This is a genomic window from Micromonospora sp. DT233, assembly GCF_049841815.1.
Classification (GTDB): Bacteria; Actinomycetota; Actinomycetes; order Mycobacteriales; family Micromonosporaceae; genus Micromonospora.
The window spans coordinates 91,466-143,105 of record NZ_JBNCLB010000017.1 but is presented as its reverse complement, the minus strand read 5'-3'; the positions used below and the strand labels follow the sequence as shown (position 1 = coordinate 143,105).

Annotated in this window: 45 protein-coding genes, 2 tRNA genes, 1 pseudogene and 1 riboswitch; of the genes and pseudogenes, 19 read left to right on the top strand and 29 right to left on the bottom strand. The window is 71.6% G+C overall.

The features are described 5' to 3' along the window. Window positions 1–472 precede the first annotated feature (472 nt). Window positions 473–2,863 (bottom strand): AAA family ATPase, encoded by a 2,391-nt coding sequence (locus ACLQ2V_RS25750; RefSeq protein ID WP_425721149.1) that lies wholly within the window; start codon window positions 2,861–2,863, stop codon window positions 473–475. Window positions 2,864–2,917: 54 nt separating this feature from the next. Beyond that, entirely contained in the window at window positions 2,918–3,328 is a 411-nt protein-coding gene (locus ACLQ2V_RS25745) for a GntR family transcriptional regulator (RefSeq protein WP_425721148.1), read from the bottom strand. A 564-nt stretch (window positions 3,329–3,892) separates the two neighbouring features. Here ACLQ2V_RS25745 and ACLQ2V_RS25740 point away from each other — a divergent pair. From ACLQ2V_RS25740 to ACLQ2V_RS25710, 7 genes and pseudogenes are all read left to right on the top strand, one after another. Further along, a complete protein-coding gene (locus ACLQ2V_RS25740; RefSeq protein WP_425721147.1) occupies window positions 3,893–4,201 on the top strand; it encodes a hypothetical protein in 309 nt (102 codons plus the stop codon). Window positions 4,202–4,292: 91 nt separating this feature from the next. Further along, the gene (locus ACLQ2V_RS25735) at window positions 4,293–4,538 is read left to right on the top strand and encodes a precorrin-4 C11-methyltransferase (protein ID WP_425721146.1); all 246 of its coding nucleotides are present in this window, start codon (window positions 4,293–4,295) and stop codon (window positions 4,536–4,538) included. A gap of 149 nt (window positions 4,539–4,687) precedes the next feature. After that, entirely contained in the window at window positions 4,688–5,509 is an 822-nt protein-coding gene (locus ACLQ2V_RS25730) for a GntR family transcriptional regulator (protein WP_425721145.1), read from the top strand. Then, window positions 5,497–6,270, top strand: coding sequence for a glycosyltransferase family 2 protein (locus tag ACLQ2V_RS25725; RefSeq protein WP_425721144.1), 774 nt, complete (start codon window positions 5,497–5,499; stop codon window positions 6,268–6,270). Before ACLQ2V_RS25730 ends, ACLQ2V_RS25725 begins: the two co-directional genes overlap by 13 nt. Before the next feature lie 1,116 nt (window positions 6,271–7,386). Beyond that, window positions 7,387–7,789 (top strand): annotated as a pseudogene (locus tag ACLQ2V_RS25720) (transcriptional regulator). A gap of 382 nt (window positions 7,790–8,171) precedes the next feature. After that, the gene (locus tag ACLQ2V_RS25715) at window positions 8,172–8,315 is read left to right on the top strand and encodes a hypothetical protein (RefSeq protein WP_425721143.1); all 144 of its coding nucleotides are present in this window, start codon (window positions 8,172–8,174) and stop codon (window positions 8,313–8,315) included. A 4-nt stretch (window positions 8,316–8,319) separates the two neighbouring features. Beyond that, window positions 8,320–8,511, top strand: a complete 192-nt coding sequence (locus ACLQ2V_RS25710; RefSeq protein WP_425721142.1) for a hypothetical protein — start codon at window positions 8,320–8,322, stop codon at window positions 8,509–8,511. Window positions 8,512–8,609: 98 nt separating this feature from the next. Here the strand turns inward: ACLQ2V_RS25710 and ACLQ2V_RS25705 are convergent. Both ACLQ2V_RS25705 and ACLQ2V_RS25700 read right to left on the bottom strand, forming a co-directional pair. Next, window positions 8,610–8,683: transfer RNA gene (locus tag ACLQ2V_RS25705), tRNA-Gly, on the bottom strand. Between the two features lie 92 nt (window positions 8,684–8,775). Beyond that, entirely contained in the window at window positions 8,776–9,324 is a 549-nt protein-coding gene (locus ACLQ2V_RS25700) for a pyridoxamine 5'-phosphate oxidase family protein (protein WP_425721141.1), read from the bottom strand. Window positions 9,325–9,423: 99 nt separating this feature from the next. Between ACLQ2V_RS25700 and dcd the strand changes: the two genes are divergently transcribed. Continuing rightward, on the top strand, window positions 9,424–10,002 hold the full coding sequence (dcd, locus tag ACLQ2V_RS25695; protein WP_425721140.1) for a dCTP deaminase: 579 nt from the start codon (window positions 9,424–9,426) through the stop codon (window positions 10,000–10,002). Between the two features lie 67 nt (window positions 10,003–10,069). Here the strand turns inward: dcd and ACLQ2V_RS25690 are convergent, their stop codons facing one another. Beyond that, complete coding sequence (locus tag ACLQ2V_RS25690; RefSeq protein ID WP_425721139.1) at window positions 10,070–11,056, bottom strand: NlpC/P60 family protein; 987 nt, start codon at window positions 11,054–11,056, stop codon at window positions 10,070–10,072. 66 nt (window positions 11,057–11,122) lie between these two features. After that, window positions 11,123–11,262: riboswitch (cyclic di-AMP (ydaO/yuaA leader) on the bottom strand. Window positions 11,263–11,475: 213 nt separating this feature from the next. Between ACLQ2V_RS25690 and ACLQ2V_RS25685 the strand changes: the two genes are divergently transcribed. Next, window positions 11,476–13,461, top strand: coding sequence for an N-acetylmuramoyl-L-alanine amidase (locus ACLQ2V_RS25685; protein ID WP_425721138.1), 1,986 nt, complete (start codon window positions 11,476–11,478; stop codon window positions 13,459–13,461). 139 nt (window positions 13,462–13,600) lie between these two features. Here the strand turns inward: ACLQ2V_RS25685 and ACLQ2V_RS25680 are convergent, their stop codons facing one another. The 5 genes from ACLQ2V_RS25680 to ACLQ2V_RS25660 all read right to left on the bottom strand — a co-directional run bounded on the left by ACLQ2V_RS25680 (window position 13,601) and on the right by ACLQ2V_RS25660 (window position 20,042). Next, window positions 13,601–14,617: an NlpC/P60 family protein gene (locus tag ACLQ2V_RS25680; protein WP_425721137.1), complete on the bottom strand. Its 1,017-nt coding sequence runs from the start codon at window positions 14,615–14,617 to the stop codon at window positions 13,601–13,603. Window positions 14,618–14,840: 223 nt separating this feature from the next. After that, the gene (locus tag ACLQ2V_RS25675) at window positions 14,841–15,842 is read right to left on the bottom strand and encodes a hemolysin family protein (protein ID WP_425721136.1); all 1,002 of its coding nucleotides are present in this window, start codon (window positions 15,840–15,842) and stop codon (window positions 14,841–14,843) included. Next, window positions 15,835–17,145: a hemolysin family protein gene (locus ACLQ2V_RS25670; RefSeq protein WP_425721158.1), complete on the bottom strand. Its 1,311-nt coding sequence runs from the start codon at window positions 17,143–17,145 to the stop codon at window positions 15,835–15,837. Before ACLQ2V_RS25670 ends, ACLQ2V_RS25675 begins: the two co-directional genes overlap by 8 nt. 129 nt (window positions 17,146–17,274) lie before the next feature. Further along, the gene (locus ACLQ2V_RS25665) at window positions 17,275–19,470 is read right to left on the bottom strand and encodes a (Fe-S)-binding protein (RefSeq protein WP_425721135.1); all 2,196 of its coding nucleotides are present in this window, start codon (window positions 19,468–19,470) and stop codon (window positions 17,275–17,277) included. A 308-nt stretch (window positions 19,471–19,778) separates the two neighbouring features. Then, window positions 19,779–20,042, bottom strand: a complete 264-nt coding sequence (locus tag ACLQ2V_RS25660; protein WP_425721134.1) for a cell division protein CrgA — start codon at window positions 20,040–20,042, stop codon at window positions 19,779–19,781. Window positions 20,043–20,270: 228 nt separating this feature from the next. Here ACLQ2V_RS25660 and ACLQ2V_RS25655 point away from each other — a divergent pair, with 228 nt between their 5' ends. The 3 genes from ACLQ2V_RS25655 to ACLQ2V_RS25645 are packed head-to-tail and all read left to right on the top strand — an operon-like array spanning window position 20,271 to window position 22,922. After that, window positions 20,271–21,077 carry a DUF881 domain-containing protein gene (locus ACLQ2V_RS25655; protein ID WP_425721133.1) on the top strand — a complete coding sequence of 269 codons (807 nt, stop codon included), beginning with the start codon at window positions 20,271–20,273 and terminating at the stop codon, window positions 21,075–21,077. Further along, window positions 21,074–22,645, top strand: coding sequence for a class E sortase (locus ACLQ2V_RS25650; protein ID WP_425721132.1), 1,572 nt, complete (start codon window positions 21,074–21,076; stop codon window positions 22,643–22,645). Before ACLQ2V_RS25655 ends, ACLQ2V_RS25650 begins: the two co-directional genes overlap by 4 nt. 1 nt (window position 22,646) lies before the next feature. Next, window positions 22,647–22,922, top strand: coding sequence for a hypothetical protein (locus ACLQ2V_RS25645; RefSeq protein ID WP_425721131.1), 276 nt, complete (start codon window positions 22,647–22,649; stop codon window positions 22,920–22,922). Window positions 22,923–22,999: 77 nt separating this feature from the next. On the opposite strand, the gene ACLQ2V_RS25640 is transcribed toward ACLQ2V_RS25645, so the two are convergent. From ACLQ2V_RS25640 to ACLQ2V_RS25605, 8 genes are all read right to left on the bottom strand, one after another. Beyond that, entirely contained in the window at window positions 23,000–23,617 is a 618-nt protein-coding gene (locus ACLQ2V_RS25640; protein WP_425721130.1) for a SanA/YdcF family protein, read from the bottom strand. 163 nt (window positions 23,618–23,780) lie between these two features. After that, window positions 23,781–25,595: a Stk1 family PASTA domain-containing Ser/Thr kinase gene (pknB, locus tag ACLQ2V_RS25635; protein WP_425721129.1), complete on the bottom strand. Its 1,815-nt coding sequence runs from the start codon at window positions 25,593–25,595 to the stop codon at window positions 23,781–23,783. Next, window positions 25,592–27,040 (bottom strand): protein kinase domain-containing protein, encoded by a 1,449-nt coding sequence (locus tag ACLQ2V_RS25630; protein WP_425721128.1) that lies wholly within the window; start codon window positions 27,038–27,040, stop codon window positions 25,592–25,594. Before ACLQ2V_RS25630 ends, pknB begins: the two co-directional genes overlap by 4 nt. A gap of 1 nt (window position 27,041) precedes the next feature. Next, window positions 27,042–28,547, bottom strand: coding sequence for a peptidoglycan D,D-transpeptidase FtsI family protein (locus tag ACLQ2V_RS25625; RefSeq protein ID WP_425721127.1), 1,506 nt, complete (start codon window positions 28,545–28,547; stop codon window positions 27,042–27,044). Beyond that, the gene (locus ACLQ2V_RS25620; RefSeq protein WP_425721126.1) at window positions 28,544–30,037 is read right to left on the bottom strand and encodes an FtsW/RodA/SpoVE family cell cycle protein; all 1,494 of its coding nucleotides are present in this window, start codon (window positions 30,035–30,037) and stop codon (window positions 28,544–28,546) included. The genes ACLQ2V_RS25625 and ACLQ2V_RS25620 overlap by 4 nt, the downstream gene beginning before the upstream one ends. Before the next feature lie 31 nt (window positions 30,038–30,068). Next, entirely contained in the window at window positions 30,069–31,478 is a 1,410-nt protein-coding gene (locus ACLQ2V_RS25615) for a PP2C family protein-serine/threonine phosphatase (protein WP_425721125.1), read from the bottom strand. Beyond that, complete coding sequence (locus tag ACLQ2V_RS25610; protein ID WP_425721124.1) at window positions 31,475–31,963, bottom strand: FHA domain-containing protein FhaB/FipA; 489 nt, start codon at window positions 31,961–31,963, stop codon at window positions 31,475–31,477. Before ACLQ2V_RS25610 ends, ACLQ2V_RS25615 begins: the two co-directional genes overlap by 4 nt. Window positions 31,964–31,969: 6 nt before the next feature. Then, complete coding sequence (locus ACLQ2V_RS25605; RefSeq protein WP_425721123.1) at window positions 31,970–32,773, bottom strand: FhaA domain-containing protein; 804 nt, start codon at window positions 32,771–32,773, stop codon at window positions 31,970–31,972. 206 nt (window positions 32,774–32,979) lie between these two features. Between ACLQ2V_RS25605 and ACLQ2V_RS25600 the strand changes: the two genes are divergently transcribed. The 3 genes from ACLQ2V_RS25600 to ACLQ2V_RS25590 all read left to right on the top strand — a co-directional run bounded on the left by ACLQ2V_RS25600 (window position 32,980) and on the right by ACLQ2V_RS25590 (window position 35,069). Then, window positions 32,980–33,065, top strand: a tRNA-Leu gene (locus ACLQ2V_RS25600). A gap of 127 nt (window positions 33,066–33,192) precedes the next feature. Continuing rightward, the gene (locus ACLQ2V_RS25595) at window positions 33,193–34,266 is read left to right on the top strand and encodes an NAD-dependent epimerase/dehydratase family protein (protein ID WP_425721122.1); all 1,074 of its coding nucleotides are present in this window, start codon (window positions 33,193–33,195) and stop codon (window positions 34,264–34,266) included. Beyond that, the gene (locus ACLQ2V_RS25590) at window positions 34,263–35,069 is read left to right on the top strand and encodes a WecB/TagA/CpsF family glycosyltransferase (RefSeq protein WP_425721121.1); all 807 of its coding nucleotides are present in this window, start codon (window positions 34,263–34,265) and stop codon (window positions 35,067–35,069) included. Before ACLQ2V_RS25595 ends, ACLQ2V_RS25590 begins: the two co-directional genes overlap by 4 nt. 55 nt (window positions 35,070–35,124) lie before the next feature. On the opposite strand, the gene ACLQ2V_RS25585 is transcribed toward ACLQ2V_RS25590, so the two are convergent. From ACLQ2V_RS25585 to ACLQ2V_RS25575, 3 genes are all read right to left on the bottom strand, one after another. Next, the gene (locus tag ACLQ2V_RS25585) at window positions 35,125–35,532 is read right to left on the bottom strand and encodes a hypothetical protein (protein WP_425721120.1); all 408 of its coding nucleotides are present in this window, start codon (window positions 35,530–35,532) and stop codon (window positions 35,125–35,127) included. A gap of 197 nt (window positions 35,533–35,729) precedes the next feature. Continuing rightward, window positions 35,730–35,951 (bottom strand): DUF397 domain-containing protein, encoded by a 222-nt coding sequence (locus tag ACLQ2V_RS25580; protein ID WP_425721157.1) that lies wholly within the window; start codon window positions 35,949–35,951, stop codon window positions 35,730–35,732. Next, window positions 35,921–36,802 (bottom strand): helix-turn-helix domain-containing protein, encoded by an 882-nt coding sequence (locus tag ACLQ2V_RS25575; RefSeq protein ID WP_425721119.1) that lies wholly within the window; start codon window positions 36,800–36,802, stop codon window positions 35,921–35,923. The genes ACLQ2V_RS25580 and ACLQ2V_RS25575 overlap by 31 nt, the downstream gene beginning before the upstream one ends. A 629-nt stretch (window positions 36,803–37,431) precedes the next feature. Here ACLQ2V_RS25575 and ACLQ2V_RS25570 point away from each other — a divergent pair. Next, window positions 37,432–37,716 carry a hypothetical protein gene (locus tag ACLQ2V_RS25570; RefSeq protein ID WP_425721118.1) on the top strand — a complete coding sequence of 95 codons (285 nt, stop codon included), beginning with the start codon at window positions 37,432–37,434 and terminating at the stop codon, window positions 37,714–37,716. A 106-nt stretch (window positions 37,717–37,822) separates the two neighbouring features. Next, window positions 37,823–38,299, top strand: a complete 477-nt coding sequence (locus tag ACLQ2V_RS25565) for a hypothetical protein (RefSeq protein WP_425721117.1) — start codon at window positions 37,823–37,825, stop codon at window positions 38,297–38,299. A 49-nt stretch (window positions 38,300–38,348) separates the two neighbouring features. On the opposite strand, the gene ACLQ2V_RS25560 is transcribed toward ACLQ2V_RS25565, so the two are convergent. Both ACLQ2V_RS25560 and ACLQ2V_RS25555 read right to left on the bottom strand, forming a co-directional pair. After that, on the bottom strand, window positions 38,349–39,050 hold the full coding sequence (locus tag ACLQ2V_RS25560; protein ID WP_425721116.1) for a PASTA domain-containing protein: 702 nt from the start codon (window positions 39,048–39,050) through the stop codon (window positions 38,349–38,351). A gap of 98 nt (window positions 39,051–39,148) precedes the next feature. Then, window positions 39,149–39,856: a PASTA domain-containing protein gene (locus tag ACLQ2V_RS25555; protein ID WP_425721115.1), complete on the bottom strand. Its 708-nt coding sequence runs from the start codon at window positions 39,854–39,856 to the stop codon at window positions 39,149–39,151. A gap of 109 nt (window positions 39,857–39,965) precedes the next feature. On the opposite strand from ACLQ2V_RS25555, the gene ACLQ2V_RS25550 reads away from it, so the two are divergent. Then, a complete protein-coding gene (locus ACLQ2V_RS25550) occupies window positions 39,966–41,387 on the top strand; it encodes a hypothetical protein (protein WP_425721114.1) in 1,422 nt (473 codons plus the stop codon). A gap of 7 nt (window positions 41,388–41,394) precedes the next feature. On the opposite strand, the gene ACLQ2V_RS25545 is transcribed toward ACLQ2V_RS25550, so the two are convergent. Next, window positions 41,395–42,873: a glutamate--cysteine ligase gene (locus ACLQ2V_RS25545; protein WP_425721113.1), complete on the bottom strand. Its 1,479-nt coding sequence runs from the start codon at window positions 42,871–42,873 to the stop codon at window positions 41,395–41,397. Between the two features lie 366 nt (window positions 42,874–43,239). Then, window positions 43,240–43,821 carry a YceI family protein gene (locus tag ACLQ2V_RS25540; protein WP_425721112.1) on the bottom strand — a complete coding sequence of 194 codons (582 nt, stop codon included), beginning with the start codon at window positions 43,819–43,821 and terminating at the stop codon, window positions 43,240–43,242. 103 nt (window positions 43,822–43,924) lie between these two features. Here ACLQ2V_RS25540 and ACLQ2V_RS25535 point away from each other — a divergent pair, with 103 nt between their 5' ends. After that, window positions 43,925–44,410: a MarR family winged helix-turn-helix transcriptional regulator gene (locus tag ACLQ2V_RS25535; RefSeq protein WP_425721111.1), complete on the top strand. Its 486-nt coding sequence runs from the start codon at window positions 43,925–43,927 to the stop codon at window positions 44,408–44,410. A 212-nt stretch (window positions 44,411–44,622) separates the two neighbouring features. Here the strand turns inward: ACLQ2V_RS25535 and ACLQ2V_RS25530 are convergent, their stop codons facing one another. The 4 genes from ACLQ2V_RS25530 to ACLQ2V_RS25515 form a co-directional block, all read right to left on the bottom strand. Further along, window positions 44,623–47,343 (bottom strand): ATP-binding protein, encoded by a 2,721-nt coding sequence (locus ACLQ2V_RS25530; RefSeq protein ID WP_425721110.1) that lies wholly within the window; start codon window positions 47,341–47,343, stop codon window positions 44,623–44,625. Window positions 47,344–47,409: 66 nt separating this feature from the next. Next, window positions 47,410–48,564 (bottom strand): acyl-CoA dehydrogenase family protein, encoded by a 1,155-nt coding sequence (locus ACLQ2V_RS25525; protein ID WP_425721109.1) that lies wholly within the window; start codon window positions 48,562–48,564, stop codon window positions 47,410–47,412. Between the two features lie 93 nt (window positions 48,565–48,657). Further along, window positions 48,658–50,190: an acyl-CoA carboxylase subunit beta gene (locus ACLQ2V_RS25520; protein ID WP_425721108.1), complete on the bottom strand. Its 1,533-nt coding sequence runs from the start codon at window positions 50,188–50,190 to the stop codon at window positions 48,658–48,660. 191 nt (window positions 50,191–50,381) lie between these two features. Then, complete coding sequence (locus tag ACLQ2V_RS25515; RefSeq protein ID WP_425721156.1) at window positions 50,382–51,284, bottom strand: hydroxymethylglutaryl-CoA lyase; 903 nt, start codon at window positions 51,282–51,284, stop codon at window positions 50,382–50,384. Window positions 51,285–51,640 lie beyond the last annotated feature (356 nt).

Sequence of the window (51,640 nt, the reverse complement as noted above, 5' to 3'; positions counted from 1 at the left end):
GTCGTGAGTCTGCTCGTCGATCTCGCCGACCAGATCGGCGCGGTGGTACAGCCGCCACACCCTGTCCGCGTCCACCGGGACAGGGTAGGCGGCGCTGGGGCGGTCAGGTCCGGTGCGACCTGGGCGGCCCAGGGAGGTCGAGGGCAAGCCGGCGTAGCCGGTGCGGCAGCCGATCGCCAAAAGCTCGACGGCGCCCAGCCACCCTGGCGATCGTCACGGCCTGGTCCTGATCGTCGGCTCTGCCCGATGAGGGCGCGGCAGCCCGTCGGCTGTCGGCGGCTTCCCGCCCCGGCGTCGCAGACGGCCGGGGCGGCTTGCCGCCGGACGGGACCACCGCGCCCGCACCGCGCGCAGCGCGGTGCCTTGATCTATAAGAGCGGTATTCGGCAGTGCTGTGCCGGATCACATGTCAGGGGCGTGCTGACCGTCGATCGCGCGGAGATCATCGGTAAGCATAAGGCCTTTATTTACCTTACCGTTGTAAAGAGACCCGGCCGCACTGGCAAGCGGGCTGACGCTTTGCCCGAAGCCAGGAGCCACAGGTGCTGCAGTGGACTGATTCGTACAACTGCAGCACAGACTGGGCGAAACCGCGAGCGTCTACGGAGGTTAGCGCAAGTGAAGCGGAGTCGGAGTGCACCGTGATGTTGCGCAAACTCTTGTAGGTGTTGATCCTCTGGACCAAGTGGGACACACTGGTTCCATCAAGGTAAACACACACGGTCGGCCAAAGATCGCCGAGCGTGTATCTATCGCCGTCTTTACGGGGTACGAGAATGTGCAGTCGTCGCGTGAGCTGATCACATATCGCCTCTAGCACCTGCCCGGCGATAGCGCTCAGGGTGCGAGGCTCTGCCGTACCGACTAGCGCTCTCAGGTCTCGAGTAAGAAGGTCACTGTTGGGCTTACTGAAGCTAAGGCCGCCCTCGAATGACCACGATTCGATCCTATGCTCAATGAATGAGTGGTCATGGGCGTGAAAGAGGTCTCTTAGCTGCTCTCTCCAGAGGCGGTCGTGGACAGTAACTATTAGCTGCCAGTCGGGGAACTCGTCTAGCAGATAGTCCATAAATGCGTGTCGGATTGTAGCGTCGACACTCTGAAGTACGTCGTCAAGAATAAGTATGCGAGCTTGGCCACGCAGGGATGCCTTCTTTGCTACGGAAACAAAGAACAGCAGCGCTATCAAGTCCCGGTAGGCTTCAGAGAAGAGTTGTTGAGGGAAGCAGTTTGTGCCGTTATTTAGCCTAACCACGATGTCCAGCGACAGTGGGCCGGACTCTCCGAATACTACATCAATCCTTGAAAGGGGGTAGTCATGGCCGATTCGAGCAAGCGCCGACGTTAGCTCGGCCCCCACCTCCTCCAGTGCCGACCGAAGTTGTACAGTTTGTGCATTGTATTTTATCGGGTTTAAAATCTGTGCTGGCCGGTTGACGATCTTCTTGCGTTGTCTAAGCTCATTGTGGGTTTTTCCTAGGGCTGCGATCAGAAACCTTGTTCTCTCTGGAATGTCATCCCAACCGTTGGTCAGCTCGAAATCTTCCCAACTTATTCCTCCCAATATTTTCTGCCGTATGTATCGTTTGAAAGAGTCCGCAGCAAGGAGGTCGTCAGGTTTGGCCTTCAAAGCGTCCGCAAGCTCTGAGGCATAGGATTGACGCTTAATTCGTAGCTCAGTCATCTCGGCTTTGGCGCGGTGAATTTCATCGGCAGGACGGAGCGCGAGCGACTCGGCATCTGCGGGAAAATAGTCCAGGAGTGTGGAACCCCTTTCGAGTGCCTCGGTATCCAGGAATTGAAGAATGTCTGATCGCTTAATTGTGATAGGCGCCAGCCGGAATCCGGGACGGACGTCCGTCGGCTCCGCCATCAGGACGTTGCCGGGGGAATCCCTCGCTGTCCTTCGAATTGTGGTGCCGTCAGTTAATTCGACCGCTGCCACAGGGGGATGATTGCTCGCGATGGATCGGAGGGCTGGCCCGAGCGGAGAATCGAAGTTTGTGGACCGCCCCAATCGCCCTTGGAGGGCAAATTCAATAGCATCTGTGATGGTTGACTTCCCCACTCCATTCTCGCCAAAAATGATCGCCGATGCCGCCTGGTTGCGTTCTACAAAGGGCAAGGACGAGTCCTGTGGCGACCCCCTGAAGCCGCTGAAGGTAACCTTACGAACCCTTAGATCCACTTCGGAAAGATCGTAAGCGACGGATGTGAGCGCCGACTGCGAAACCGCAACCGCTTGGCGGTCGGCTGCATTGGCGATCAGGTCGGCCGCAGAAGGCTCTTCCGAGGGAGAGCTTGGAACCTCGGGAAGCCGCACTCCTTCAGGATGGGCCGTCAGCCCCATGCGAAGCCTCTCAGCGAGGCGGTCGAGTTGGTCTCTCCTCAGATCAAGAACATTATTTAGTATCGCTCTCGCTCCACCTCGGTCGAGTTGCAAGATTCGCTTGTCGATCTCCTGACGCGACTGCTTTGGCACTCTCACGCCGACCGAGAAGAGCCGCGCAACCTCGAGGGCGCCAAGCCGATCATTCTTGCTGTAGGACCGGCTCGCCCTTGAGATGACGACTAGGGCGAGTACTATTCGCCGAATGGCCATCCGCATATCCGCAGGGCTCTGCCTTCTCCGCGCCTCTTCTGCATAGCGTTTTGCTTGGAGGAAGAGGATGGAGGCGTGCTCGGTTGGTTCGAGTCTCTTGTTCCTGGTAAGCTCATTTATCGCCTCATGGGAGATGTTATGAACCCTCTTCTTTGCTTCCGCAGAAATTCCGTGCACCTCCTCAAATGATGCGACGACAGTCGCGATGGCGGCTGATGCATCTTCAATCGGCGTACGGATGGTGTCAGAGGGGTGGCTCATCAAAACTCTCCGTGTGAGGAATCACCGGTCCTGCGAAGGCGCGTAAACATGGCATTATGCTTCGGCTGTGCCTAACCGATACGCCCTGACAACCGACTCGACTTGCTGATACCGGCGGATCACTGTCTCACGCTCGATCAACGGCGTTCCGACTGCCACCTCAAAAAGGGCTGCCATGCGGGCATCGGCAGGTACCTCCTGTTGCCTGGCTTCCCGGTTGCCTGAATGGTCATAGCTGGAGCCTGTCGCGTACGTGCCTCGGCCGTGTTCGGTAGCGGCGTACCCGTCCTCCCGCAGTACGTCGATCGCCTTGCGGATGGTGCCGCGGGCTACCCGGAACTCTGCGGCAAGAGCGCTTTCCGCAGGTAGCAGGCTGCCCGGCGGCATGATGCCGTTCTCGATTCGCTCGCGAAGCTCGGCGGCTATGGCGAGATAACGGGGTTGTCCATAGTGCGGGGTGGGCACCTGCTCACCGTACCTGGCACTTGTCTTAGCAAGTGCCAACCAAGCGACCCGTTTTGGCGTATGGACAACTCGTCCACTTGTAGGTACGTTTCCTGGTGTGCGGCCAGGGTGACGGCTCGTAACCGGGGTGGCTACCTGCCGACCCTGGTCGCACCTGGTGCGCGGCGTCCTGTCGGACCGGTTGCGGTAGCCGCGCGTACAAGTTGGCTCGGCGATACCCGACCCGTCTGCGTCGGACGGTGCGCCGTGCCTTCATCCGGGCCGGTGGTCGGCCGCCTCCCCCGCGACTGACCACCGGCCCCCTACTTGTGGAGGTGCGATGTCCGGCTCTCACCGTCGGCGCGGTTGGTTCTTCTTCCGGGGGCCTCGGAGCCGCCCGCCAACTCGGCCGGTGAACAGCAACGCTTCGTCGAGTCCGCGCAGCGTCCCTGCCCCGCCATGGTGGTCCGTCGGTCCCACGCGGGAGCTACCCGTGCTGCGGTACGCGCCGCTGACGACGTTGGCCCAAGCCGAACGGGGCAAGGGCGGGCGGTGGGCACGGTGAGGCGCCCGAGCAAGCCGGCCGTGATCGCCCGCCACCCTGACTGGTGCGCCTCGGATCGCTGCGGCTACCTGGTGCCGCCGCTGATGCCGCACATGGCCCGCCGTCATCGCAGCCCGATGCACCAGGTCGGCGACAAACGAGCCGGCGGACTCATCGCCACCTACCTCATCGGTTCCGATGCGCTGGGTGCCATGGTCGGAATCCACGCGACGTGCCGGGGCGGGAACGGCTGGGCGGAGTTGTCCTTGCCCCAGGCGGCCGAGCTGGTCGACCAGCTTCGCGGACTGTTGGCGCAGGCTGCCGGCGACCAGGGGGCCGACGATGAGTGAGGGCGTACCCATGACGGGCGGCCGGCCGGCGTCGTCGATTGCGCCGGCGGTGTGCCCCGCGTGGTGTCGGGGCTGCGGACCGAACGACCCGATGCATCGAGGGCTGCTGGCCACCATCGGGCGGGAGCGGACCGGCTGGGTCAGCGTGCAACTGCTCGTCGACCGGTTCGCGCGTCGGGACCTGGCCGTCAAGCTCGGCGCGACCCGCTACGGCGCAACCCAATCCGTGCTCCTGCTGCCGGGACAGGTGGACCGGCTCATCGAGGAGCTGACGTACGCGCGAGAGTTGATGCGCCCGACGGCCGGTCCGCGCGAGCAGGCGGGGGAGACGCGGTGAACGCGGGCAACCGTCGGGGCGTCGCCGCCCCTCGTACGCCTGGTGCTCGTCGTGCGCAGTCACCGCGAGCGGCCGTCACGGTTCCTCCGGTTCCTGAGCGGCCGGCCAGGGGGACCGCCTGGCAGACGTTGGAACGTCTAGGCGGTACGGTGACCGGTGTGCATGGCCGGGACTGGCGCCCTCGCTACCTGCAACTCGCCGAAGAGTTGCGGGTCAAGATCATGGGCGGGGAGCTCGCCCCCGGCACCCTGATGCCCAGCGAGACCGAGTTGGCCGAGTCCTCCGGCCTGTCCCGCACCAGCGTGCGCAACGCCATCCGACAGCTCCGCGAATGGGGCCTCGTCCGGGCCGAGCAGGGGCGCGGCACCTACGTGCGCGCTCCCCGCCAACGGGTACGCCGGCGCAACACCGAGCGGTACCAGTGGGAAAAGGATCGGGTCCTGCTCGACGAGGGCGAGCGGTTGAAGACCGGCGCCACCGAGCACGACACCGGCCTGACCGTCGACGACCTCAAGTTCCACGCCGAGTACAGCCGTGTGGACGCCGATGACGAGATGGCGGCGGCCCTGCAGGTCGAGCCGGGCACGCCGCTGCTGCGCCGGGTCTACTGGACCTCCTCCCGGCACGAGAACGCGCCGCTGACCGTGTCGTACTCGTACCTGCCGTATGACCTGGTGGCCGCGAACCCGGACCTGCTCGACGAGAGCAAGGAACCATGGCCGGGCGGTACGCAACACCAGCTCTACACGCTCGGCATCGAGCTGGACCGGATCGACGACGAGATCCGGGCGCGTCCGCCGTCGCCGGATGAGGCCGAGTTGCTGGACATCGATCCGGGTGTCTCGGTGCTCACCGTGCGGAAGACCTCGGTCGACACCACCGGCCGGGTCGTCGAGGTCGCCGACGTGGTGATGCCGGGCGACCGCACCGAGCTTGTCTACTCCCACAAACTCCAACGGTGGAAAACGTGACGCAGCTCGTCTCGGTCATCACCCCGGTCCACGCGCCCAGCATCGCCTACCTCGCTGGCGCGTACGCCTCCCTGTCCAAGCAGGAAATGCCGGCCGGGTGGGACTGGCAATGGCTCGTCCAGGAAGACGGGCAGACCGGCGCCCTGGCCGACGCGCTGCCCGACGACCCCCGGATCAGCCTCGGCACCGGCCGTCCCGGCGGGCCTGGTGTTGCCCGGACCCTCGCTCTTTCCCGCGTTGCCGGGCAACTCATCAAGGTCTTAGACGCTGACGACCAGTTGACCCCCGGCGCGCTCGCTCGGGACATCGCCGCGTTCGACGCGCACCCGCACATCGGCTGGACCACCTCGCGGGTACTCGACCTGCTTCCCGACGGGTCAACCGCCGGATGGGACAAGGACCCCGCCGGCGGGCTCATCGACCGCGGTGCGGTCCTGTCGTTCTGGCAGGCCAACGACTACCGGGCATCCGTGCACCCCGCGACGCTGTGCCTGCGCCGGGATCTCGTCTTCGCCCTCGGCGGCTGGATGGCCCTGCCCGCCTCCGAGGACACCGGCCTTCTCCTCGCCGCCAACGCGGTCAGCGCGGGCTACTTCACCCGCGAGTACGGGTTGCTCTACCGCAAATGGCCCGGCCAGGTCACCAGCCAGGCCGCGCACCGGGAACCGGCCGAGTATCAGGCGCGCATGAGGATCATCGAGGCCAGAGCCAACGCCCTGGCCTCGATGATCCCGAACGGCTTCGGCGGCGCCACGGCGTAGCCTCGTGCGACCGTCGGCGTGAAGGCGCGGGGAGACTGATAGCCTCCCCGCGCCGGGTGGCTAGATGATGACAGGCGTAACCCCCAGTACGATGATGATCACTATCAAGATGTGGATCACCACCGCCTGCGGTGCACGCAGCGAGAACGTCAGCTCGGCCAAGTTTCACCTCCTCGGCTTGTTAGCGCACTGGCAATCACCTGCGCCAATAGATGCCCGACGATGAGACGAGCAGACTCGCATTCCGCCCTCTCAGGGAGCATCCCTTCGGTCGCCGCAAAATCATTGCACGACCCACCCCGCATCTCCAATTCACCCCCCGACGGTTGTCTACTTCTCGAACCGGCGGGAGGTCGCTTCTGGTTGCGCCGGGGCGACGCGCGCCCACCCCCACCCCGGCCCAATGTCGCCCCTGCGCGCGACGGCGGCCCAAGCCGCGATCCATGTCCGTCCAATCCGGACAACGTGCAGGTCACAGCGTTGATTCATTCCTGCAATGAGTACACCCTTCAGCCAAGGAAATTTCTCTTGTCTCAACCATTTCAGCCCTTGTGGGTGCCTTAGCTAAGATAACCAAATCCGGATTGAGTTAATCTAGTCAAGGCCCCCCGGTCGTGGCTCTACACCTAATTCCTTCCCCATCTTGCGCCTAAATGGCGTAATGGCTTACTCGTATGGCATACTCTCAACGGCAGCTTCAGACGTGACACGCCATGCGTGACCTGCGACGAAGCGGCCCTGTGGTTTGTTCGGCGCACTGGGCGAACCAATAGATTGAAGGCCTCTCCGCTCGCATCGGAGGGGCCTTCGCTCATGCAGGGCGGGCAACACTGCTCCACCCCAAACGCGGGTGCCAAGAGGAGCTACGCGACCCACGCCCAGCGGTCACAGGAGCTGCATCACGCTCAGTTGCGGGCGGCATGTTATGGCAGCAGTGCGACTTGCGCTCACTGGCGACTACCTCTTATGGCGTGATCTGGCTGCAGCGTCGCCTAATTGGTAACTCGAACGAACCCTCTCGCGGCCACCTCGTCAGAGTTGTTGACTTGTCTGCCAAGCTCCGTCTACCTTGGAGTCTCAACTTGGCAGACATGCCAATAACCTGGAGGTTGAGCGATGGCTCTGCGTGGCGGTACGAGGTTCGCCGTGCGTTGTGAGGACGTGTTCCCGGCGGGATGCGCCCTGGTCCCAAGAGTCCCTGGGTGAGGTGGAGGACTACGACGAGAAGACGGGCCGGCGTTCCCCGGCGAAGGACAAGCTGACCGGCCAGCGGGTTTGGCAGGTGCGGGTGATGGACCTGGACCCCGAGTTGGGCAAGCGGTCCCGCGAGACGACGGTGAAGATCTCGGCGGACTACCAGCCGGTCCCGCCGACGGGTGCCCCGTTCGAGGGCGTCGAGTTCGAGGGCATGACGGTCACGCCGTACGTATCGAACAACGGTCGGATGGCGTACTCGCTGCGGGCGACCGGGATGCGCGCCCCGGCGGGTGTGGCCGGCAAGCAGAAGGCGGCGGCGTAGCCGCATCAGGTGGGGGCGGGGCTGTCAGGTCTTGGCGGACGGCAGCCCCGCCCTCTGTCTCTTCCCCTTGCTCGTGACGAGAGAGGTAGTGACGTGTCCAAGCGTAGGCGTTCGCCTGCCCCGGCTCAGCCTCGGTGCGGCGTGTGTCAGTCCCGGTTCGACCCGGCCACTGGCGTGCGGCACCCAGTCACCGTGGGCCTGGCCATGGCCGCCGTCGTCCTCTACGCCAAGCACGGCTGGCCGGGTTTCGTCGTGCCGCTGGTCCTGGCGTCGGCGGTGTCGGCGCTGTGGCGGTGGCGCGACGAGGCGTCGTGGTGGCGGTGGTGCGCGGGGCCGCTGCTCGGCCTGTTCCGGCAGGTCTTCGTGTACCGGCGGGCGTGGCGTGAGGCCATGGACCCTCTGTGGGCTGGTCGAGACGTACGACCACCGGCCCGTCCTGCTCAAGCTGCTGCGGGTGCGCTCGGATCAGGCCCTCGACGAACCGCCCGACCACATCCGTACCCGCGTCAACCCGGCCCGGAGGTAACCCGATGTCCCTCAAGCGCTTCTTCCTCGGCACCCACCGACTCAAGCCGCTGCACATCAACCTCAACGACTCCCCGGACCGCCTCGCCGCCGCCCTCCACGGCCTGGCCAACATGGTCCACCGCCGCGACGACCTCGACGGCCAGCGCATCCGCATCACCCTGACCGTCCGCATCCCCGAGGACTACTACCAATGACCCGCCACCGCGCCGAGTCCGGCATACGGCATGGTTGTTGACCATGGGAACGCCGAAGGCCCTGGCTGGGACCGAAGTCCTGACCAGGGCCTTTCGCGTGGAGCGGGTGACGGGAATCGAACCCGCACTGTCAGCTTGGGAAGCTGATGTTCTGCCATTGAACTACACCCGCGGGCGGCACCACTGTACCCGACGTCGACGCCGGGCGCACCCAGGTCCCCCCTTGCGGTGCCGGCCCCGTCGCACCTCAGGGCCGGCGCCGGCTCAGGCCGCCACGAAGTGCGCGCCCCGCACGCGCCGGGCCGGCAGCGGCTCCGGCACCTCCGCCCGCAGCTCGTTGGCCCGGGGGTCGAGCCAGACCTGCACGGCCGGCCGCCCCGGGCCCTCGCCGGGGTAGACGAGGGGAGCCTCGCCGCGCCGGGCCAGCATCGCCACGTCGACGGTGAACTCGAAGAGCCGCCAGTCCACCCGGGGGGCGGCCCGCCCGAGCTCGGCCAGCCGGGCCACCCGGGCCGGGTCGGTCACCGGCCGGGCGTGGCCCGCCACGTACGCCTCGTCGTCGCTCTCCTCCGGCGGGAAGGAGTGCAGGGCGTAGCGGCCGTCGCGTTCGAGGTCGCGCCGCTTCGGCGAGTCGACGACGAAGCAGAAGAGACCGTCGTCGGTGATCACCGGGGAGACCGGGTGCACCCGGGGCCCGCCGTCGGCGCGGACGGTGGCCAGGTAGCCGAAGCCCGGCCCGTACTGCTGCATGAGGAAGCGGATCCCGTCGGCGAGTCGTGGCTCGTCAGCGGCGAATTCGGACCAGGAAGCCATGAGCACATCCTATCGAACACATGTACGACAAGCGAGCGCGACGCGCCGATCGCCGGGCCGACGACCAGGGCCGGCGCGCGGGCTCGCTAAGGTGTGGCGATGCTGCTCTCCGACCGGGACCTCGTCAGCGAACTGAAGGCTGGCACGCTCGCGCTGGAGCCGTTCGAGCCGAGCCTGGTGCAGCCGTCGAGCATCGACGTACGCCTGGACAAGCTCTTCCGGGTCTTCAACAACCACCTGTACACGCACATCGACCCGTCGCTGCAGCAGGACGACCTGACCTCGATGATCGAGGTGCCCGACGGCGAGCCGTTCGTGCTGCACCCCGGCGAGTTCGTGCTCGCCTCCACCCTTGAGGTGATCTCGCTCGGCGATCAGCTCGCGGGCCGGCTCGAGGGCAAGTCGAGTCTGGGGCGGCTCGGGCTGCTCACCCACTCCACCGCCGGGTTCATCGACCCGGGCTTCTCCGGGCACGTCACGCTGGAGCTCTCCAACGTGGCGAACCTGCCGATCACGCTCTGGCCGGGCATGAAGATCGGCCAGCTCTGCATCTTCCGGCTCTCCTCGCCGGCGGAGCACCCGTACGGGTCGGCGGTCTACGGCTCGCGTTACCAGGGGCAGCGCGGCCCGACCCAGAGCCGGTCCTGGCAGAACTGGCGCACCTGGCCCACCCGCTGAGGCCCCCGAAAACAGAGCAACCGCGCGAAGGGGCCCCGGCCCGAAGGCAGAGGCCCCTTCCCACAGCTCAGTTCGGGCGGCCGTAGCTGTGCACCTGGCCGTCGTCGGCGCGCTTCATCTTGATCGGCTCGCCGGCCCGGGAGGCGTGCACCACCCAGCCGTCGCCGACGTACATGCCGACGTGGTGCAGGTCGGCATAGTAGAAGACCAGGTCGCCGGGGCGCAGGTCGGCGCGGCTGACCCGGGCGGTCACCGACCGCTGCTGGGCGGCGTTGTGCGGCAGCGAGACGCCGGCCTTGGCCCAGGCGGCCAGCATCAGCCCCGAGCAGTCGTACGAGTTCGGGCCCTCCGCGCCCCAGACGTACGGCTTGCCGATCTGGGCGCAGGCGAACTTGACCGCGACGCCCGCGGCGCCGCCGGGGTAGGTCGACGGGCAGGGGGCGGGGCGCAGCGGGCCGCCGCCACCGTTGCCGTACACCTTGAGCCGCAGCTTCTGCAGCCGGTCGATCTCGCCGTTGATCTGCTTGCGCTTGGCGGCGAGCTGCGCCTCGGTGCGGGTGAGCTGGGTGACCATCTCGTCGAGCGGTCGCTTCTTGGCGGTCAGCTCGTCGCGGAGCTCGATGACCGCCCGCACGTCGCGCTGCTGGCGCTCGGCGAACTGGTCGAGGATCTCCAGTTGCCCGAGCAGCCGGCTGGGCGAGCCGCCGCCGAGCAGCGCGTTCACCGTCGAGAGGTTCTCACCCTTGTACGCCTCGACGGCGAAGCCGCTGACCTTCTCCATCGCCTCGTCGACCCGGCGTTGCAGCGGCCCGATCTGCTTGCCGAGCGCGTCGGCCTTGCGGCGCTTGGCGGCGAGGTCCTGGCGGGTGGCGTTGTGCCGCTCGATGAGCGGTTCGAGTTTGTTCCAGTCCTGGTCGATCTGCCGTTCGATCTCGGCGATCGAGGGGTCGGCGTGGGCCACGGTCGGGGTGCCGGTCAGTGCGACGGCGGCACCGGCGAGGGCGGCGAGGATGGTGGTGAAGCGGGACCAGCGTGGACGCGGCACGGCCGGCATCCCGTCGGCCGGAGCCGAACGGCGTGCCGGGTGCCGCGGGGCATGGAGTGCCACCGGGCTTCGTTCTCCTTCTTCCCTACCGCCTACCGGGTTAGCTGACGGGTTCGGGCGGAAGGGAGAGCGCCCTACCGCAGCGGTGCTGCGGATTCACCCCGGTGGAACCTGGGTCCCCGGCTCGCCCGGAGGCGACTCGGCGGTGTCGGGCCGTCACCGCCCGGCTGGGCGGTGCAGCTACCGGCCGACGATTGATCAGGATAGAGACGACCGTTATGGATCCGCAACCCGCCGGGCCGTGCGACCAGCCACCTGACCCGACGGTGCAAGTTTCCTTCACATAAAAGCACCAGCCGGAAGGCTATTGACGGCGGGCGTGCGGCGGCGGGAAGGTGACCTCAACCGAAGACCCCTCAGGAGATTCGATGCAACGTCCCGTCATGCCGGCGAGCAGGCGAATCCTGCTCGCCGCCGCCGTGGCCGCCACCACGGCCCTCGTGCCCCTGGGCACCGCCGCCGCCCCGGCCGCGGCCGACCAGGCCCTCACCCGACAGCAGCAGTACGCGGCCGCCGCCGCCGAGTTCGGCGTGCCGGAGAGCGTCCTGCTGGGCGTCTCCTTCCTCCAGTCCCGCTGGGACACCAACGCCGGCACCCCGAGCACCGGCGCGGGATACGGGCCGATGCACCTCACCGACGCCGCGTACGTGACCGCCCTGCCGGGCGGCACCCACCACGACGCCGGCACCGAGGACCCGCGCGGGGACAGCGCCCGCCGCACCCTCGCCCCCGCCCCGCCGCAGGCCGACCCGGCCCCGAGCACGCAGTCGTTGCAGACCCTCGACACCGCGGCCACCCTCACCGGGGCCGACGAGGCGGCGCTGCGCAGCGACACGTCGACGAACATCCGTGGCGGCGCGGCGCTGCTCGCGTCGTACCAGCGGCAGATCGGTGCGCCGGTCGGCGCCGGCACCGACCCCGCGGCCTGGTACGGCGCGGTGGCCCGCTACTCGGGCGCGGAGCGCACCGACGCGGCGGCGGCCTTCGCCGACGAGGTCTTCGGCACCATCGCTCAGGGCGAGAGCCGGGTGACCGACGACGGGCAGCGGGTGACCCTCGCCGGCCGCGCGGTGCGCCCGCAGAAGTCCTGGCTGGACCTGCTCGGCCTGCTGGCGCCGCCGCGCGCCGACGGCGTGGAGTGCCCATCGGCGATCTCCTGCGAGTGGATCCCCGCGCCCTACCAGGACCTGGGCGGTGGCGACTACGGCAACCACGACCTCGCCAACCGGTCGAAGCAGCAGAAGGTCGAATACATCCTGATCCACGACACCGAGGGCAGCTACGCGGGCACGGTCAACATGGTGCAGGACCCGACCTACGTGAGCTGGCACTACACCCTGCGCTCGTCCGACGGCCACATCGCCCAGCACGTCAAGACCAAGGACGTGGCCTGGCACGCCGGCAACTGGTACGTCAACTCCAAGTCGATCGGGCTGGAGCACGAGGGCTTCGCCGCCCAGGGCACCTGGTACACGGAGGCGATGTACCGCACCTCGTCGAAGCTGGTCCGGTACCTGGCGCTGCGCCACGGCGTCCCGCTGGACCGGGCGCACATCATCGGCCACGACAACGTGCCCGGCATCCTCCCCGCGAACGTGGGCGGCATGCACTGGGACCCGGGCCCGTACTGGGACTGGTCGCACTACTTCGACCTGCTGCGCGCCCCGGAGCTGAACACCGGGACCCCGCTGACCGGCATGGTCCGCATCGACCCGGACTTCACCACCAACCGGCCGGCGTTCACCGGCTGCGACACGGCGGGCGTGCCCTGCCCGTCGCGCGGTTCCTCGTCGGTGGTGCTGCGCTCCGCGCCCAGCGCCGACGCGCCGCTGGTCAACGACATCGCGCTGCGCCCCGACGGCTCGCCGGCCACGATGCACATCTCCGACCACGGCGCCCGCGCCTCCACCGGGCAGACGTACGCCCTGGCCGGCCGCTCCGGTGACTGGACGGCGATCTGGTACCTCGGGCAGAAGGCGTGGTTCCACAACCCGGCGTCCGCGCCGACCGCCAAGTGGACGCTCGGCCTGGTCGCCACCCCGAAGGCCGGCAAGACCACGATCCCGGTGTACGGGCGGGCGTACCCGGAGGAGGCGGCGTACCCGGAGGGCGTGCCGTACCAGCCGATCACGCCGCTGCAGTACACCCTCTCCGCCGGCCAGCGGTACTCCGTCGGGGCCGTGCTGCCCGGCGAGTACTACCGGGCCGTCTCGTTCGACGGCTCCGCACCGGCCGACCGGACGGTGATCAAGGGCGACAAGAAGTACGTGCAGATCCAGTTCGGTCACCGGATCATGTACGTCGACCGCGCCGACGTGGACCTGGTGGCGTCGCCGCTGGGCGCCCCCCGCTGACGGCGGTCGTCACCTGAGCACGAGAAGGCCCCCGGTCGAGGTGACCGGGGGCCTTCTCGTGTCCGCTGCGCCGGGTGGCCTTCGCGGGGGCCAGGGCGGTGCGCGGCTGGGCGCGGCCTTCGCGGGGCCGCGCCGTGGGTCAGCCGGGTCGGCGGAAGCCGGCGACCGGCATGTGGTTGATGCTCGCCACCTGCACCGGCTTACCGGCGCGGGGCGCGTGCACCATCATGTCCTTGCCGAGGTAGAGGCCGACGTGGTGCAGGTCGCTGAAGAAGAACACCAGGTCACCCGGTCGGGCCTCGGAGCGCGGGATGGAGCGGCCCTCGTTCCACTGTGCCCCGGTGAAGTGGGTCAGCGAGATCCCGGCCGCCCGGTAGGCGAACTGGGTCAGGCCGGAGCAGTCGAACGAGTTGGGGCCGGTGGCGCCCCAGACGTACGGGTCGCCGACCTGGGCGCAGGCGGTCTTGATGGCGGTCCGGGCCGCCGCGCTGACCACGCCCGTGATCGTCGGGCAGCCGGCCACGGAGACCACGGTCTTCGGCATCGACGCCTGGAGCCGCTTGATCTCCGAGTTGATCTTTGTCTTCTTCGCCGCCAGTTCCTTGCTCTGCTTCTCCTCGGCGACGATCAGCGCGTCCAGCTTGTTCTTCTGGGCGTCGTACTTGGCCCGGACGGCGAGCACGCCCTCAAGCTGCCGGCGCTCCTCGGAGGCGAGCCGGTCCAGCATGGTGAGCTGCTCCGCGAGCGTCCCCGGCCGGGTGCTGACCAGCAGCGCGCCGAGCTCCTGCGACGGGCCCGACATGTAGTAGCGCGACGCCAGGTCACCGACCCGGTTCATCGCCATCTCGGTCTCCAGCGCCAGCGGCTGGATCTTCTTTTCCAGCTCGGCCGACTTCTTCTTGTTCACCTTGAGCTGGGCGCGAACCTTGTTGTACTGCTCGATGGTGGGCTCGAGCTGCTCCCACTGCTTGTCGATAGCGGCTTCGATCTCGTCGACCGAGGGCTCGGCGTACGCGGGCGCGGCCAGCGCTCCCGCGCCCACGGCGACCGCCGCGACCAGGGTGAGCAGGCGACGTACGAACCGGCGGGCGCCACCCGGACGAGCAGGTGACTGTCCCGGGGCACGACGATGAGGGGGCGTGGTTGCCACCGGCACCGACTCCTTCGCAACCGACCGCCGGGCGCCTCGCGAGAGGGAAGATCGAGGCAGACGACCCAGGGCGGTCAGCGCCTCACATTAGGCGAGGTCCGCAGCGGGAATCAAGGCGGGCCGGCGTGCTGTGACGCTCCGGCTCCGGGCCCGCACGCGGGGTGTCGAGATGCGACCGTCGCCGCTCCCGAGCCGCCACCCGGCCGCGCCGCGCCGCACCCGGCCGCGCTCAGCCGACGATGGCCGTCAACACGTCGTCGAGGGTCACCACACCCAGCGGCAGGCGGCCGTCGCTGACCAGGACCATGTGCCGCCCCTCGCGGCGCATCGACAACAGCAAATCCGCCAGCGTACGGTCCGGCGGGACCACGGCCAGCGGGTGGTACACCTCGGCGGGCACCGGGGCACGGCGCTCCGCCCCCGCGTAGCCCAGCACGTCCTTGACGTGCACGAAGCCCAGCACCCGTCGGGTGGTCCGCTGCACCACCGGGAACCGCGACCGGCCGGTGCGGGTCGCCAGCACCTCCAGGGAGGCCGGCGAGACGTCCTCGGCCACAGTGGTCACCGTCGACCAGGGCTGCAGGGCGTCCGCCGCCGTGCGGGAATGCAACGCGAGCGCCCCGGTGATCCGCGCGTGCTGCTCGGCGTCGAGCAGCCCCTCCGTGCGGGCCTGCGCCACCAGCCCGGCCAGCTCCTCGGCGGTGAAGACCGTCTTCACCGCGTCGGTCGCCTCGACCCGCCACAGCCCCAGCACCCGCTTCGCCGCCCACTTCATCGCCAGCAGCAGCGGCTTGGTCGCGGTGCAGAACGCCAGCATCGCCGGGCCCAGCCAGAGCGCCGACGGCTCCGGCCCGGCGAGGGTGATGTTCTTCGGCACCATCTCCCCGACGACGGTGTGCAGGAAGACCACCACCCCGAGGGCGATCAGGAAGGCCACCGGGTGCACGGCCCCGGCCGGCAGCCCCAGGGCGTGGAAGGGCACCTCCAGCAGGTGCGCCAGCGCCGGCTCGGCGATCGCGCCCAGCCCCAGCGAGCAGATCGTGATGCCGAGCTGCGCCCCGGCAATCATCAACGGGATCTGGTTCATCGCCGACAGCGCCCAGCGGGCCCGCTTCGACGTCGCCGCGAGCGGCTCGATCACCGTCCGCCGGGACGCGATGAGCGCGAACTCACTGCCCACGAAGAACGCGTTGCCGAGCAGCAAGAGCACGGTGACCAGCAGCTCAGCCATGCTCGCCGGGCTCCTCCGGGCGGACCACCCGCACCTGCTCGATGCGGTGCCGCTCCACCTCGACCACGGTGAACTCGTACCCGCTCTCCTCGACCGTCTCCCCCGTCAGCGGGATGTGCCCGAGGCGGGCCATCAGGAAACCGGCCAGCGTCTCGTACGGCCCCTCGGGCAGCCGGAAGCCGGTCTGCTCGGCCAGCTCGTCCTCGCGCAGCACCCCGTCGACCAGGACGGTGCGCTCGCCGCCCGGCACGGTCAGCTCGGCCGGGCCGACGTCGTCGACCGCGTCCGGGTCGAACTCGTCGGCGATCTCCCCGACCAGCTCCTCCACCAGGTCCTCCATGGTCACCACGCCGTCGGTGCCGCCGTACTCGTCGACCACGATCGCCAGATCCGCGCCGGCGGCCTTGAGCGCCGCGAGAACGCCGTCGAGGTCGAGGCTCTCCGGGACGTACACCGGCTCGCGGGCGACCGACGCGACGCTGGTGATGGCCCGGCGGGCCGGCGGTACGCCCAGCGCGTCCGGCACCGCCGCGACCCCGGTCACCAGGTCGAGGGTCTCCTCGAAGACGGGAAACCGGGTCCGGCCGGTCTGCCGGGCCAGGGTGAGCAGGTCGGCCACGTTGGCCGTGGCGCGCAGGGCGATCACGTCCACCCGGGGGGTCATCGCCTCGGCGGCCCGCTTGTCGCCGAAGCGGATGGTGCGGCGCAGCAGCATCGCGGTGTCCGGGGGCAGCGCGCCGGCCCGCGCCGAGATCACCGCGAGCAGGCCGAGCTCCTCCGGGGAGCGGGCGCTGGCCAGCTCCTCCTGCGGCTCCACGCCCAGCGCCCGGACCAGGCCGTTCGCCGAGTTGTTCAGCCCCCTGATCAGCCAGCCGAAGGTGCGGGAGAAGCCGCGCATCCCCCGGGTGGTGGCCAGGGCGGTGGGCATCGGCCGGGCCAACGCCAGGTTCTTCGGCACCAGCTCGCCGAAGAGCATGGAGAGCAGCGTCGCCAGGGCGAGGGCGAGGAACGGGGTGAACCGGTCGGCGGCGGCGCCCAGCGGGTGCAGCAGCGGGGTGAAGAGACGGGCCAGCGCCGGCTCGGCGAGGTAGCCGGTGAGCAGGGCGGTGATGGTGATGCCGAGCTGCGCCCCGGAGAGCTGGAAGGACAGTTCGTGCAGGGCGGTGCGGACGGTGGCGGCAGCGCCGTCGCCGGCCTCGGCCCGCCGGTCGATCTCCGGTCGGTCCACGGTCACCAGGGCGAATTCGGCCGCGACGAAGAACGCGTTGCCCGCCGTCAGGAGCACGAAGCCGACCAGGGGCAACACCGTGACTACGAGAACACTGTCGATGATCGCTTCACCTCGGCGCGATTGTTCCACGACGGGCGGACTCGCACACGGCTGCGCCCGGCCGGCGGCGTCACCCGTGCGGCCGGGTGACGCCGCCGGCCGTCAGCTTCCGGCGGGGGCGGTCTCCTTCGCGCCGGCGGCGTCCGCCGGCTTGACCGAGCGGAGCAGCACGCTGGCCACGTCGACGACCTCGACCTGCTCGCCGGCGCCCTTGCCGTTGACCCCGTCGTTGAGCATCGTCGAGCAGAACGGGCAGCCGACCGCGATGGTCTTCGCCCCGGTGGCCATGGCCTCCTCGACCCGGTCCACGTTGATCCGCTTGCCGATCTTCTCCTCCATCCACATCCGGGCGCCGCCCGCGCCGCAGCAGAAGGAGCGCTCGCTGTTGCGCGGCATCTCGGTGATGCCGCCCTCGATGGAGCTGTCGAGCACCTCGCGTGGCGGGGTGAAGACCCGGTTGTGCCGGCCCAGGTAGCAGGGGTCGTGGTAGGTGACGCCGCCGTCGACCGGCTGGACCGGGGTGAGCTTGCCGGTGCCGACCAGGTGGGCCAGGAGCTGGGTGTGGTGCACCACCTCGAACTCGCCGCCGAGCTGCCCGTACTCGTTGCCCAGGGTGTTGAAGCAGTGCGGGCAGGTGGCGACGATCTTGCGCTTGCTCTGCTCCCGGCCCTCGAACGCCTCGTTGAGGGTCTCGACGTTCTGCTGGGCGAGCATCTGGAAGACGAACTCGTTGCCGATCCGGCGGGCCGGGTCGCCGCTGCACGTCTCGCCCTCGCCGAGGATGGCGAACTTCACGCCGGCCTCGTTGAGCAGCGTGGCGACCGCCCGGGTGGTCTTCTTGGCGCGGTCCTCGAACGCGCCCGCGCAGCCGACCCAGAAGAGGTACTCGAAGTCGTCGACCTCGCCGACCCGGGGCACCTCGAAGCCGAGGCCCTTGGTCCAGTCCTCGCGGGTGTTCTGCGGGGCGCCCCAGGGGTTGCCCTTGTTCTCCAGGTTGCGCAGCATCACGCCGGCCTCGGAGGGGAAGCTCGACTCGATCAGCACCTGGTAGCGGCGCATGTCGACGATGTGGTCGACGTGCTCGATGTCGACCGGGCACTGCTCGACGCAGGCCCCGCAGGTGGTGCAGGACCAGAGCACGTCCGGGTCGATGACGCCGCCGGCCTCGGCCCCGCCGATCAGCGGCTTCTCGGCCTCGGCGAGCGCCAGCACGTCCACGTGGGCGAGCTGCGCGGCGGTGGCCTTCTCCTCGCCGGTCAGGTCCTTGCCGCCGCCGGCCAGCAGGTACGGCGCCTTGGCGTACGCGTGGTCGCGCAGGCTCAGCACCAGCAGCTTCGGCGACAGCGGCTTGCCGGTGTTCCAGGCCGGGCACTGCGACTGGCAGCGCCCGCACTCGGTGCAGGTGCTGAAGTCGAGCAGGCCCTTCCAGGTGAACTGCTCGGCCTGGGCGACACCGAACTGGTCTTTCTCCGGGTCGGCCTCCTCGAAGTCGAGGGGCTTGCCCTCGCTCATCATCGGCCGCAGCGCGCCGAGGCCGGAGCCGGCCCGACCCGGGTTGCGCTTGAAGAAGATGTTGGGGAAGGCCAGGAAGCGGTGCCAGGCCACACCCATGGTGACGTTCAGCGAGATCACGATGAGCCAGGTCATCGAAATGACAATCTTGATCAGCGCGGCGACGCTGACGCCGGCCTCCCAGTCGGGCAGCACGTTGCCGATCCCGTGGCTGATCGGGGTGGCCCAGAGCGGGTACTCGAACTGGCCGGTGGCGACCTTGAAGCCCCGGATCAGGAAGCCGAAGATCAGCACCAGCAGGATGACCCACTCGACGAAGTAGCCCTGCCACATCGTCGAGCCGGTGAACCGGGAGCGCCCGCCGGGGCGGGTGGGCCGGTTGCGCAACCGAATGGCCATCAGCACCAGGACGCCGGCCAGGCCCAGCGCGCCGATGAGCTCGGTGGCCAGGCCGAAGACCGTCCAGTGCCCGATCACCGGCAGCCCGCCGCCGGGGCTGACCACCTCGAAGTACGCCTCCAGCACCAGCAGCGAGAGCACGAGGAACGCGACCATCACGAACCAGTGCGCGGCGCCCACCACACTCCACCGGAGCATCCGCGTGTGGCCGGCGATCTCCACCAGCATGGTCTTCGCGCGGGTGCCCTTGTCGGCGAAGCGCTCCGGATCCGGCCGACCCAGTCGGATCACTGCCGTCATCTTCATGACCGCGCGCACCGCGAGCCACACCGCCACGGCGGTAATGGCGGCCGCGAGGATCGTGGTGACGATCTGGACGCTGCCCATCGAGTTGGCCTCCCCGGTCTGCTGCCTGTCGAGGGCTCGGCGACCGGGGGGCCGGGTCAGGGACGCGACCGGCGTAGCGCCGTGGCCGCACCCCGACCGGACCGGTCGATGACCTCGCCCCGCTCGGTCATGCAGTGCAGCCTACGCGCAAGGTTACCCAGCAGTAACGTGAGTCTTCTCGCACCCCGGCCGCGCCGCCCTGCGCACACCATAGGGTGCCCGGCGGCGAAGCGCCGGGCAAGGGCTAGCCGAGAGGCGGAGTGCCGGGGTGCCGGGCGCGCGCCCGGCACCGGCGACGACGGGCGGGGTCAGCGCCAGCGGGAGAGCAGGACCAGGGAGCCGACCATCGCGCCGAAGCCCACCGCCAGGTTCCAGTAACCCCACGCCATGACCGGGTAGGCCTGCTCGGAGAGGTAGTAGATCACCAGCCAGGCGATGCCGGCCACGATCAGTGCCACCGCCGTTACGGGCAGCCAGACCGGGCTAGGCTTACGCGTCGCCGCTGTCGCCGTCGGACGGGCGTCCGTCGGCGGGGTGTACACCTTCTTCTTACGGACCTGAGACTTGGGCACGACGCTCTCCAGAGGGGTGACGACCTCGTCCGGCCTGACAACCGGGCGCGGGGGCGACGGTCCATGGCCAATAATGTTTCGACAGTCAGCGTAGTCCCGAAGACCCGCTCAGGCCATGAATGGGGTCAGTCCGATGCGCGGAGTGACCGAAAAAGGCGGACTCTTCGGGTCGCCGCACCGGCCCGCGTCGTGGCGGGCCGGCCCGAACCACAGCGGAAGGAGGGCCCGGTGGAGTACACGTCCGGCGCGGCCTCCTGGCAGAAGGTCCTCCGACGGGCGGTCGTCGCCCTCGTACCCCGACGGCGACGCCAGCGCCGACGGGGCTGGTCGATCGGGGTGCCGCTGATCGCCGCGGCGGCCGGGCTGCTCTTCACCACCACCGCGACGACCGCCGGCGGCACCGCGCTGCGCGAGGACCGCCGCCCCCAGCTCACCCAGCTCATCGAGGACCGCCGGCAGCAGGTCGCGGCGGGCGAGCAGCGGGCCGCCCGGCTGCGGGCCGAGGTCGAGGACTCCACCGCCGACCTCGCCGGCTCCGACTGGCCGATCCGGGAGCAGCGCAACCGGGCCGCCGCCAGCCGCCAGGCCGCCGGATTCACCGCCCTCACCGGCACCGGGGTCACCGTCGAGCTCAACGACGCCACCCAGTCGCCGGAGCAGGGGCTGCCCAAGGGGGCCAGCAACGACGACCTGGTCGTGCACCAGCAGGACGTCCAGGCGGTGGTGAACGCGCTTTGGGCCGGCGGCGCGGAGGCCATGTCCATCATGAACGTCCGCGTGCTCACCACCAGCGCGGTACGCTGCGTCGGTAACACCCTGCTGCTGCACGGCCGGGTGTACTCCCCACCGTTCAAGATCGTAGCGATCGGCGATCCCGCTGCCCTCCAGCAGTCCCTCGCCGCCTCCGAGGGAGTCCGGGTGTTCAAGGGCGTGGCCAACGACTTCCACCTGGGTTACCGGGAGACCGTCTCCACGGTCACCGTGCCGGCCTTCGAGGACTCGACCGCCCTGCGGGCGGCCACGGTGCCCAGATGAACCGGACGCCCGACGAACGCTGGGACGACGAGCCGACCGACTTCCTCCCCCCGATCGGCCGCTCCGACCCGGCTTCGACGGAGCGTGCCGGGCCGCCCTCCGCCGACCGCTCCGGGCCGGCCCCGGCCGAGCGTCCCGGCCCCGCCGGTCCCTGGCCCGACCCGGTGCTGCCGCCCCGCCCGGCGGCCCCCCGGGCTGGTGACCCGGCCCGCCGGCCGACCCCGCCGAACGTGCCCCCCGACCGGCGACCCACTCCACCGGGCACGCCCCCCGACCGGCCCGGCACCGCCCCAGGCCGGCCCGGCACCGCCACGAGCCGGCCCGTCGCCGCGCAGCCGGCGGGGTCGCCGGGTGCCCCTTCGACGGGCGCTCCCCGGCAACCCGAGCCGCACCCCACCAGCGGCCTCGGGCGCGAACGCGGGCCGGTTGGCGAGCCCGGCCCTCGCCGCGCCACGGCCGGGCGCGGCACCGCCCCCGGACGCGAGCCCGCCTCGCCCCCCGCCCGGTACCCCGAGGCCGCCTCACCTCCCGCCCGGTACCCCGAGGCCGACCACGCACCCGCAGCGGGGCCGCCGGGTCGGGGAGCCCGCCCCGGGTCGGGCCCGCCCGCAGCCGACGCCCGCGCGTACCCGGGCGACGGGCCGGACCGGTCCCTCGACCTGGCCGCCACCGCGCTCATCCCGGTGGTGCCGGGCCGGCGACCGACGGCCGATCCGGCCCTGGACGCGACCGCGCTGATGGGCGCCGTACCCCGCGTGGAGGGCGTCGACCCGGCCGGCGACGACGGGCCGGTCGAGCCGCCCCGGCCGCGTCGCGGCGAGCGGGTGGTCCCGCTGCGGGCCCAGCAGACCGCCGAGGGCTACCGCAGCGTGCACTCCGACCTGACCCGACCGACCGTCTGGACCCGGCTGCGCACCGGGGTACGGGTCGCCGGCGAGTTGCTGATCACCTTCGGTCTGGTGATGCTCCTCTTCGCCGGCTACGAGGTGTGGGGCAAGTCGGCCATCGTCGACGCCCGCCAGAACGACCTCGACCGTCAGCTCGCCCAGGTCTGGGGCCCCAGCGGCGCCCCGACCGTGGGGACCGGCCCCACCGAGAAGCTGAAGGCGCCACCGCACGGCGAACCCCTCGCCGGGCTGCACATCCCCAAGCTGGACAAGAACTGGGTCGTGGTCGAGGGTGTGGCCCCGGACGACATCCGCTACGCCCCCGGCCACTACCCGGACACGGCGATGCCCGGCGAGGTCGGCAACTTCTCCGTCGCCGGGCACCGCAACCGGGCCACCTTCTGGCGGCTGGACGAGCTGACCGCCGGCGACGCCATCGTGGTCGAGGGCAAGACCGAGTGGTACGTCTACAAGGTCGGCCAGAGCCGGATCGTCAACCCGAAGCAGGTCGAGGCCGTCGCCCCGGTGCCGATGGAGCCGACCGCGAAGCCGACGAGGAAGCTGCTCACCCTCACCACCTGCAACCCGAAGTTCGACAACTACCAGCGCCTGATCGTCCACGCCGAGCTGGACCACACCCAGTCCAAGGCGGCCGGCCGCCCGGCGGAGCTGGAGGTCTGAGGTGTACGGCTGGATCTGGCGCAAACTGCCGCTGGGGCTGCCCGGCAAGCTGGCCGGCTCGCTGCTGCTGGCCACCGCAACGGTGGCCCTGCTCTGGTACGTGGTCTTCCCGTGGGCGGAGCCGCTGCTCCCCTTCGACGACGTGCAGGTGACCCAGGACTCCGGGGTGCCCGGCGGCACCCCGGGCCCGGAGGGCAGCCCTCCTCCCGGCGAGGGGCACGACCTGCCGTACAGCACCGACCAGAACAACACCCCGCCCCCCTCGCCCGACAGGTGAGCCGAGGCGCGTCCTGGTGATCGGCTCGGGGTGGAGTGCGAGGTCCGGCGGGTGATGGGCGCCCGTCCACCGCGCGGTCAGCTCCTCAGCGCGTCCCGCACCTCGGAGTTCGCGGGCGAGTGGACCGCCGGCGGCCGACCCCGCAGCGCGTCCCAGGCCGCCTTGCCGCTGGCGAAGTAGTCACGGATGGCCTTGCCGACGAGCAGGGCGGATCCGCAGCCGGGACAGCGGGCGGCCACCCCGTCGACGTCGAGGCCGAGGTGCCGGCAGAGCGTCACCGCCCGGGACAGGTGGTAGGACTGGGTGACGATCAGGGCGCGTTCGACGCCGTACACGTCGCGCGCCCGGGCGCAGGTGTCGTAGGTGTCCAGGCCGAACGGGTCCGCCACGACGCGGCGCGCATCGACACCGAGCGACGTGGTCAGGTGGGCCGTCATCGCCGCCGTCTCGTCACCGGACGTGCCGCCCCCGTCGCCGGAGACGAGGACGACCCGGGCCCGTCCGCCGGCCACGAGCGCAGCGGCGGTCTCCAGGCGGCCGGTGAGCCGGGCACCCGGTTCACGGCCGTCCGCCGCGACTGCGGTGCCCAGGACGATCACGACGTCGGCAACCGGCGCGTCGGCCTCGCCGTAGAGGTGGCCCTGGGCGGCGATCGTCGTCCAGAGCCAGGGAAGGCTGGCCAGCAGCAGCGCCACCAGCCCCAGGGCCGCCGCGCGGATCAGCCGTCGACGCCACCGGTGCGGCCGGCCCGCTGCGCCTGCCCACCGGTGCGGCCGGCCCGGCGGACCGACCGCCGGCCGCCCGTCGTCGACGTCTTCTGGCCCTCGGCCAGCGGGCCCGCCCTCGCTCACGAGCTTGTCAGGGCTCGAGCCTGGCCGGTGGGGTCGGTAGCGGGAACCCCGCGCCGCGCCCCTGCGGCGGGCTCGGGCTGCCGCTGGGGGTCGGGGCGCCCGTCGTGGGCGAGTTGGTCGGATCCGGGGTGGGCTCGGGCACGTCGACCTCGATCGTCACCTGCCGGCCCTTCTCCAGGCTCGACCCGCCGCGCGGGTTCTGGCCCGAGACCCGACCGGCGCGGTCGGCCGGCACCTCGTTGCCCTCGACGACCCGCACGCTGTAGCCGGCCTGCTCCAGCTCGCGGCGCGCGTCGCTGCCGGAGGAGCCCACGACGTTCGGCACCTTGCGGATGTTCCCCTTCGACACGGAGACCGTCACCTCGCTCTCCTCGGCGACCTCGGTGCCCGAGGGCGGGTCGACCTCCGTGACGAGTCCCTCGCCGACGGCGCTGTCGACCTCCTTCTTCTTCACCTCGAGCTTCAGCTCCTTGAGCTGCTTCTCGACGTTCTTGAACGGGGAACCGACCAGGGCCGGCGGGATCGTCACCTCCGGCTTGCCGCCGCAGAGTTGGATGGTGACCTTCTCGCCCTTTTCCACCTCGGCGTCCGGCAGTGGTTCCTGCTTGACGACCGTGTCCTTCTTGCAGTCGCTGTTGAAGATCGGGGCACCGACCGTGGGGACCAGGCCGGCGCTCTCGATCGCCGCGACCGCAGCGGCTCGGTCCTTGCCGGCCAGGTCGGGGGTGCCGATCTTGTCGGGGCCGCCGCCCTGGTTGAGCAGGATGCCGGCGACCAGGGCGATCACGGCGAGCACGCCGAGCGCGGCGAAGGTGGCGATCACCCAGGAGGATGCCTTGCGCTGGCGGGGGTCGCCCACCCGGGCGGCCGGCTGCTGGCGGGTGGTCGCGCCGCCGACCTGGGTCGGGTACCCCGACGCGGCGGCCGCCATCGGCGCGGTCTCGGCCTCCTGCATCACCGGCGTGGCCAGCACCGGCCGGCCCGCGGCCGCCCGGAGCATGTCCGCCCGCATCTCGCCGGCGCTCTGGTAGCGGTTGAGCGGGTTCTTCGACAGCGCCTTGAGCACGATCGCGTCGATCGCGGGGGTGACGTCGGGATTGATGTCGCTGGGCGTCGGTGGGGTCTCCCGGACGTGCTGGTACGCCACGCTGACCGGGCTGTCCCCGACGAACGGGGGGTGGCCGCAGACCAGCTCGAAGAGCACGCAACCGGCGGCGTACACGTCGGAGCGGGCGTCCACGGCCTCGCCGCGCGCCTGCTCGGGGGAGAGATACTGCGCCGTGCCGATGACCGCGCTGGTCTGGGTCATCGTGGTGACGCCGGAGGCCAGGGCCCGCGCGATGCCGAAGTCCATCACCTTGACCTGGCCGGTCTGGGTGAGCATCACGTTGCCGGGCTTGATGTCGCGGTGGATGATGCCGTGCCGGTGGCTGAACTCCAGCGCCGCGCACGTGTCGGCGCAGATCTCCAGCGCCCGGCGCGGCTGGAGCCGCCCCTCGACACCCAGCAGCTCCTTGAGGGTCCGCCCGTTGACGAACTCCATCACGATGAACGGCAGCGTCTCGCCGGTCGGCCCGGTCTCCTCGCCGGTGTCGTAGACGGCGACGATCGCCGGGTGGTTGAGCGACGCGGCGTTCTGCGCCTCCCGACGGAACCGCATCTGGAAGGTGGCGTCCCGGGCCAGGTCGGCCCGGAGCATCTTGATCGCGACGTCGCGGCCGAGCCGGAGATCACGGCCGCGGTGCACCTCGGCCATGCCCCCGTAGCCGAGCAGCTCGCCGACCTGGTACCTGCCACCGAGCAGGCGGGCCTGCGCTGTCATCGCGTCTGTCGTCCTTCGCTCGTCGTCGTCTCGCCGCCGCCCGGCAGGAGCCGTTCCACCCGACGGTACGGCGTCCGGGACGAATCGTCGCGCCCAGCCGCCGGCACCGCGCCGGGTGTCACGACCCGGAGGCCGACCGCGCCCGGTGCGCCCACTGCCGACTTGTCGGACAGGTTGTAGGAAATCACGCCGGAGCAAACGAGGACCAGCACGGCCAGCAGGATGAACAGCAGCACCGGCCCTGACCTGGAACGTTGCGGCGGGGGCGGGGCGGGCTGGTGGGCGTACCCCATCGGGGTCACCTGCCGGGCCTGGGGCACGCTCGCCGCGCCGCGTGGGTACGCCGAGCCGGTGGCGGCCGGCGGACGCGCCACGGCCGGCGGCGGGTACGACTGCTGTTGGTTGGTCTGCGGGCGCGGCGGCTGGGCGACCGGCGGGCGGGGGTGCGGCGGGCCGGACGTCGGGGCCGGCCGCTGCGCCGACACCGGCGGGCGGGGCTGCGCCGCCACCGGCGGGCGGGGCTGCTGGCGCGACGTCGGCGGCACCTGCGCGCGGGCCGGCGGGCCGGCGGGGGACGACGGTGCCGCGGAGATCTGGCTGAGGTGCCCGGCGCTGCGGGACCGCTGCCCGAGCACGAGCTTCGCCTGCCGGGCCGCCCCGGCCAGGGCGGCGGCGCTGGGCCAGCGGGCGGCCGGGTCCTTCGCCATCGCCCGCTCGACGATCGCGCGGACCGGGGGCGGGATGTCCGCCGGAAGCGGCCGGGGGGAGTCCCGGACGTGCTTCATGGCGATCTCCAGCGGGTTCTCCCCCTCGAACGGCCGCCGCCCGGCCAGGCACTGGTACGCGACCACGCCCAGGGCGTACACGTCGGAGGCGGGGGTGGCGACCGCGCCGGTGGCCTGCTCCGGGGAGATGTACGAGGCGGTGCCGAGCACCGAGCCGGCGGCGGTGAGCTGCCCGACCAGCTCGGAGCGGGCGATGCCGAAGTCGGTCAGGACCAGCGTCCCGTTCGGCCGCACCAGCAGGTTGCCCGGCTTCACGTCGCGGTGCACGATGCCCTTGCAGTGCGCCGCGTGCAGCGCGTCGGCGGCTTGGGCCAGCAGCGCCATGGTCCGGGCGGGGGTGAGCCGGCCGACCCGGCTCAGCGTCGAGGAGAGCGCGTCGCCCTCGACGTACTCCATCACCAGGAAGGCGATGTGCTGGTCGTTGCCGAAGTCGTAGACGTCGACGACGCCGGGGTGGTTGATGGTGGCCATCGTGCGCGCCTCGCCCCGGAACCGCTCGGCGAAGCCCGGCTCGTCGAGCAGCGCCGGGAGCAGGCTCTTCACCGCGACGGTACGCCCCAACACCTGGTCGGTGGCCCGCCACACGTCACCCATGCCGCCACTGGCGATCCGCTCGTCGAGGCGGTAGCGGTTGCCGAGCTGAACGCCGGGGCTGAGCATGTCAGCGGCCCCCAGCGTCGGCGGCGGCCGCCTGCATGATCTTGCCGGCGATCCTCGCCGCCTCGGCGCTGCCGCCGCTGCCCGCCTCCTCCAGCACCACGCAGACCGCGGAGACCGGGGTGCCGTTCTTGTCGAGCGCGAAGCCGATGAACCAGCCGTGGTCGGGGGTCTGCGGGCCGGACTGGGCGGTGCCGGTCTTGCCACCGACCCGGTAGCCGCTGAACTGCGCGTTGCGGCCGGTGCCGTTCTGCACCACGCTGACCATCATGTCCCGCAGGTCGGCGGCGACCGGCCCGCTGACCGGCCGGCGCAGCTCCCTCGGCTTGGCGGTGTAGTAGCTGGTGGTGCGGTCCGGGGCGAGCTGCTGGCGGACCAGGTACGGGCGCATCTGGCTGCCGCCGTTGGCGACCGCCCCGGCGATCAGCGCCCCCTCCAGCGGGGTCATCTTCACGTCGCGCTGCCCGATGGAGGACTGCGCCAGGGCCGCCGGGTCGGTCGCGCCGTCGGGCGCCTCCATCGACCCGGTGCGGCTGGGTGCCGTGGGCAGCCCGTCCTTGCCGAGCTGGCCGACCGTCAGGTCGTCCTGCTCGAAGCCGAACTGGCGGGCCTTCTCCTTCACCTTGTCGGGACCGAGCCTGACGCCGAGCTGGGCGAAGCCGGTGTTGCAGGACTCGGTGACCGCGTCGAGCAGGGTGACCTGGTCCTCGGGGCAGATCGACGGGGCCGCGTTGCGGATCGGGGTGCCCGAGGTCGGCGGCGTCCAGCTCGGCCCGGCGGGGATCTCGGTGTTCTTGCCGATCCCGTTCTCCAGGGCGGCGGCGGCCACCACGACCTTGAAGGTGGAGCCCGGGGGCAGCACCTCCGACAGCGCCCGGTTCTTCAGCGGGCCGCCCTCGGCGCCCTCCAGCCTGTTGTACGCCGCCGTCGCCTCGTCGGTGTCGTGGCTGGCCAGCGGGTTCGGGTCGAAGCTGGGCATGGAGACCAGCGCCTGCACCGCCCCCGTGCGCGGGTCGAACGCCACCGCCGCGCCCTTCTTCGCCCCGACCTGGTTGTCTGCCAGCCCGTCGTACGCGGCCTCCTGGGCCCGCTTCGAGAGGGTGAGCAGCACGTTGCCGCCGCCGGTCTCGTCGCCGGTGAACATGTCCTTGATCCGGTTGGCGATCAGCGCGTCGCTGGTGCCGGCGAGGAAGCTGTTCTCGACCCGCTCGATGCCGGTGTCGGCGAGGTTGACCGGCTTGTAGCCGAGCACGTGCGCGTACTTCTCCCCACCCGGGTAGGTGCGCAGGTACCGCAGCTTGCCGCTGGTCTCCTTGCTGGTGGCCACGGCGGTGCCGCCGGCCTCGATGTTGCCGCGCTTGCGCTCGTACTCGGCCACCTGGACGCGGCCGTTGTAGTCGCTGTTGCGATATTCGTTGGCCTTGTAGGCCTGGACCCAGTTCAGGTTCGCGAAGAGCAGACCGAACAGGACCATCGCGACCACGCCGACGCGGCGAAGGGGTGCGTTCACGGTCTGATCACCTCCGTGGGGGCACCGTGCAGCTGCTCGGGTGGGCCACCGCCCCCGGGTCGGGACGCCGCGCTGCCGGTCGTGGTCACCGGCCGGCGTGCGCCGTCGGAGATCCGCAGCAGCACCGCGATGAGCAGCCAGTTCGCCATCAGCGACGAGCCACCGGCGGAGAGGAACGGGGTGGTCTGACCGGTCAGCGGGATGAGCTTGCTGATCCCGCCGACGATCACGAAGACCTGCAGGCCGAGGGTGAAGGCGAGGCCCCCGGCCAGCAGCTTGCCGAACGAGTCCCGCACGGCCAGCGCCGCCCGCAGCCCTCGCTCCACGATCAGCAGGTAGACCACCAGCAGCGCGGAGAGCCCGAACAGGCCGATCTCCTCGCCGATGCCGGCGAAGATGAAGTCGTTCTGCACCTCGGGGATCTCCAGCGGCTCGCCGCCGCCCGGCCCGGCGCCGAAGAGGCCGCCGCTGCCGAGCGCCAGCAGGCCCTGGACGAGCTGGTAGCCGTCCTCGTACGGGTCGGCGAACGGGTCGAGCCAGATCTCGGCGCGCAGGTGGAAGTTGGCGAACGGCCCGCCGATCACGCCGCCGAGCACGTACGCCAGGTAGACCCCGCCGAAGAAGAGGAGCAGGCCGATGAGCAGCCAACTCACCCGTTCGGTGGCGATGTAGAGCGTCACCACGAACATGCCGAAGTAGAGCAGCGAGGTGCCCAGGTCCTTCTCGAAGACCAGGACCAGCACGCTCAGCACCCAGACCGCGAGCACCGGCCCCAGGTCGCGCCCGCGCGGCAGGTCGATGCCGAGCACCCGGTGACTGGCCAGCGAGAGCACCTCGCGCTTGCGCACCAGGTAGTACGCGAAGAACACGAGCAGCGCCAGCTTGGCGAACTCACCGGGCTGGATGCTGAACCCGCCGATGCGGATCCACAGCTTCGCCCCGTAGATCTCCGAGTACTTCGCGGGGAGCACCGCCGGGATCATCACCAGCACGATGCCGGCGAGGCCCAGGGTGTACGCGTACCGGGAGACCGAGCGGTGGTCGCGCATCAGCGCCAGCAGCCCGGCGGCCAGCACCACCGAGGCGAGCGTCCAGGCGAGCTGCCGCCCGCCGTTGCCGGCGAAGACGGCCAGGGTCTCCCGCTCCGCCGGGGCGGCCCGCGCCAGGTCGAGGCGGCGCAGGAAGCCCACCCCGATCCCGTTGAGCAGGGCCACCGCCGGCAGCAGGGCCGGGTCGGCGAACGGCGCGAGGAACCGGACGGCCACGTGCATGGCCAGGAAGACGGCCGCCAGGACGGCGGTCGGAATCCAGAAGTCCGGGGTGACCGTGTCGAGCACGGTCGCCTCGACCGTCGCGCCATACGCGCCGACGATCACCAGGGCCAGCAGCAGCAACGACAGTTCGGCGTTGCGCCGCGACCGGCCCAGGCGTACGCCGGACTGCTCGCCCGTCGAGGCGGGCGAGACTGCCGGTGCGGCCGCTGCGGTCACGAAAGTGTCCTCGAAGTTCTCGACCCGAGGCTCACTCGGCCGACCGGCAGCCCGCCGGGTCGACCGGCGGAACCGTGTCCGAGGGCAGCGCGTCGGGCGTGGTGGTCGGCTCCGGCGTCGGGGGGGCGACGGCCCGGCGACTGGCGGCGGTCGAGCGGGTCGCCTTGGGGGTGGGCGCCCCGGTGGTGGCCGCCTCCGGAGTCGCCGTCGGGGTGGGCGGGCAGATCGGCTTGAGGTTCGGGTTCGTGGGGTCGTCGCTGGTCAGCTCGGCCAGTCGGCGCTCGGCGTCCGGCTCACCCTTGGCCGGAATGCCCTGCTTGACCTGCTCCTGGGCGGCCAGGGTGAGATCGTCCAGGCGGGCCGGGCTGGTCGAGTGCACGGCCGAGAGGTCCAGGCCGGCGACCTGCCCCTGGACGCCCCGGAAGACCGCCACCTGACCGTCGTCGGTGGCACCGACGTAGTACTGCCGCTGGGTGTAGCTCCAGCCCCCGAAGAGCGCCCCGCCGAGGATGACCAGCAGCGCGACGAGCAGCGCGACGGTCCGCAGCGGCCGGCGCTTCGGACGGTCGTCGTCGCCGTCGTCGGCCGGGTCCTCGGGTGCCGGCGGCCGGGGCGCGGAGAGCGCGGAGGCCCGCGCGGCGGGAGTGGAGACGTCGGCGGAGGTGGCCATGCCGCGATCCTTGGCGGCGGCGCCGCCGACGATCGGGCTCGCCTCGACGATGTCCTGGTCGGTGGCGTCGGCGATGATCACCGTGATGTTGTCCGGGCCGCCGCCGCGCAGCGCGAGCTGCACCAGCCGCTCGACGCACTGCTGCGGGTCCGGGTAGTCGCGCATGGTGTCGGCGATCGTCTCCGAGCTGACCACGCCGGAGAGGCCGTCGCTGCAGATCAGGTAGCGGTCACCGCGCAGCACCTGACGGACGCTGTATTCCGGGTCGATGTCACGGCCGTCGAGCGCCCTGGTGAGCAGCGACCGCTGCGGGTGGCTGCTCGCCTCCTCGGCGCTGATCCGGCCCTCGTCGACGAGCATCTGGACGTACGTGTCGTCCTTGGTGATCTGCGCGAACTCGCCGTTGCGGAGTAGGTAGGCCCGGGAGTCACCGATGTGGACCATGCCCAGCTTGGTGCCGGAGAAGAGGGTCGCGGTGAGCGTGGTGCCCATCCCCTCCAGCTGCGGGTTGGCGTCCACGGTGTCACGGAGCTGCTGGTTGGCGGTGCCCACGGCCGAACGCAGCAGGTCGACCAGGGCGTCCCCGGGGGCGTCCTGGTCGAGCGGCTCCATGGCACCGATGACGATGTTGCTGGCGACGTCACCGGCGGCCATGCCGCCCATGCCGTCGGCAACGGCGAGAAGCCGCGGTCCGGCGTAGACGGAATCCTGATTACCGTCTCGGATCAGACCGCGGTCGCTGTGGGCCGCATAGCGCAGGGTCAGAGTCATGGCCGTAATTCGAGAGAGGTGCGGCCGATACGGATCGGCACGCCGAGGGGGACGGGGGTTGGTCCGGTGACCTTATCGCGATCGAGGTAGGTCCCGTTAGTCGATCCGAGATCCTCGACGAACCACTGCCCGTCACGGGGCAACAGTCGGGCGTGTCGCGCCGACGCGTAGTCGTCGGTGATGACCAGCGTCGAGTCCTCCGCCCGGCCGATGGTGATCTGGGACTGGCCCAGGGTGATCCGGGTGCCGGCGAGCTGGCCGGCGGTCACCACCAGCTGGTGGGCCGCCCTGCCCCGCTTCGCCTTGGCCGGCTTGGCCGCCGGCTGCCCGGTCGAGGCGCCCACCGCCCGTGGGGCGGCCACCAGCCGCCCCGATCGGGCCCCGGCGAAGAGGTCCCGGCGAATGACGCCGACCACCGTGAACACGAAGATCCACAGCAGGATGAGGAACCCGAAGCGGGCGACGGTGATGACGAGTTCCGGCAAGGCGGATCAGCCGTCCACGCGGAAGGTCAGGGTGGTCGTGCCGAGCTGGATCATGTCGCCGGGGTTGAGGGCGACGGCGGAGACCCGCTGGCCGTTGACCATGGTGCCGTTGGTCGACCCGAGATCGGTCAGCACGACCTGCCCACCGTCGAAGTCCAGCCGGGCGTGTCGCCGGGAGATGCCGACGTCCGGCAGGCGCAGGTTGGCCTGGTCGCCCCGGCCGATGACCGTGGAGCCCATCTGGAGCGGGTAGGTGCGCCCGTCACCGGAGACCAGCCGCACGTTGCGCCCACCGCCGTGCCCCGGCGGCGGGCCGTAGCCGCCGCCCTGGTCGTACGCCGGGTATCCGGGCGGGCCGGCGTCGTAGCCGCCCTGGTCGTAGCCGGGCCCGGAGACCGGGGCGACGTCGCCGCCCGTGTAGACCTCGGCGGTGACCCGGAACATCCCGGTGTCGAGGCCCTCGCCCCGCTCGATCTCGACGATCACGTCGCCGTAGACCGTCCAGGCCTGCTCGCCGATGAACTCCGCCTGCGACTGGGCCAGCTCCTGGGCCAGCGCGGCGGCGTACGGCGCCAACCGACTGTGGTCATACGGCGAGAGATCGATCACGTAGCGGTTGGGCACCAGAGTGCGCCCACCGGCGAGGATCGCCTTGTGCGCCTCGGCCTCCCGCTGCATGGCATTGAGGATCTCAACGGGGTGAACCACCCCTTTGAAGACCTTGGCAAAGGCTCCCTCCACCAGGCCTTCCAGACGCTTCTCGAAGCGTTGCAGCACGCTCACCGGCTCCTCCTCGGGTCCCGAGGACATGATGGTATCCGGCCGGCGCGCGCGCAGCTCACACGCCGCTCGGCCGCCCGGTGTCGACCCGCTCGGACGGGTCGTTGCCCTCGTGCTACAGTTTTGTCCGCCACGAACGGTAACCGGTCGTGGCGAGGGCCGGAAGGCCGTAGGATGTGTCGACCCGCTGGAAACAGCGGATCCGGGACGGGCTACAGTTTCCGGTGTCATGCCGCGGGGGAGTGGCGGAATGGCAGACGCGCACGGTTCAGGTCCGTGTGCCCGAAAGGGCGTGGGGGTTCAACTCCCCCCTTCCCCACCAGAGCGAGGGCTCCGCAGAGATGCGGGGCCCTTTCGCCATTTCTGGGCCCCAGCGCCGCGTCCGGTCGGTCCCGGACGTCACGCTATGCTCCGATCGTTTCCCTGCCTCCGATTGACCAGGAGTGGCTGTGAGCGTCGCATTGGTGACCGGGTCGGGCGGCCTGATCGGTTCCGAGGCGGTCCGGCACTTCGCCGGCCTCGGCCTCGACGTCGTCGGCATCGACAACGACATGCGGCAGGAGTTCTTCGGCGCCGAGGCGTCGACCGCGTGGAACGTCCGGCGGCTCGCCGAGGACCTCGGTGGGGCGTACGCCCACCACAGCATCGACATCCGCGACCGCGACGCGCTGGCCAAGCTCTTCGCCCGGTACGGCCGCGACATCGCGGTGGTGATCCACACCGCCGCGCAGCCCTCCCACGACTGGGCCGTGCGCGACCCCTTCACCGACTTCGACGTCAACGCCGGCGGCACCCTCAACGTGCTGCAGAACGTCCGCGAGCACTGCATCGAGGCGCCGGTGATCCACTGCTCCACCAACAAGGTCTACGGCGACCGCCCCAACAGCCTCCCCCTGGTCGAGTTGGAGACCCGGTGGGAGATCGAGCCGGGGCACCCGTACGAGCAGGGCATCCGCGAGGACATGTCGATCGACGCCTGCCTGCACTCCGTCTTCGGCGCGTCGAAGGTCGCCGCCGACGTGATGGTGCAGGAGTACGGCCGCTACTTCGGGATGCGGACCGCCTGCTTCCGGGGCGGCACGCTGACCGGCCCGGCGCACTCCGCGACCGAGCTGCACGGCTTCCTCGGGTACGTGATGCGGGCCAACATGGAGCGCCGGACGTACAAGATCTTCGGTTACCAGGGCAAGCAGGTCCGCGACGCGATCCACAGCTCCGACGTGGTCTCGGCGTTCGAGGCGTTCTTCCGCAACCCGCGCTCGGCGGCCGTCTACAACCTCGGCGGCGGGCGGCACTCCAACATCTCCATGCGCGAGGTCTTCACCCTGGCCGAGGAGATCACCGACCAGCAGATGATCAGCGAGTACGTCGAGGCGAACCGGGTCGGCGACCACAAGTGGTGGATCGGGTCGAACGAGGCGTTCCAGGCCGACTACCCGGAGTGGAAGCAGGTCTACGACGTGCCGATGATCGCCCGCGAGATCTACGAGGCCAACGTCGACAAGTGGGTGCCGGGGGCATGACCGTCGACAGCAAGCGCAACGTCCTCGGCGTCGGAGTCGACGCCACCGACTACGCGGACGCGACCGAGCGGGTGGTGGCGGCGGCGCAGCAGCGCCGACCGCTGGCCCTGACCGCGCTGGCCGTGCACGGGGTGATGACCGGGGTGCTCGACCCGGCGCACAACGCCCGGCTCAACTCGTTCGACGTGGTCACCCCGGACGGGCAGCCGGTGCGCTGGGCGCTGAACCTGCTGCACCACGCCGGCCTCGCCGACCGGGTCTACGGCCCGCTGCTGACCCTGCACGTGCTGCGCCGCTTCGCCGAGGAGGGCCTTCCGGTCTACCTCTACGGCTCGACGGAGGAGACCCTGGGCCGGCTGGTCCCGAAGCTGGCGCAGATGTTCCCCGCGCTGAAGATCGTCGGGGTGGAGCCGTCGAAGTTCCGCGCGGTGCGGCCGGGTGAGGACGTCGAGATCGCCGACCGGATCCGGGCCAGCGGCGCCCGGCTCGTCCTGGTCGGGCTCGGCTGCCCGCGCCAGGAAATCTTCGCGTACGCGATGCGGCCCCTGCTGGACATGCCGCTGATGGCCGTCGGGGCGGCCTTCGACTACCACGCCGGGCTGCTGCGCAAGCCGCCACCGTGGATGCAGCGGGCCGGCCTGGAGTGGCTCTGGCGGCTCGGCCTGGAGCCGAAGCGGCTCTGGCGGCGGTACGTCATCCTCAACCCGGCATACCTCGGCCGGCTCGCGGCGCAGAAGACCGGGCTGTGGAAGGCGAACCCGCCCGCTCCGGCCACGGAACGGCTCTCCACCTTCGACGTCTGACCCGGGCCCGCGCGACTCGGCCCGGCCGGTCTCAGCGGGCCCGGCGCGGCCGGTCTCAGCGGGTGCGGCCGGGGCCCTGCACGTAGAGCAGCTCCAGGATCGCCCGGGTCGCCTCGAACCAGCGGTCCAGCCAACCGGGCGGGGGGACACTCCCCTTGGGCGGCAGTTCCATCAGCAGGCCACGCAGCAGCGGGTGGTCCACCAGGGACTCGGCCTGCCCGACCGCCCAGCCGTCGGACGGGAACGACGGCTCGGTGAGCGGGTTCGGGTCCAGCGAGGGCAGTGACAGCGGCGGACCCGGCTGTTCGGAGATCGAGGAGCCGACGTCCCGGCCGCCGATCTCGGTGTCGCCGGAGACCACCTCGGTCAACACGGTGTCGCGGCGGGCACCGCGGTACTTGCCGCCGAACCGTTCCGGCTTGCCCGGCCCATTGGTGAGGTTTTCTGACCCGATCGTCGTCATCGTCTCGCCTGCCTCGCTCGGTTGCCGATCGGTGCGGCGGGTTTCGGACCAGCACCGTACCGAGGGGTACAACGACCCGGAACGGTGGTGGCGACGGGTCGGGCCGGGATCCGATGCCCGGACGGCGGACACGCGACGGGCGCGGGCCGTCCGGCAGCTGCCGGACGGGCCGCGCCCGTCGTGTTCGGGGTGTCCGATCAGCCCAGGACGAACATGCCGTCCCTCGTACCGGCGACGAAGGCGTGCCAGTCGCCCGGAGCGAAGACCAGTGCGGGGCCGCTCTTGTCCTTCGAGTCCCGCACTCCGACCGCTCCGGTCACGTACGCCACCTCGACGCAGTTGTCACAGTTCGGCCCGCTCTTCGAGCTCTTGAACCACGTCGCCCGCGTCAGGTCCCCATGGAACCCCTTGGTCGCCAATTCCACAACGGCTCCTCTGCCAGTTCTGCGATTTGTGCAATGGAGTCCTCCGGGCGTGTGGCTGCTGCTCGAATGTGATCGAAGATGAAGTTGTACTTCTGAAGCTCGTCGCTCTTCTCGAGGAAGAGCCCACCCGTGGCGTTCTCCGCGTACACGACATCGGGATCACCCGCTTCGGGGAAGCTGAGGATGGTGAATGTGCCGTCCATGCCGGCGTGCGCTCCCACCGCGAACGGCAGGATCTGGAGCGTCACGTTCGGCAACTCCGCCACCTCCACCAGCCGCCTGAGCTGACCACGCATAACCGCGTCGCCGCCCACCGGCCGGTGCAACACCGCCTCATCGAGCACCACCCACAGATCGACCGGATCTTCCTGGGTCAACAACGACTGGCGGTTGATTCGGACACGCACCCGTTGGGTGACTTGGTCGGGCTCGATGTCCGGGCGGGCGGCCCGGATCATGGCGGAGGCGTACGCCTCGGTCTCCAGCAGGCCCGGCACCACCTGCTGCTCGTAGGTGCGCATCGAGTTCGCGGCGGACTCCAACCCGACGTACGAGCCGGCCAGCACCTTGCTGTACGGGTGCCACCAGCCCTTCTGTCGGGCCTCGCGGGCGATCTGCACCAACTCTTCGCTCTCTGCGGCGGACAACCCGTAGATCAAGAGCATGTCGCGGACGTCACGCGGGCTGGCGGTGGTGTGGCCGGTCTCGATCCGGGAGATCTTCGACGCGGAGCACTCCAACTTCTCGGCGACCGCCTCGATGGTGATGCCGGCCGCGTCGCGGTGCCGGCGCAACTCGTTGCCGAGCCGGCGTCGGCGGATGGTGGGACCGCGTCGCTCGCTCACGGCGTCCCCCCGTGGGGCACTGGGCCGGACCGATCGCTGCTCGCGCTCACCCGGTTACCTCCGGTCGATCGCGCCCGGGGTCGATGCCCGCCGGGGGCGCGACCGTCGAGGCGGCGGGCGAGCTTCGCGGCGGAGAGGGCACCGGCCGACGGCCGGTCGCGGCGGCGAAACCGGCGTCCAGTGTGCCGCTCGGGTGACGGCGGCATCAAGCGTCTATTTCCGCGAGCCACTCACGTATCGGCAAAAATCAACATGCAACTTGCAGTGGAGGGACGGCTGGTGCACTCTGTCCGTATGGCTCGGGTGACTGAGAGTTTCGGTCAGCCCCCCGCAGGAGGGGCGCTCCGTCGGCCACGGAGCGTCCGGCCGAGGGACCCGGGCCCAGGCACCACGCGACGGACCTGCCCCGGCTCAAGACCCCGTCGCCGCACGCCGGACGGCTGCGGTGGCGGGCGTGACCAGGCGGAGCAGTCGGGTGATGGTCGGGTGCGGGCACGCCACCAGCGGGCACGACCCGACCACCACACCCCGACCGGTGCCCGGGGCACCAACCCCGCACCGCGCGGCGACAATCCGAAAAAAAATCCCCGCCGGCATTCGTGCCGGCCGATCCTCTCCGGGAGTTCTCTGTGCTTCCCCGCCCAGGTGACGTACTGCACGTGACTCGCGCGGCAAGTGTCCAGTTCGCCAGACCGATCATGTTCCGCGTGATCCGGGTGCACGACTGGCCCACGTACGACGGCTGGGTGTGGCTCAACGGCTACGAGTTGGACGCGGCGGGGGACGCCGTCGACCGGCGGTCGATCTTCGTGCAGGTGGCCGGGCTACGTCAGCTCCGGACCGCCCCGCAGCCCCGGCAGCGCACCGCCCACCAGCGCCCTCCCGTGACCCGCACCCCCATACGGGTGGGCTGACCGCCGAAAACCCAGGTAGGGGGGCCTGCCGGCGGAATACGATCGGTGGGCCACCCCGGCGAACGTCTCCACCCCGCGCGTCCCGGACCCTGAACCTGGGATGGTCATGGCCATACTGCCTGCCGCGCGGCGACACCACCGGTCCCGTCTCCGCTACGCCCTCGGTCTGCTGGCGCTTGCCGGCACCGTCGGCATGCTCCTGATCCTGGCCCGCCATCCGACGTTCTCCGCCACCGAGCTGAGCGCCCCGGTCCCGGCGCCGGAGATCACCGTGATGGACGCCGGCCCCGGCCCCGACCCGCTCCGCGACGTCCCGGCACCCGCCCCCGCCGAGGGCGTCGGCCTCTCCGGTCGACCGGCCGTCGCCGGGCAGCCCGTCGATGTCGCCGGCCAGGCCGGCACGCAGGCGGGATCGGGCGCCGGGACCGGCGGCGATCCGGTCTTCGAGGCCCACCGGGTGCCGGGCGGAAGGACCACCCACCCGGACGACGTCGGCCGCTCGCTGTTCTGGTCGGGGCTCCTGGGCCTCGTCATCTCCCTGGCCGGGCTCGGCCTGGTCGGGGCCAGACGCCGCCGGTGGTGAGCGGGCCCCGGCCCGCCACGCCACCTGCCGGCCGGCGTGGCGGGTGCGGTCAGGGCGTCGGGGTGACCGTCGGCGTCGGCGTCGGCGTCGGCGTCACCGCGCCGGGCGTGCTCGTCGGTGCCACCGCGACCACCAGGGTGACCTCCTGCCCGGCGGCGACCGGCTCGCCGGGGCCGGGATCGGTGTCGAGCACCGTGCCGGGTGGCCGATCGGACTCCCGGCTCTCGATCCGGTACCCGATGCCGGCCTGGCCCAGGACCCGCACGGCCACCGCCCGGGGCAGCCCGACCACGGGCGGCATCGGCACCGAGGCGGCGGTGCTCGGCGGTGGGGTGGTGGACGGCCCGCCGGTCGTCGGCGCCCCGGTCGTCGCCGGGGCGGTGCTGGCCGGCGCCGAGGGAGTGGGCTCCGGGCCGGAGTCGTCGTCGGCCGACAGGGCCAACCAGACACCGGCTCCGATCACACCGAGCAGCAGCAGCGCCAGGATGCCGAGCAGGATCGGCAGCCACCAGGGCCGACCGCGCTGCTCCTCGGCGTACCAGTCGTCGCTGGCCGGGTCGCGGTAGTTCGCCGGGCGCGGCGGCGGGACCCCGGCCCGCCCGGACCAGACCGGCGGCGCGGCCGGCTGCTGGGCGGTCTCCCCGGCACCGGGCAACGGCCGGGTCCGGTCCGGCGGGCGGGGCAGGGGACGGGTGCGGTCGTCGGCGTCGTCCGCGCCGTCGGGGGGCAGGCCCTGCCGGTCGTCGCTCATCGCACGTCCTCTCCCCACCGGGGCGGGCCGCCAGGCCCTCGCCGTCCACGCTAACCGCTCCCGCCGAGATCGGCCGGGATCAGCGCGGCGAGCCGCGGTCAGGAGGTCGGCGTCGGCTCCACGTCCGGCTCTTCCGGCTCTTCCGACTCGTTTCCGCAGGTCAGGGAGACCTCGCCGTTCCAGTACGCCGGGCTGTCAGGTGCCGGGTCCTGGGCGGTGACCGTGCCGGTCCGCCCGGTGCGGTAGCGCGGGTACAGGCCCTCGTCGACCAGGTCGTCGGCCGCGTCCGAGCAGTCGTCGCCGAGCAGGTCCGGGACGCTGACCCGGGGTGCCGGCCCGGCGACGTAGAGCGCGACGGTGGTACCCCGCTTGACGGCCGTCCCGACGGGCGGGTCGGCGCTCAGCACGTCCCGGCCCAACCCGGTGCCGAAGACCAGCCGCCAACCGAGGCGGCGGTCCCGCAACTCGTCCCGGGCGTCCTCGAAGTCGGAGCCCACCACGGGCGGGACGGTCAGGCCGGTGGCCGAGGCGGGTGCGCTGGTCCGGGTGGCGGGCCGGGTCGTCGGGGGCGGGCTCGGGGTGGCCTCGGTGGCAGCGGGGGTGGGGGAAGCGGCGGAGCTGGCCGCCGACGGGGGCGGCGGTGGGGAGCCCTCCCTGCCGGCCAGCAGCCAACCGCCGACCGTGCCGACGACCGCGAGGAGCGCGAGGGCGAGGCCGCCGCCGATCAACCTGGACCGCCGCCCCGCGCCGGCGTCCCGGCCGGGCTCCTCGGCGTACGTCCGCCCAGCGCTGTCTTCGTCCGTCATCGCGCCCACCACCTCATCACCGGCGACGGTACCGGGCCGGGCCAAGCCCTTCCAAGCGGCTCGTCGCCACGACTCGCCGGGGTGAGCTCGGGGCGTTACGCTGCCCCGCATGGCCGGACGGCGCTGGGGAGGATCGATCGCCACGGCGGTCGGCGTGGCTGCCGGCACGGGCGCGGCCCAGCTCGGCTTCGGCTACGGGCTGGGCATCATCAACTGGGCGGCGACGGACGCCGCCGCCGGCGACCAGACCGCCTGGGTGGCCAGCCTCGCCTGGGCCACCTGGATCGCTGGTACCTCGACGATCGCGGGCGCGGCAAGCGCCCGATACCTGCGGCACCGGCATACCGCCGACGACGGGGAGCCCTCGCCCGCCGACCCGCACCCGGCCAACCCGCAACCGGCCGACCCGCAGCCGACCGACCCGCGCCCCGCCGGCCCGGCCACCGTCGCCGCCACCACCGGTGGTGACGGGCCCTCGCCGGCCCACGCCGGCCCCGGTCGGGGCGGGGACCGCGGATTCGCCTCGGCGGCGTTGGCGCTCGCCGGTGGCCTCGGCGCACTGGTCACCGTGCTGCTGGTGGCCGTGCCGGCCCGGATGGCGGCCGTGCCGGACGTCTCCACCCCGCAGGCGGTGGCCGCCGCGTACGCGGGCGTGGGTGTGCTGATCGGGGTGCTGATGGCCGGGTGGGTGCTGCGTTCACCGGCAGCGGCGGCCAACGTGATCGCCACCATCGGCTGGCTCTGGCTGCTCGCCGTGGTCGCCGTGGTGGACGGGGTGCTCTCCGGGCGTGGGTTGACCACCGCACAGCTCGGCATCTGGCAGCTCAGCGGGGATCGCTCCGGCTTTTGGCTCCAGGACTGGTTCTACTGGCCGGGGGCGCTCCTGGCGCTCGCCTCGGCCCTGCTGATCGGGGCACTGGCCGCACGCCGCGCCGCCCGGTCCCCGCAACACCGGCTCGGGGCGGCGGCCTCGGGCGCGGCCGGCCCGCTGCTCGTCGCGCTGGCCTACCTGCTGGCCACGCCCGGCCTCGCCGACATCGGCAGGGCGCAGGTGTCGGCGCACCTCGTCGCGCCGTACGCGGTGGTGGCCGGCCTCGCCGGGTCGATGCTGACCGCCGCGCTGGCCCAGCGCGCGACGGCCCGGCGCACCGGGCCCGCGCCGCAGACCCCGGCCCTCGGGGTCGGGGCGCAGGCGGCGATCCCCCGGCAACGCGGTGGCGAGAGCGACGACGCCCCGCACCGGCCCACCGCCAGCCAGCCCGACGCCAGCCAGGCCGGCACGACCGAGGCCGGCACGACCAAGGCCGGCACGGCCGAGCCCGGCACGACCGAGGCCGGCACGACCCAGGCCGGCACGACCGAGGCCGGCACCAGCGGGCCCGGCGGCGCGGCAGTCGCCGAGCCCGGCGGGGCCGGGGTCACCGCCGAGCCCGGCGGGGCCGAAGACCTGCCCGAGGGCGGAAGCTCGGTGGCCGCCGAGCGCCGGCCGGCGACGACGCCGAAGCCCCGCGCCGGACGGCGCGCCCGGTGATCTCGGATCAGTCGACCGGCCAGGTGTGCACCGGCTCGTTGCTGCGCTGAAGCGTGGCGTAGCGCTGCACCATGTGGTGCAGGGCAGCGGGGCGGTCCAGGCCCCGGTGCCGTTCGGCCGCCCAGACGGTCTCGGTCTGCCACGCCGCGCCGTTGCGCCCGGTGCGGCAGCGCTGCTCGATGATGCCGAGCAGCCGGTCCCGCTCGGCGGGTGCGACGCCGAAGCGGTCCAGGCCGCTCGCCGCCGTCGGCAGCAGGGTGTCGAGGACCAGCCGGGTCACCGGCACGTCCCCGAGGCCGGGCCAGTGCAGCACGGCGTCCAGGCCACGCCGGGCGGCGGTGTGGAAGTTCTCCTCCGCCGAACTGAAGGTGAGCTGGCTCCAGATCGGCCGGTCGGCCTCGGCCAGCCCTCGGGCCAGCCCGAAGTAGAAGGCGGCGTTGGCCAGCATGTCGACCACGGTCGGGCCGGCCGGCAGCACCCGGTTCTCGACCCGCAGGTGCGGTCGGCCGTCGGTGATGTCGTAGACCGGGCGGTTCCAGCGGTAGACGGTGCCGTTGTGCAGCCGGAGCTCCGCCAGCTCGGGAACGCCGCCGGAGTGCAGCACCTCGACCGGGTCCTCGTCCTCGCAGATCGGCAGCAGCGGCGGGAAGTAGCGGACGTTCTCCTCGAAGAGATCGAAGATCGAGGTGATCCAGCGCTCCCCGAACCAGACCCGCGGCCGTACGCCCTGGGCCTTGAGCTCGTCGGGGCGGGTGTCGGTGGCCTGCTCGAAGAGGGCGATCCGGGTCTCGGCCCAGAGGTGGCGGCCGTACAGGAAGGGGGAGTTGGCCCCGAGCGCCACCTGGACCCCGGCGATGGCCTGGGAGGCGTTCCAGTAGTCGGCGAAGCTGTCCGGGGCGACCTGGAGGTGGAACTGGAGGCTGGTGCAGGCAGCCTCCGGGGCGATCGAGTCGGTGTGGGTGCGCAACCGCTCGACGCCGCTGATGTCCAGCTCGATGTCCTCGCCCCGGGCGTTGACGATCTGGTCGTTGAGCACCTGGTAGCGCACGGCGGTGGAGAGGTTCTCGGCCACCAGGTGTCGCTCGGTGAGCGTGGGCAGGATGCCGACCATGACGATCCGGGCGTCGGAGGCCGCCGCCTGCTCGTCGGCGTGGGCCAGGCTGGCGCGCAGGTCGTGCTCGTAGTCCGCGAAGCCGCTGCCCTCGATCAGCCGGGGCTTGGCGTTCAACTCGAGGTTGAACTGCGCCAACTCGGTCTGGAAGAGCGGATCGTCGATGTCGGCGAGGATCTGCTCGTTGCGCATCGCGGGCTCGGCCGCCGCGTCCACCAGGTTCAGCTCGATCTCCAGCCCGGTCATCGGCCGGTCGGCGTCGAAACCGAAGTCGTCCAGCATCAACGCGAAGACGTCGAGGCAGCGCCGGACCTTCTGCCGGTAGCGGACCCTGTCGTCTCGGGAGAAGGCGCCCTGCTCGACGTCCCTGCCCATGTGTCCTCCCGGCGCGAGGCGCGACGGGGCGGTGCCGCCCTGCCGCGCGTGGTGAACCTTCCACGGTAGGAGCGCCCGCCGCGCCGGGCCAGAGGCCGACGCCGGGCGATCACCGCGACGAACGACCGGGACCGGGACCGGGACGCGCTTCCGCGGGATACCTACCCAGGTGGGCCCGCCGGCCACCGCTCACGAGCGCCGCCCGCCCGTGACAAATCGCACGCTCTCGCCGGGCGGGTTGCGCTCGCGGTGTCGTCGCCGATGAGCGCGCGGCGGTGCCGGTGCCGACCACCGGCCCGCGCCGACTGGTGCGACGCGGGCCGGTGGGGTTTCCGTACGACGGTGAGCGGCTCTGCCGGCCGGAGATCAGGCCTGGCGGACGGCCTCGCCCTCGATCTCGATCTTGATCTTCTTGCCGACCAGCACGCCCCCGGTCTCCAGGGCCACGTTCCAGGTCAGGCCGAAGTCCTCGCGGTCGATCTCGGTGCTGGCGGAGAAGCCGAAGATGTCCTGGCCGAAGGGGCTGCGGCCGGCGCCCTCGAACTCGACCTCCAGCTCCACCGGGCGGGTCACGCCCTTGATGGTCAGCTCGCCGGAGAGGACGAACTCGTTGCCGTCGTGGGACTTCACGCCGGTGCTGCGGTATTCCAGCGTGGGGAAGCCCTCGACGTCCAGGAACTCGGGGCTGCGCAGGTGGGCGTCCCGGTCGGCCTGGGCGGTGTTGATGCTGGCGGCCTGGATGGTGGCGACGACCGAGGACTGCAGCGGGTCCTCCGCGATCGTCAGCGTGGCGGTCGCGTCGGTGAACTCACCACGGACCTTGCTGACCATCATGTGCCGGGCGACGAAGCCGACCCGCTTGTGGGCGGTGTCGAGCAGGTAGGTGCCGGCTGCGGGGATCGTGAGGCCGGCCCACTCGCGGGTGACCGATCCGGTGCTGCTGGTCATGGTGCTGCCTCCAGGGGGGAAATTTTGTTAGGAACCGAATGGCTGGTGAAGCAACTATAGCTACAGCAATATTCCTCTTGTCAAACACTGTTAGGCTGGGTCCGTGGACCAGAACATGTTCGACGACCCCCGGATCACCGCCGTCGGCCTGCTCATCGAGGCGCACGCCGGGTTGACCGCCCGGTTCGCCGCACAGTTCGAGGAGCACGGCCTCTCCCCGGTCGAGTTCGACGTGCTGACCCGGCTCGCCCGCTCACCCGGCAACCAGCTCAGGATGACCGACCTGGCCGCGCAGACCTCGCTCTCGACCAGCGGCGTGACCCGGGTGGTGGACCGGATGGAACGCGACGGTCTGGTCTGCCGCCGGGCCTGCCCGTCGGACCGGCGCAGCTCGTACGCCGTGGTCACCACGACCGGCCTGACCCGGCTCGACGAGGTCCTCCCCGGTCACCTCGGCATCATCGAGCAGTGGTTCACCGGCCAACTGGAGCCGGCGGCGCTGCACGCCCTCCTCGACGGCCTCCGGCGGATCCGGGACGCGACTCACCCGGGGGCGACGGCGGGCAGCACCACCCCGCCCCCGCACTAGCCGCACGCCGACCGACCGGGTGCCGACGGCACTACCGGCAGAAAGACCGGCAGAATCCGTCGAGCGAGATGGCCATTCGGGCCTAACGGACGGAATCCCCCATCAGAAGTGGCTACTGTGCTCATCCACGGGGGCGCACCGGGGGGTGCTGGCGCGAGCGAGGTGCGAGGGATAACACCAGGGGGCTACTTCGCTCGCGCCGCCTCCCCGCGTCACCCCCGCGTCGCGTCGACCCGCAGGGTCGCCAACCGCGCGGCCTCCCGGGGCAGCAGGCTGACGCCGCCCTCCCGACAGACCCGGTCGATCCGGTCCAGCACGCTCGAATCGTCCGTGCTCGCCGCCAACCCGACCAGGGCCTCCACCACGTCCCGCCGGTCCCGCTCGGCCGCGCCCGCCTCGGCGGCGGCGGCGAACCACACCGCCGCCAGGTCCCGGTCACCCCGACACAGGGCGATGTTCGCCTCGATCAGGGCGCAGCCCGCATCGTCACACCGGGCCCCCGCGTGCCGGCCACCGGCCGGATCGCAGCCCAGGTCCGTCCCACGCTCGGTCGGCCCCGGCCGGAGGGTCGCGTCCCCGGCCGCGCAGGAGCGCAGGGCGATCAGCACCTCGGCCGCCTCGTCCGGACGCCCGTCCTGGGCCAGTGCCAGCCCGACGGTGCCGAGGGCCCGCCTCCGGTGCCCCGGATCGCCGATCTCGGCCAACCCGGCCAGCACCCGGCGGCCCTGCGCCACCGCCTCGGCGTAACGGCCCTGCAACCGGGTGACCTCGGCCAGGTTCGCCCGCGCGAGCACCCGCAGCCGCCGGTCGTCGCACTGCGCGGCCAGCCGGTCCATCGTGGCCAGCCGACGCCGGGCCCCGGCCAGATCGCCCAGCCGGGTCTCGTGCCAGGCGAGACTGTTCTGCGCCACCGCCATGTCCCGGGTCCGGGCGTGGCGGGTGGCCAGGGCGAGGACGGCGAGCGCCTGCTCCCGCGCCTCGTCGTACGCGTCGGTCGCGATGAGCAGCCCTCCGAGCACCACCCGCGCCTCCAGCTCACCCGTCACGTCGCCCGTGCGGTGGAACAGCGCCCAGGCCGCCCGCGCCGCCGGCAGCTCCTGCTCCGCCGCGCCCTGCTCGGCGGCCAGCCGGGCCGCTCCGAGCGCCGCCCACGCGCGCAGCGTCGGATCGGCCTGCGCGGTACGCGGATCGACCAGCAGCCGGCGCAACCACTGCCGCCCGATGACCTCGCGGCCCCGGAACCGCCACCACCGGGTCAGCCCGGCGGCCAGCCGCAGCGCGGTGACCGGTTCGTCGACCGCCGCATGGGTCAGCGCGGTCGCGATGTCGCTGCTCGCCTCGTCCAGCCGGCGTACCGCCGAGGTGAGCTGGGGACCGGCCAGCTCGGCGCCGGTGCGGGCCACCAGGCGGGCGAAGACCTCGGCGTGCCGCCGACGTACGGCGCTCAGCTCGCCGGCGCCGATGACCTGCTCGGCGGCGAACTCCCGGACCGCGTCGAGCAGCCGGAACCGGAACGGCCCGGCCCCCCGGACGCTGAGCAGGCCGAGCTGGAGGAGCCGGTCCAGCAGCGGCACCGGGTCGACCGACACGGTGCCCTCCGGGTCGGCGTCGTCGGCCAGCATCTCCTCGGCCAGCTCCACCGACCAGCGGTTGCGGAACATCGAGAGCCGACGCAGCGCCGTCCGCTCCTGCGGAGCGAGCAGGCGGTAGCTGGCCGCCACCGCGTCGCGCAGGGTGACCGGCGGCCCGCCCCCCGCCGCCGCCCCGCCGGAGCACGCCGTGTCCCCGGAGGACGAGGCCGCGCCGCCCGGGTCGGTGGCCGCCCAGCCCGGCGGCGAGGTCGGCGCGGCGGCGAGGTCGAGGACGCGGTCGCCGTACCGGTCGAGCAGCTCGTTGAGGTCCAGGATGCGCCCCCGGGCGGCCATCAGCTCGATGGCCAGGGGCAGCCCGCCCAGCCGGCGGGCCAACGCGGCCAGCGCCGGCAGCTCGGCCGGGTCCGGCGGCTCCCGCCGGACCCGCGCCAGGCGCGCGGTGAAGAGCGCCACCGCCGGGTAGCCGGCCAGCACGTCCGGCTCGGCCGGGTCGAGCTCGGGCGGGGGCACCTCCAGCGGCGGCACCGGCCAGACCCGCTCGCCGCTCACCCCGACCGGATGCCGACCGGTCACCAGCACCCGCAGCGTCGGCACCGCACGGGCGAGCCGGTGCAGCGCCTCGGCCACCGGGTCCGGCGCCCGCTCCACCGCGTCGATCAGCAGCAGCGCCGGGCGACCGGCGAGCCGGAGGGCCAGATCCGCCGGGCGGGCGCCGCCGAAGACGGCGGTCACCGCCGAGAGCACGTCGGCGGCGTCCGAGCCCTCCCCGGCGAGCACCCCGGCCACGCCGCCCGGCGCCCGACCCGCGACCGCGTGGGCCACCGCCAGGGCCAGCGCCGTCTTGCCCACCCCGGCCAGCCCGACCAGGCTGACCACCGGCGGGCCGTGGTCGGCGGTGAGCAGGTCGACCAGCTCGGCCACGTCCCGCTCCCGGCCGATCAGCTCGCCCGGGGGCGGGAGCGCGATCGGCGTACCGGCGCAGTGGGGGACCGGCGACGGCCCGCCGCCGGCCGGGGCGGGGCCGCCCGTCGGCGCGGGGCAGGGCTGGGTCGGCGGGGCCCCGGCCGCCGCCCGGGGTGGGGTCGCGCCCCGGGCGGCGGCGGCGAACTCCGCCCGCGCCGGGCCGGCGAGGCCGAGCGCGGCGGCCAGCAGCTCGACGGTGGTCCGCTGCGGGCGCGCGGAGCGACCCCGTTCCAGGTCACGGACCGTCCGCACGCCGACGCCCGCCCGGGACGCCAGCTCGGCCTGGGTGAGGCCGGCCGCGCGCCGATGCGCGCGCAGCAGTTCGGACAGTCCGGTACGACCGCCCGCGTCCGGCGAGCGATCATGAGCGGCAGCCATGGGCAGGAAGGGTACGGATCGGGTGCGACGACCGGCACCCAAACGTCGTCCTGCCGACGAAACCGGTCAGAGACCCAGGTCGCGGGCGATGATCATGCGCTGGACCTCGCTGGTGCCCTCGCCGATCTCCAGGATCTTCGAGTCGCGCCAGAACCGGGCCACCGGGTACTCGTTCATGAAGCCGTAGCCACCGTGGATCTGGGTCGCCTCCCGGGCGTTGTCGACCGCGACCGTGCTGGCGTGCAGCTTGGCGATCGCCGCCTGCCGCTTGAACGGCTCGCCGGCGAGCATCCGGGCCGCCGCGTCGTAGTAGGCGAGGCGGGCGGTGTGCGCCTTCAGCTCCATGTCGGCGATCTTGAACTGGATCGCCTGGTAGTTGCCGATCGGCTGGCCGAACGCCTGGCGCTGGCGGGCGTAGGCCATGGACTCGTCGACGCAGCCCTGGGCGAGGCCCACGGCCAGGGCGGCGATGGCGATGCGGCCCTCGTCGAGGATGCGCAGGAACTGGGCGTACCCCCGGCCGCGCTCGCCGAGCAGGTTGGCCGCCGGGACCCGGCAGTCGTCGAAGGTCAGCTCGTGGGTGTCCGAGGCGTTCCAGCCGACCTTGGAGTAGCCGGGCGCGACGGAGAAGCCCGGCGTGCCGGACGGGACGATGATCGTGGAGAGCTCCTTCGACCCGTCCGGCCGGGTGCCGGTGACCGCGGTGACCGTCACCAGTGCGGTGATGTCGGTGCCCGAGTTGGTGATGAACGCCTTTGAGCCGTTGATCACCCACTCGTCGGTGGCCGGGTCCAGGACCGCCCGGGTCTGGGTGCCGCCGGCGTCCGAGCCGGTGCCCGGCTCGGTCAGGCCGAAGGCGGCCAGCGCCTCGCCGCTGACCAGCCTCGGCAGCCACCGCGCCCGCTGCTCCGGGGTGCCGAAGCGGAAGATCGGCATGGCGCCGAGGGAGATCGCCGCCTCCAGGGTGATCGCCACGCTGGAGTCCACCCGGGCCAGTTCCTCCAGGGCCAGGCAGAGCGCGAAGTAGTCGCCGCCCATGCCGCCGTGCTCCTCCGGGAAGGGCAGCCCGAACAGCCCCATCTTGCCCATCTGCCGGACCACCTCGTACGGGAAGGTGTGCTTCTCGTAGTGTTCGGCGATCACCGGCGCGACCTGCTCGCGGGCGAATTCCCGGACGCTCTCCCGCAGCGCCTCTTGCTCCTCGGTGAGCCGGAAGTCCATCGGTTTCCTCCTGTGCGGGTCCGCCGCCGGGCGCTCGTGACGCCGACGGGTGGGGGTGGGGCCTGCTGAGTGCCCGGGGGTGCCCGACGGCGCTCAGACCGGGGTGACGCCGTGGCGGCGGCGGGAGAAGTGCCGGTCCTTGGTGCGGGCGGCGGCGAAGCGCCGGACCAGCTCGGCGCGCAGCTCGGGCGGCTCGACGATCGCGTCGACCACCAGCTCGCTGGCCAGCCGCAGCACGTCGATGTCCTGCTCGTACTCCGCGCGCTTCGCGGCGACGAAGGCCGCCCGCTCGGCCTCGTCGCCGATCGCCGCGATCTTGTTGGCGTAGACGGCGTTGACGGCGGCCTCCGCCCCCATCACCGCGATCTTCGCGGTGGGCAGGGCGATCGTGGCGTCCGGTTCGAAGCCGGGGCCGGCCATCGCGTAGAGACCCGCGCCGTACGCCTTGCGGACCACCACGCAGATCTTCGGCACGGTCACCTCGGAGATCGCGGTGATCATCTTGGCGCCGTGCCGGATGATGCCCTGCTTCTCCACCACGCTGCCGACCATGAACCCGGGCACGTCGGAGAGGAAGAGCAGCGGCACGTTGAACGCGTCGCAGAGCTGCACGAAGCGGGTCGCCTTGTCGGCCGAGTCGACGAAGAGCACCCCGCCCTTGAACATCGAGTTGTTGGCGACCACGCCCACGACCTCGCCGTCGAGCCGGCCGAAGCCGATGGTCAGCTCCCGCGCCCAGAGCGCCTGGATCTCGAAGAACGAGCCCTCGTCGAGCAGGCCCTTGACGTACCGGCGCATGTCGAACGCCTGCCGCTCGCTGGCCGGCACGAGCGCGGCCAGGTCGGCCTTCGCCGGTGCGGGCACGGCCTGCGCGGCGGGCGGCGGCTGGGTCCAGTTCGCCGGGAGGTACGACAGGTAGCGGCGGACCACGTCCAGCGCGTCGGCCTCGGTCTTGCAGAGGAAGTGCCCGACGCCGGACTCGGCGCAGTGCACCCGCGCCCCGCCCATCGCCTCCAGCGTGGTCTTCTCCCCGGTGACCATCTCGACCATCCGGTCGGAGCCGAGGTACATGCTGGCGTTGCCCTCGACCATCGCCACCACGTCGCAGAACGCCGGGATGTACGCCCCACCGGCCGCGCTCGGCCCGAAGAGCGCGCAGACCTGCGGGATGGAGCCGGAGGCCCGGACCTGGTTCCAGAAGATCTTCCCGGCGCCGCGTCGACCGGGGAAGAGGTCGACCTGGTCGGTGATCCGGGCGCCGGCCGAGTCGACCAGGTAGACCATCGGCACCGCGGTCGAGTAGGCCCGCTCGATGATTCGGATGATCTTCTCGACGGTCCGCGCGCCCCAGCTCCCGGCCTTGACCGTGGAGTCGTTGGCCATCAGGCAGACCGGCCGGCCGTCGATGGTGGCGGTGCCGGTGACCACGCCGTCGGCGGGCAGGCCCTCGGCCATGGCGTTGGCGTAGAGGCCGTCCTCGACGAAGGAGCCCTCGTCGACCAGGAGCGCCACCCGCTCGCGGGCGAAGAGCTTGCCCTTCGCGGCGTTCGCCGCATGGTACTTGTCCGCGCCGCCGGCCCGGGCGCGCTTGCGCAGCTGCTCCAGTGCCTCACCGTCGAACGTCACGCCGACTCCCCCAACTGCCGCCACCAGCGCCGGCCACCCTGCGAACTCGCCGACCGACCTAAACGATCGTTAGGCTAACGCATCGAGGCGCGCTCCGGGGATCCGAACCGCCGCCGGCCCCGCACCCCGACGAGGCTCGGGGCGGTCAGCGCGCCAGGCTCGGGGCGGTCAGCGCGCCAGGCTCGGGGCGGTCAGCGCGCCAGGCGGGTGCGGGGGCCGGCGCGGAGGACGCCCGAGGGGAGCTTCTTGCCCAGCAGCTCCTCGGCCAACTCGGCCGCCTCGATCAGCGCGTCGAGGTCGATGCCGGTGTCGATGCCCATGTCGTGCAGCATGTGCACCGCCTCCTCGGTGGCCAGGTTGCCGCTGGCCCCCGGCGCGTACGGGCAGCCGCCGAGACCGCCCACGCTGGCGTCGAACTCGGTGACCCCGAGCTCCAGCGCGGTCAGCAGGTTCGCCAGCGCCGTGCCCCGGGTGTTGTGGAAGTGCAGCAGCACCGGCAGCTGCGCGTTGCGGTCGCGTACGGCGGTCAGCAGCTCGCGCACCCGGCGCGGCGTGCCCATGCCGGTGGTGTCGCCGAACGCCACCCGGTCCGCGCCGTCGCGGGCCACCCGGTCGACGATGCCGGCGACCCGCCCGGGGTCCACGTCCCCCTCGTACGGGCAGCCGAAGCTGGTCGCCACGATCACCTCGGCGGTCGCCCCCGCGCCGTGCAGCAGGTCGATCAGCTCCGCGATGTCGTCCAGGGACTGCTCGGTGGAGCGGTTGACGTTGCGCCGGTTGTGCGTGTCACTGGCCGAGACCACCACCTCGACCTCGGTGAAGCCGGCCGCCAGGGCCCGCTGCGCGCCCCGGACGTTCGGCACCAGCGCCGAGTAGCGCACCCCGTCGACCCGGGCGGCCCGCCGCCACACCTCGTCCGCGTCGGCCATCTGCGGGATCGCCTTCGGGTGCACGAACGACACCGCCTCGATCCGGCGTACCCCGGTGCGGGAGAGCGCGTCGATCAGCCGCACCTTGGCGTCGGTCGGGATGGGCTCCTCGTTCTGCAGCCCGTCGCGCGGCCCGACCTCACGGATCGAGACCGCCACTGGCATCTGGCTCATGCTCACCTCAATGGGACGTCGGGTCGCCGGGCACCGTCGCGCCGGGCCGCCTGGAGTGCAGGCGACCGGCGGTCGACACCGGCCGGCCGGTGGTCCCCCCAGGGAACCAGAAGGCCGGCGCCGACCGCCAGACTGCCCACCCAGCGGCCGGGCACTACGCAAGGCGAGCGCATAGCGGCATCGATCGCCGGCAGGCCGGACACAGGGTCCGTCAGCCGCCCGCCGGGGTAGCCCGTCCGGCCGGTACCGAAGGCTCGTTCGCCGAAACGGGAGAGCGGACGGCCAAATTCGTTCCCGCCGCATCGATGGCCGGCGGCTCGGATAGTTAGGTTTGGCATGCTCCGGCT

Excerpts from the sequence above, each read along its gene's own strand:
- ACLQ2V_RS25750 (WP_425721149.1), bottom strand. The coding sequence starts at position 2,863 with ATGAGCCACCCCTCTGACACCATCCGTACGCCGATTGAAGATGCATCA.
- ACLQ2V_RS25735 (WP_425721146.1), top strand. The coding sequence starts at position 4,293 with ATGCATCGAGGGCTGCTGGCCACCATCGGGCGGGAGCGGACCGGCTGG.
- ACLQ2V_RS25710 (WP_425721142.1), top strand. The coding sequence starts at position 8,320 with ATGTCCCTCAAGCGCTTCTTCCTCGGCACCCACCGACTCAAGCCGCTG.
- ACLQ2V_RS25700 (WP_425721141.1), bottom strand. The coding sequence starts at position 9,324 with ATGGCTTCCTGGTCCGAATTCGCCGCTGACGAGCCACGACTCGCCGAC.
- dcd (WP_425721140.1), top strand. The coding sequence starts at position 9,424 with ATGCTGCTCTCCGACCGGGACCTCGTCAGCGAACTGAAGGCTGGCACG.
- ACLQ2V_RS25690 (WP_425721139.1), bottom strand. The coding sequence starts at position 11,056 with ATGCCGGCCGTGCCGCGTCCACGCTGGTCCCGCTTCACCACCATCCTC.
- ACLQ2V_RS25685 (WP_425721138.1), top strand. The coding sequence starts at position 11,476 with ATGCAACGTCCCGTCATGCCGGCGAGCAGGCGAATCCTGCTCGCCGCC.
- ACLQ2V_RS25675 (WP_425721136.1), bottom strand. The coding sequence starts at position 15,842 with ATGGCTGAGCTGCTGGTCACCGTGCTCTTGCTGCTCGGCAACGCGTTC.
- ACLQ2V_RS25665 (WP_425721135.1), bottom strand. The coding sequence starts at position 19,470 with ATGGGCAGCGTCCAGATCGTCACCACGATCCTCGCGGCCGCCATTACC.
- ACLQ2V_RS25650 (WP_425721132.1), top strand. The coding sequence starts at position 21,074 with ATGAACCGGACGCCCGACGAACGCTGGGACGACGAGCCGACCGACTTC.
- pknB (WP_425721129.1), bottom strand. The coding sequence starts at position 25,595 with ATGACAGCGCAGGCCCGCCTGCTCGGTGGCAGGTACCAGGTCGGCGAG.
- ACLQ2V_RS25630 (WP_425721128.1), bottom strand. The coding sequence starts at position 27,040 with ATGCTCAGCCCCGGCGTTCAGCTCGGCAACCGCTACCGCCTCGACGAG.
- ACLQ2V_RS25615 (WP_425721125.1), bottom strand. The coding sequence starts at position 31,478 with ATGACTCTGACCCTGCGCTATGCGGCCCACAGCGACCGCGGTCTGATC.
- ACLQ2V_RS25605 (WP_425721123.1), bottom strand. The coding sequence starts at position 32,773 with ATGTCCTCGGGACCCGAGGAGGAGCCGGTGAGCGTGCTGCAACGCTTC.
- ACLQ2V_RS25590 (WP_425721121.1), top strand. The coding sequence starts at position 34,263 with ATGACCGTCGACAGCAAGCGCAACGTCCTCGGCGTCGGAGTCGACGCC.
- ACLQ2V_RS25585 (WP_425721120.1), bottom strand. The coding sequence starts at position 35,532 with ATGACGACGATCGGGTCAGAAAACCTCACCAATGGGCCGGGCAAGCCG.
- ACLQ2V_RS25565 (WP_425721117.1), top strand. The coding sequence starts at position 37,823 with ATGGCCATACTGCCTGCCGCGCGGCGACACCACCGGTCCCGTCTCCGC.
- ACLQ2V_RS25560 (WP_425721116.1), bottom strand. The coding sequence starts at position 39,050 with ATGAGCGACGACCGGCAGGGCCTGCCCCCCGACGGCGCGGACGACGCC.
- ACLQ2V_RS25555 (WP_425721115.1), bottom strand. The coding sequence starts at position 39,856 with ATGACGGACGAAGACAGCGCTGGGCGGACGTACGCCGAGGAGCCCGGC.
- ACLQ2V_RS25550 (WP_425721114.1), top strand. The coding sequence starts at position 39,966 with ATGGCCGGACGGCGCTGGGGAGGATCGATCGCCACGGCGGTCGGCGTG.
- ACLQ2V_RS25545 (WP_425721113.1), bottom strand. The coding sequence starts at position 42,873 with ATGGGCAGGGACGTCGAGCAGGGCGCCTTCTCCCGAGACGACAGGGTC.
- ACLQ2V_RS25540 (WP_425721112.1), bottom strand. The coding sequence starts at position 43,821 with ATGACCAGCAGCACCGGATCGGTCACCCGCGAGTGGGCCGGCCTCACG.
- ACLQ2V_RS25530 (WP_425721110.1), bottom strand. The coding sequence starts at position 47,343 with ATGGCTGCCGCTCATGATCGCTCGCCGGACGCGGGCGGTCGTACCGGA.
- ACLQ2V_RS25525 (WP_425721109.1), bottom strand. The coding sequence starts at position 48,564 with ATGGACTTCCGGCTCACCGAGGAGCAAGAGGCGCTGCGGGAGAGCGTC.
- ACLQ2V_RS25515 (WP_425721156.1), bottom strand. The coding sequence starts at position 51,284 with ATGCCAGTGGCGGTCTCGATCCGTGAGGTCGGGCCGCGCGACGGGCTG.